Origin of the sequence: Zeaxanthinibacter sp. PT1 (genome assembly GCF_028464225.1) — a bacterium.
Taxonomy (GTDB): Bacteria; Bacteroidota; Bacteroidia; order Flavobacteriales; family Flavobacteriaceae; genus Zeaxanthinibacter.
In genome coordinates this window covers 461371-518152 of the sequence record NZ_JAQPCN010000002.1, presented here as the reverse complement: position 1 = coordinate 518152, position 56782 = coordinate 461371, and the positions used below count along the sequence as shown (strand labels likewise).

Sequence of the window (56782 nt, the reverse complement as noted above, 5' to 3'; positions counted from 1 at the left end):
AAACCTACACATGGAAATATTATCCGTTTTGCTCCTCCACTTGTCATAACTGAAGAACAACTTATGGAATGTGTAGAGATCATTACCTCTGTACTTAAGACCTTTGAAAAATAAGAGTAAACATAAGAAATAGAGCAATAAAAAAGCCCCGTTGAAAAACGGGGCTTTTTTTAATAATTGCTTTCGGCTATTTACGAACTTCTTTGATTCTCGCTTTTTTACCGGTAAGGCCTCTGAAGTAGAAGATACGTGCTCTACGTACTTTTCCTTTCTTGTTGACCTCGATTTTTTGAAGGGCTGGCATGTTGACAGGGAAAATTCTTTCCACGCCAACAGTACCGGACATTTTACGAATGGTAAAAGTCTCGGTGGCCCCGGTTCCTCTTCGTTGAATAACGACACCCCTGAAAAACTGGGTACGTGTTTTTTCACCTTCCTTGATCTCGTAGTACACAGTAATAGTGTCTCCCGCAGAAAAAGAAGGAAATTCTTTCTTGGATACAAATTCGTCCTCAACGTATTTTAGTAAGGCTTCCATGATAATAATTTGTTAGAGTTTATCAAAACCAACATTCACGTACCTCGTCAGAGGTTGATTTTAACCGTGTGCAAAATTAATGATTAATTAGATACTCGCAAGTATTTCAAAAGCTTTTTTCCTTACCCGGTTAAGAGACTTACCCCTCTATTTCAGGAGGTCCGGGCGTAATTGCTCTGTTCTTTCCATAGCTTTATCTTCACGCCACTGTTCAATTTTAGGAAAATCGCCACTTAATAATATCTCCGGGACAGCATGACCTTTGTATTCCCTAGGGCGAGTGTATACCGGTGGTGCAAGCAGGTTGTCCTGGAAGGTATCTGTTAGAGCAGAGGTCTCGTCATTCAAAACCCCGGGAAGGAGACGGATCACCGAATCACACAGGACCGCTGCGCCCAATTCTCCACCGGAAAGAACATAATCACCAATAGAAATCTCACGGGTGATCATGGTATCCCGGACTCTCTGGTCTACTCCTTTATAATGCCCACATAGGATAATGATATTACCTTTTAAAGAAAGTTGGTTGGCGATACGTTGATTCAGAGTCTCGCCATCGGGTGTCATATATATAACCTCGTCGTAATCTCTTTGAGCTTTCAGCTTGCTGATGCATTTGTCAATCGGCTCAATCATCAATACCATCCCGGCACCACCCCCGAACTGGTAATCATCTACCTGTTTGTATTTATTGGTCGAATAATCCCGGAGGTTGTGAAAATGCACCTCCACTAGCCCTTTTTCCTGGGCGCGCTTCAGGATAGAAGCCTCGAACGGGCTTTTCATTAATTCCGGTAAAACTGTGATAATATCTATACGCATGATGTCCTCTTCTACTGCAAAATTACAGCTTCCAAAAGTAATGAAAACAATGGGAATCCTTTTCCCATCCCAATCTTTCGTAAAGGTGCTGTGCAGGATTATCCCTTGCTGTCTCCAGGGCCAATCCTTTATAGCCAATTTCTTTGCAAAATTCCTGCGCCTTTAGAAGCAGTGCAGCGCCAACACCCCTATTCCTGTATTCCTTATGCACAAACAAGTCGTTCAGGATAAATATTGGTTGTAAGCTAACAGAAGAGAAGCTGGTGTACAATTGTGTAAACCCGGCAGGGACGTTATTATAATACGCGAGGAAGATAACCGATTCCTGCTTTATCATCCTGCTTTGTAAAAAAGACCTGGCAGAATCAGGGTCTGGAGATTGCTTATAAAAAACGCGGTATTCGTCCATCAATGGAACCAACTCGTCAAGTTCCGAAATACCGGCCCTAACTATGATCAGACTTTCCATCATTAAAAAACCCCCGTAGCCGGGGGTTGTATTTATTTCGATTTTTTATACTTATTGATCTCGTCCTGCAGCTGCCTGCTGATCCGTTGCTCCCTTTCCAGGGCTCTTCTCCGGTGATCCTCGTATTCTGTTTCCAGTTCAGCGAGGTTGGCTTTAGCTTCCTGTGTCAGGTAATTACTCCGACGGAACCTATAGATGAATAATAACAACATTAGTAATAATACCAGTATAATTGTCCATAATATAAAGTTATAGGTGCCCTTAGAAACCTGTATTCCAATAAAAGACATACTGTCTTTCTCTTCGGTAACAGCTGCGAGATTCTCAGTGGTTTCTTCCAGTTTTTGATTAAGGGAAGTAATAGTGGATTCGTGTCCGGAAATGGTAGCTTTCAACTGTGCGGCCTTCGTCCTGGAAGCATTCATTGAATCCTTAACATTATTCCTTAGTTTATCCAGGTTGTTCGCGCGAACAACCTCATAACGTTTACCATCAGACCTGTAATTCCCGGCATTCTTAAAGATGAACTCAAATTGGCTGTCAATGGTTCCTTGATCCAGAGAAAGTTCTGGTTCACTGTCTTGCCCAAAGCTAATTTGGAAGGCTAACAAACCTGTGAGTAATAATAATCGGCTTAACCCTTTCATTGCAATCTAGATTAGTTTATTATACGATTCAGAGAGGCCCCTAAAGTACTTCAATTAAATTAATTAATAAAAAAAAACGCCACTAAGGTTCTAACCGCTGAACCCGGGGATTCACGGTTAGAACGCTAAAAGTGGACGAATTCTTATATTAATAATATGTATATCTCCGAACTTTAGCGATATACTTGGATAAACGGATCACCTGGTGCGCATACCCGTACTCATTATCATACCAGACATATAATACAATGTTCTTACCGTCAGGGGAAACAATCGTTGCGGTACTGTCGTAAATTGAAGGAGCAGATGTACCTATAATATCCGTAGAAACCAATTCATTACTGAGGGAGTATTTGATCTGCTCCACCAGGTCTCCTTCTAAAGCGTACTTTTTAACTATGGTATTCAGACTTTCCTTAGTAGTCTTATTCTTTACCTCCAGGTTCAGGATCGCTAAAGAACCGTTAGGCACGGGAACCCTGATGGCGTTAGAGGTAAGTTTGCCTTCTAATGCCGGCAAGGCCTTGGCTACTGCTTTACCTGCACCGGTTTCCGTGATTACCATATTCAGAGCAGCTGCCCGCCCTCTTCTGTATTTGCTGTGCATGTTATCCACCAGGTTCTGGTCATTAGTGTAAGCGTGTATAGTCTCCAGGTGACCTTTCTTGATTCCCAGAGAATCGTCCACTACCTTAAGAATAGGAGTGATGGCATTGGTAGTACAGGAAGCCGCGGAATATACCTTGGTCTTATCAGGATCAAAATCCGTTTGGTTGACACCGTGTACAATATTGGGTACGTTCTTGCCCGGTGCAGTCAATAATACTTGTGCAGCACCTTTACTCTTCAAGTGCCTGGCCAGGGAAATATCATCTCTGAAAGCCCCGCTGTTGTCTATGATCAGGGCGTCATTAATACCATATTTAGTATAATCTATGGTGTCCGGATCCTGTGAAGAGATCATATGCACCGTGGTACCATTAATAAGGAGTGCATGGTTTTTAAAATCCGTATCCACAGTACCTGAAAACTGCCCGTGAACCGAGTCGGTCCGGAGCAATGTCGCCCTCTTTTCAAGAATTTCCTCCGTAAGCGCACCCCTGGTGACTACCGCCCGTAACCGCAGCTGGTTGCCCTTACCTGTTTTTGCCATCAGTTCGCGAGCCAACAATCGACCGATTCGTCCAAATCCATAGAGAACTACGTCCTTAGGCTTTATCTCCTCTGTTTCATTAGCTCCCTGAAGTTTGTCAAGTACAAAGGACTTTACATTGTGATACTGGCTGGTATCATTGGTGTGGTATTCATAGGTCAGTTTACCGATATCCAGCTTGGAAGGGGGTAGGTTAATGTCATTAATAGCCCTCAAGAGCTCTACAGAGTCAAAAATAGAGATCGGTTTTTGTACAAATTCACCGGCATACTCATGAAGATTGATGATCTCGCTGACATTCTTATCGATGATCTGGTTCTTGAATAGTACAACTTCAATAGACCTGTCGTACCAAAGGTCACTGATGATCTTAATGAATTCTGTGGTGGCTTTCCTCCGGTCCGCTTGGAAGGCCAGTTCCTTTTCATAGGATTTTGCTGTATTCATTGATGAGGTTTAAAATTTTTCAGTGCAAAAGTAGTTATTTCAAACGTTTTCGTACAAGGATTGGGCAACAAAAAAAGCACTCCATTGGGAGTGCTTTTTATATATTCTAAAACTCTTATTGAAAGATAAGTCGCTCGCGTTCTCCTTTTTCATTGATCATGGTGATCACAGTTTTTCCGTAACGTGATATGGCGCCAAAAAGCGTACGAGCATCCTGTATATCCTTTACTTCTTCATCACCAATGGCCATGATCACTTTACCTTCCAGGTCATAGCCGCGGTAAGTTTCAGGAACCCCGGTGATCTTAACGCCGTATTTGGTCTTATACTTTTTCTTATCTGCTTCGTTCAGGTTTTTAACTTTTAATCCCATTTGCGGCACAACAAGGGATTGCCTTTCCTTAAGTTCAACTTCAACTTCTAATTCGTCCCCGTTGCGGTTAATGGCTAATACTACTTTATCTCCCGGTCGCTTGGTGGCAACATACCCAGTGAGGTCTGCAAATCTCCTGACCCGGATATCGTCGACCATCTTAATAACATCCCCGGATTGTAGTTCGGCGGCTTCCGCCCCGGAATCCTCTTCAACGCCATCAATATACACGCCTTCTATTTCATCGATGCCATTTTCAACGGCATAAGGGGTATTAAGTCTTGGAGAACTTATCCCCAGTATACCTTTTTGAACATTCCCGTACTCCATAATATCTTCTACTACCTTCTTGGCAATATTACTAGGAACGGCAAAAGAATATCCTACATAGGAACCGGTCTGTGAGGTGATCGCGGTATTGATCCCGATAAGATCCCCGTTGGTGTTCACGAGGGCGCCACCACTATTCCCGGGATTTACAGCTGCATCTGTCTGCAAAAAGGACTGGTCGGTCCTGCCCAGGTCACGTGCCTTAGCACTTATGATCCCGGCAGTCACTGTAGATGTTAGGTTAAATGGATTACCAACCGCCAATACCCATTCCCCGATCCTGGTATTATCAGAATCGCCGAAGGCCAGGTAAGGCAGGCTGCGTTCGGCGTCTATCTTGATCAGGGCAATATCCGAATTGGGATCTGTTCCTATTATCTCCGCTTTATAACTCTTATTATTATTAAGGGTGACACTAAGCGCATCAGCTTTTGATATCACGTGGTTGTTGGTCACAATGTAGCCATCGGGTGATATAATGACCCCGGATCCAGTACCCACCTGTTGTGGCCTCTGGCTTCCCTGGGAACCGTAGAAATATTCCCAAAAATTGCTGGGAGCTTCATTCACCGTTACATTTTTAACGTGGACCACTGCGTTTACCGTTTTCTCTGCAGCCACTGTAAAATCTACTTCGTTGAGCGCAATTCCTTTGACCGATGTGGCCGTATTGCTGGTGGTGAAGTAGGGAGCACCCTGGTCTTCTGTTACCACGGCAAATTTAGTAGACTCAAAAAACAGCTTGTAGGCCCCGAGCGTAATAGCACCCCCGAGAATAGAAACCATTAGAAGATGTGTTAATCGTTTCATAATTACTTAAATATTTAATCGACTTATTTGTAAAATTAACAGAAAATCATACTGTGATTAAGGGTTTAACCCTTTTTTAACCGTTCATTTCTCCGTAAATAAAGTCATATCTTTGACCCCTAATTTCACTATGGACATTACTTTCTACAAATACCAGGGTACGGGAAACGACTTTATCATGATTGATAATCGTCAGTTTCAGTTTAACAAAAACGATACCAAACTCATTGCCAGCCTTTGTGACAGGCGTTTTGGTATAGGGGCAGACGGACTTATCTTATTAGAGACAGATCCGGATTATGATTTCAGGATGGTCTATTATAATGCTGACGGGGGAGAGGGGAGTATGTGCGGAAACGGAGGCAGATGTATCGTTGCCTTTGCCAGTGACCTGGAAGTAATTGGTAATGAAGCCCGGTTCATCGCCGTAGATGGGCCTCACACGGCAAACATTGAAGGCGAACTCATCAGCCTCAAGATGCAGGATGTTCACGAAATAGAACAGAACTCAAAGTACTATTATCTCAACACAGGCTCTCCTCACCATGTGCAGGAAATTCAGGAGTTAGACACCTTCCCGGTTAGGGAAGAAGGTGCCAAAATCAGGTATGACCGCTACGGAGAAGCCGGAAGTAATATTAACTTCGTGAAACACGAGGGAGATAAAAAGTTTTATGTGCGAACCTACGAAAGGGGAGTAGAGGACGAAACTTATTCCTGTGGTACCGGTGTAACTGCCGTTGCCCTGGCCATGCACGGGAAAAAGGATGAGGATCCCCAGGAATACACCATAAGGACCCTCGGAGGTGAGCTAAAAGTGCGATTTGTTTGGAATGGAGAGCACTATTCCGATATTTACCTGCTAGGCCCTGCAGAAAGGGTGTTCAAAGGAAGTGTACAATGTTGAAATTACGAGGAAAAAATATCATTCTAAGGGCATTAGAGCCGGAAGACCTGGATTTCTTGTATGACCTGGAAAACGCCAACGAAGTATGGGAGGTAAGCGGAACAACTACGCCTTATGCTAAACACGTGCTTAAATTGTATTTGGAAAATGCGCATCGCGATATTTATGACGTCAAACAATTACGGCTGTGTATTACCTCTGTGATGGGAGCACAGTTGGGGCTCATAGATCTCTTTGATTTTGATCCCAAGCATAGACGTGCCGGAATAGGGATCCTTATTGCAGAAGAACAGCATCGCAACAAGGGGATAGGTAAGGAAGCAATTGAGTTGTTAATAGACTACGCCTTTGATACCCTGGATCTCCACCAGCTTTATGCCAATGTAGGTGCCGATAATAAAAGGAGTATTCACCTTTTTAAAAAACTGGGTTTTGTTCAGGCAGGACTTAAAGAAGACTGGAATTTTATCCATGGCCAATACCAGGACGAATTATTATTTCAAAAGATCAATAAGTAAATGTATATCAAAAAGATTTTGTGGATCATCGCCATCCTTGGTTTAGTGGTGATGGGGTGGTTTTCTTACCGCATATATGATGCATTGTTTACCCCAAATACCCGTTTCTCTGAAGACAAGGTGTATGTTCATATCCCAACCGATGCCGAATTCAACCAGGTTTACGAACAACTGACTCCTCTGTTGGATGACCCGGAGTCCTTTGCCACCGTTGCCAGGCAAAAGAAGTACAGTGTTAACGTAAGACCGGGCAGATATGGCATTGAGCGTGGGATGAACAATAACACCTTGGTTAATGTACTCAGGAGTCGTAATGAACCGGTAATGGTTTCTTTTAATAACCAGGAAACCCTGCCAGAACTGGCGGGTAGGATTGCCGCCCAGATAGAAGCTGACAGTTTGGAACTGCTTTCATCTTTTCGCGACACGGATTTCCTGCAAGCAGAAGACCTCGATTCCCCTAATGCTATTGCCCTTTACCTTCCGAATTCTTATGAATTTTTCTGGAATACCTCCGCTGAGGAATTCAGGGAGCGTATGAAGCGCGAATACGATAGGTTCTGGACCCAGGAACGAAGACAATTAGCTGAAAAGCAAGGGCTGACACCTTTACAGGTAACCACTTTGGCATCTATCGTACACAAAGAAACGGCCAAAGTAGACGAAAGACCTAGGGTGGCAGGGGTGTACCTGAACCGCCTGCGGCAGAATATGCCCCTACAGGCCGATCCCACCGTCATCTTCGCTATTAAGGAGTCGACAGGTGACCACGACACCATAATCAAAAGAGTACTATATAAGGACCTCGCCTTAGATTCACCTTATAATACTTATAAGTACCCGGGCTTGCCTCCCGGACCTAACGCAATGCCCGATATATCGGCCATTAAAGCGGTTTTACAACCGGAAAAGCACGATTACCTGTATTTCGTGGCGGATGTAGAGAATTTTGGATACCACAAATTTGCCAAAACCTTATCGCAGCACAACAGGAATAAAGCGCAGTACGTCCGATGGATTAACAATCAGAATATTAAGAGGTAGCTGTTTGTCTTTGAAAACAAGCGCTTTATCCCATTGAGGCAATATTTTAATAAATTCTTACAATTTTATCAGAGAATGCGGTCTATATTTGTAGGGTGAAATTTAAGTATGCTCTTTCTAGGGCTGTAATTCTTAAGAAATCATCTTTATGAGAAAGTGGATACTATTGAGTAGTCCTCTTATCATGATCGCTATTTTCGGAAGTTTTGGGCTTAAAAGGCCGGTTAACACCACCCTGCCGGAAACTTTGAAAATAAAAGAACCTACTGCGGTATTGTATCCCCAATACGAGATCGCGCCGATGCCCCAACGAGTAGCACCTCCTTTTTTAGGAAGTTCCTACATCGGTTTTAAAGAAGCTCTGGCTTTCAAAGAATCCCAAGGTAATTATTTCGTGATCAACACATTAGGGTATTTAGGAAAATACCAGTTTGGTATTAATACCTTACAGCTAATGGGTGTTTACAATGCAAGTCAGTTCTTAAATGATCCTAGTTTGCAGGAAAAGGTTTTCATGACCAATCTTGCAAGGAATAAGTGGATTCTCAGGAAGGATATTGAGTGGTTTGTTGGCCACAAGATCCATGGAGTAGAGGTTACTGAATCTGGTATTCTTGCAGCTGCCCACCTGGCAGGCGCAGGAAACGTGAAGAAGTACCTGAGGTCTTATGGTAGTTTTGATACCAAAGACGCCTACGGAACTAGTATATCTGAGTATATGCGCAAGTTCTCGGGTTATGATGTCTCCAAGATCACGGCCAGGAAAAACCCCAGAATATAAATAAAATTGAAATAGATAACCCCGGTAATACCGGGGTTTTTTTATGCCTGGAAGATAAAGATTGCCGGTCGCTTGTGAAGCGAAACTTCATTATCCTTCCAGTCTGAAACCGCTTTAGAGCGAATAAATTCAGTAGGCAGGGTGATATCGCATGCCACGCATAAGCGTGTGTTCTTGTTTAGAGTCTTTATGAGCTCTGCTAATAATTTGTCGTTCCTGTAAGGTGTTTCGATAAATACCTGGGCCTGTTTTAGGTCCCTGGAAATCTTTTCGGCTTTCTTAATCGCAGATTTTCGTTCAGATCCTTCAATGGGTAAGTAGCCGTTAAAAGCAAAGCTCTGCCCATTCATCCCGCTGGCCATCATAGCGAGTAATATGGAGGAGGGCCCGACCATTGGGACCACCCTGATATTCTTATCATGGGCGATACGGACAATTTCAGCTCCAGGATCCGCTATCCCAGGGCACCCTGCCTCGGAAAGAATACCCACCGGGATTCCCGAGAGACAGGGATCGAGGAATCCTTCCAGTTCTGATTGCTCAGTGAATTTATTGAGCAGTGATAGTTGTAGGCCGGGTTGGGATTTTCTAGGGCTTACTTTCTTTATAAAATGCCTCGCCGTTTTCTCATTTTCAACAATATAATGGTCAATTCTTTCTATGGCGCCTTTTATAGAAATAGGAAGTACTTCTAACGGGGCATTATCACCAAGGGTGGAAGGGATGACATATAAATTTCCATAATTGTTACTCATAGATCCTGTTTTTCATTAAGCAATCGTTCCAATAATGCTTCGCAAGCCCTGTATACCATTTGATATACTTCTTCAAAACCGTCCTTCCCTCCATAATAGGGGTCTGGTACTTCATCCGGTCCATCCGGGAGTTCTTCCATAAGAAGGCTTACCTTTTTATAATGCTTTTCATCTTGAGCCAGGCTGATGATATTCCGGTAATTACTTCTATCCATCGCCAGGATGAGGTCAAATTCTTCGAAATCTGAGGATTCAAATTTGCGACAACGCTGGGTGCTGATGTCAATGCCGTATTTAGAGGCAATAGAAACAGATCGCGGATCTGGTGGGTTACCAATATGATATCCGGCTGTCCCTGCAGATTCTACAACTACTCTTTCCGGGTCTGCCATTTCTTTCAAAATTCCTTCGGCCAGGGGAGATCGGCAAATGTTTCCCAGGCAGACCATTAAGATTTTTATCGGTGGTTGATTCATGATGAGCTTACCATTAAATTGGCTTTACAATATAAAAAATCCTGTAGGCTAGGAAGCCTAAGAACAATTCAAATTACCACTTTGATAAGAAAGCTGCCTGTAGTACTGGATCCTTTTACCGGATCAGGAGAATTTTTTTGTGAGATCGTCAATATACTTGCGGAATTGCTTGTCAGTCTCGGCGAGGTTATCAACCGTTTTACAGGCATGGAGTACCGTGGCATGGTCTCGTTTTCCTATTTGTGAACCGATGCTGGCAAGGGATGCTTTGGTAAACTTCTTTGCAAAGAACATCGCCAATTGCCTCGCTTGGACAATATGTCTTTTCCGTGTTTTGGATTGTAGTGTGGCCACATCCATTTCAAAGTAATCGGATACTACTTTCTGTATGTAATCTATGGAGACTTCCCGTTTGGTATTCTTGACGAATTTTTCAACTACTTCCTGCGCTAGCTCTAAAGTCACTTCCTTTTTGTTGAATGAAGACTGAGCGATCAATGAAATGATGGCACCTTCCAGCTCCCTGATGTTACTCTTGATATGTTTAGCGACATAATCAATGATATCTTCAGACATTTCTACCCCGTCGCGGTATAATTTGTTTCTCAGTATAGATATCCTGGTCTCAAAATCCGGACTTTGTAGTTCAGCAGAAAGTCCCCATTTAAAACGGGATAATAACCGCTGTTCAATATCCTGCATATCTACAGGTGCCTTATCTGAGGTAAGGATTACTTGCTTCCCGTTCTGGTGCAGGTGGTTAAAAATATGGAAGAATACATCCTGTGTTCCGGATTTACCGGACAGGAACTGTACGTCATCAATGATCAGAACATCGATCAGCTGGTAGAAATGTATAAAATCATTCCTGGTATTCTTTTTTACCGATTCAATGTACTGTTGGGTGAATTTCTCCGCAGAGATATATAGTACCGTTCGTTCCGGGTACTTGTCTTTTATTTCTACACCTATGGCATGGGCCAAGTGAGTCTTTCCTAAACCGACACCACCAAAGATCAACAAGGGGTTAAAGGAAGTTCCCCCGGGCTTGTTGGCAACAGCCATCCCGGCAGATCTTGCCAGGCGATTGGAGTCTCCTTCTAGAAAATTGTCGAAATTATAATTCGGGTTGAGTTGAGATTCAATTTTAATATTTCTGATCCCCGGAATAACGAACGGATTCTTTAATTCAGGATTTTTGGATTTAATGGGTACATCCATTTCCTGAGGAGATACCTGCCCCCTGTTGGTGCTGGGAATCTGTTCCGTAAAAGGTTCTTTATTGCCGTAAGTGTTTTCCATCTTTATGATGTAGACCAGTTTCGCGGTGTTCCCTAACTCTTTGGTCAAAGCTACTTTTAAAAGCTTTACATAGTGCTCTTCCAGCCATTCGTAAAAGAATTTACTGGGTACTTGTATGCTTAAAGCGCCTTCGGATAATTTAATGGGCTTAATAGGCTCAAACCAAGTTTTGAATGCCTGCGGTTGGATGTTGTCCTGAATAAATTCCAGGCAATTATTCCAAACAGAATTGGCAGTAACACTCATTTGAAGTTAGTCTTATTAGTTGGTTAAAGATGTCTGTGCTTGTTGGTCTGGTAAGGTCATGGCGCGACCTCTCTAGTGTGACAAAGATGTGAACAAATTACCTAAAAAAAAAACCAATCACGGGTTGATTTTTCTCTTTTTTTTTCGCATGTTCCAATGCCGTAAAACACCTTCCTTAAATATAAAGGATTTTAACTACCTATACATGGAATTTAACAGAATATCTTTCCGGATACGCTATGCGGAGACGGATCAAATGGGCGTGGTTTATCATGGCAATTACCCGCAATACTTAGAGATGGGAAGGGTTGAGTGGCTTAGGAATTTTGGGGTTTCCTACAAGGATATGGAAGAAAATGGTGTCATGCTCCCGGTGATTTCCCTGCAACTGAATTTTAAAAAATCAGCGGTCTACGACGACCTTATTTCAGTGTCTACCAGGTTGGTAAAGACCCCCTCCGTCCGAATCGAATTTGACTACGAAATTCACAATGAAGATGGAGAACTTTTAGCTACGGCCAACACCGTGCTGGTATTTATGGATATGAAAACCAAACGCCCCATAAAATGTCCGGATTACTTACTGGAGAAGATTGAGGCTCAAAGTTGACTCTATGGAATCAGCCGTTTAATCGGTTTCAATTTCTGTGACTTCTACCCCGATATAAGGCTTCATTAGCGCAATGAATCTTTCTGCTTCACTTTCGCGTATGGCTACCTCAATGGTGCAGTCCATTTCCATCTTCTGGGAAAGGATCTCAGCTTCTACCTGGCTGATGGTGCGCATCACCTTATCCATTTCAGGGTATTTGAATATCAGCCGGAAATCCTTCATCACTACTTTTTCTATGATAGTGGCTGCTTCCAGGGCCAGCTGAGCAGCAGTTTTATAGGCCTGTATGAGTCCGCCTACACCCAGTTTTGTGCCCCCGTAGACCCTGGCTACCGCGATTAGCACATTGGTCAGATCATAAGAACGGATCTGTCCGTAGATGGGCATCCCGGCAGAATTGTTAGGTTCCCCGTCATCGTTGGCCCTGTGTTTCTTCTTCCTGATTCCCAGTCGCCAGGCATAACAAACATGGCCTGCGGCTCTATGGTTCTGACGGATATTTTCGATGATGTCCTTGATTTCTTCCTCTGTACGAACCGGGAAAGCATATCCAAAGAATTTACTTTTTCGGTCCTTGAACAGTACTTCCGGGGAAGGTGCTCTTAAGGTTTTGTACGTGTCTTCAGTTATATGATCCATCAGAACAAAGCTACCAACAATATACTGACTACCGCAAGTGCAATTCCTCCCCAGTTTCTCGGGCTTATGTTTTCCTTAAATAGTACTATGCCCAAGAGGGTGGAAAACATTACGATTGCTACATTGTTAATGGTGAAAATGGATGCACTGTTCAGGTTCTCACTTTGCAGTGCTCTTAACAGGAAGAAAATAGAAAAATAATTGGGAACCCCCAGTACGATCCCACCCACCACAGCTCTCCAGCTAAGTTTTAGCCGTCCCTGCAGCCCATGAACTGCCAGTATGATCAATCCAACACTACCGGCGGCCGCAAACAAGGAGGTGGTAAACAAAGGGAATTCTTCTGTGGTCACTAGCCGCTCTTCCAGGTATTTTATCGTAGTATCAATAATTCCTGAACCGAGGAAAACTAACATGGGCCAGAGGAGGGCATCCTTCTGTACGGTGATCTTTTTCTTTTTTACCGAGGCAAAATAAACCGCTGCCAGGGCGAGAATGATTCCTAGTATTTTTAAGGGACCCAACTCTTCCTTATATAGAAGCACCCCGGCCATTACCGGTATGGCCAAGGACATTTTTGTAGCGACAGATGCTACAGAAACGCCTAATTTCTGGGAAGTTGTGGCCATCAGGTTAAATACGATAATAAACATCAACCCCAATCCCAGAGCTACAGGGAACCAGGGCGAAGATGGCACCGCAGCAAAATCAGGAGTTCCTTTAAAGAAAAAAATGCCCACTGTCGCTGCTGTCATATAATTAAATACAATGGCATACAAGGTATTTACACGGTATACAGCGTAATATTTGAAAATAACAAAGATGAGGCTGGAAGAGAGTATGCTGAATGCGAGATCGATCATATCACAGCCTGGATTTAAGTTCGGTAACGTCTTCTTTCCCTACCTGCAGATGCCAGCCTTGGATACCAAGCCTGCGGGCAGCCTCTACATGTTCCAGGGTGTCATCGATAAAAAGAGTTTCTTCGGCTGTAAGTCCGTTTTCTTCCAGGACAAAACGAAATATTGCTTCCTCCGGTTTTCTCAGGCCGATTTCATGGGAGAGATAAAATTGTTCAAAGCAGTTCTTAAAGCGGTTGTACCTGTCCTTGCCAATGCTGGCCTTAACATGAGAGATATGCAACTCGTTTGTGTTGCTGAGCAGGAACAGCCTGTGGGAGGACGTATCCGATAATTCTTCTACGAACTTTAGTCGTTCTTCCGGTAGATCCAGTAACATTGAATTCCATAACGATTCTAACTCGTGCGAAGATCTGCCTTTAAACAAATGACCCATCCGCTTAATGAAGGTGGAGCTGTCCAGGGACCCGATCTCGTATGCAGAATTAATAGCGTAGAGTTCTGGCCCGGCCTCTAACAATTCCTGCTCGGACAAACTCCGGTAGGGGGCGCTTTTGTCAAGGTTTAAAAATACATCCCCAAAATCGAAAATTATATTATTGATCATTCCGAACTATTTTTAAATGGTCAGCCCCTACTTTATTTTCCTGGATTACGGTTCCCCTCAAGGACGGTGCTCTAAGCCCTGATCCGAAATTGGTGGGCCCGGTGAAAATCCGTGCTTCATCCCACAGGCCCGAGTCGATAAAAGCCTCTAAGGTCTTTGCGCCTCCTTCAACGATCACACTATTGATATTTTCCCTGTATAAGAGATCACTTAATTGTGAGGCAATCGGGCGGCCAAAATCTATGGTGCGATGTTTCAGGTGGGCGTTTTCTTCTGCCGCTGTTCCGTGTTGTGTAACCCGAAAGGTCAGGGGAGGAGTTTGTAATACATGGAGGCTACTTTCCAGCCTCACCTCCGGGTCTAGCACTATCCTAACCGGGGAGCGACCCAGCCATTCACGTACATCCAGGCGGGGGTTATCTTCCAGCACCGTATTGGTACCTACCAATATAGCCTGTTCCTGGCTTCTCCATTGATGTACGAGTTGCCTGGAACTTTTACCGGTGATCCAATATGGCTGCGGGTCCTTTTTCCGCTTTGCTTTATCCGGTGCCATAAAGCCATCCTGGGTTTGAGCCCATTTCAGGATGATATATGGTCTCTTCCTTTCATGAAAACTAAGGAATCTTTTATGGTGTTCTCTGCATTGTTTTTCCAGTACACCTGTGATCACCTCGGCACCCCCTTCTTCCAAATGTTGTATTCCCTTGCCCGCTACCTTGTCATGTGGATCTACCAGGCCGATAACTACTCGTGGAATGCGGTGTTTCCGTATCAAATCTGCACAAGGTGGAGTCTTGCCATAATGTGAACAGGGTTCCAGGGTAACATATAAGGTAGATTGTGAAAGAAGAGCCTGCTCGCTCACCGCATTGATAGCATTCACCTCGGCATGAGGACCTCCGAAAGGACTGGTATAGCCTTCTGCAATTATTTTCTGATCAAGGACGATGACACAGCCAACCATAGGGTTAGGAGCAGCCGTACCCAAAGCATTCCGGCCAATCTCGATGGCCCGTGAAATATATTTTTCATGTATCTTCACCACGCAAAAATAGGTTATTCAAGTAGAATATGGAGTCGGTTATCATACGTGAGATCAGGGCTGCTGATAACGAGGCATTAGCAGTCATAATCCGATCTGTTCTTAACGCTCATAACGTTCCCGCTACCGGGTCTACCATGGCAGATGAATCCCTGGACGATTTGCACGAATTTTATACCCGGGATCGCTCGGTCTACCTGGTCCTGGAAATAGATGGACAAATCATGGGGGGATCCGGAATCGCTCAACTGCAAGATGAGAAGGAGTCAATTTGTGAGTTGCAGAAAATGTATTTTTCACCAGAGGCCAGGGGTAGAGGATTAGGAGGCACCATGTTATCGAAGTGCCTGGATTACGCGCGCTCTTTCGGCTACCAGACCTGTTACCTGGAAACTATGCCACAGATGAAAACTGCCCTGGCAATGTATGAGAAATATGGTTTTAAATACCTTCAGGGTCCGATGGGCAATACCGGGCATGGGAAGTGCAAGGTCTGGATGTCCAGGAAATTATAATCGCCAATGCTGGTAAGAACGATCAAGGATATTTATCACGAGGAACTCGATGGGATATACCCCAGGGAAGAAGTATCCAGTTTTTTTTCAATCCTGGTTGATCATTACCTGGGGTTTGAACGATTTATACTGGTCATGAAACCCGACCTGATGCTGAGCAAGGAGGAAGAAGCACCTTTATTTGAGGCTTTAGCCAGATTAAAAAAAGAATACCCGGTGCAGTATATTACCGGGAAAACACATTTTATGGATATGGAGCTGTCCGTGAATGAGCACACCCTGATCCCAAGGCCCGAAACCGAGGAACTCGTTCGCTGGCCTGGATGATTCTGAATCAGCAAGTACAGAGTTTCAAATCCTTGATGTGGGCACTGGAAGTGGTTGTATCGCGGTCGGCCTTTCGGCAAAATTACCATCAGCTTCTGTAACTGCTGTAGACGTCTCAGGGGAAGCACTGCAAATGGCCCGGGAAAATGCACGGCTGCAGGGGTGTAATATTCAATTCAAACAATGTAATATCCTGGAGGAGGATCTCAACGAACAGACCTGGGATGTGATTGTCTCTAACCCGCCCTATGTGAAGGAATCGGAAAAAGAAGCAATGAGCAGGAATGTTAAGAACTTTGAACCGGCTCTCGCACTCTTTGTCCCGGATAATGATCCACTTAAATTTTACAGGAGAATTATTGAACTTGCTTCAGTTTCCCTTAACGTGGGTGGAAGGCTGTACTTTGAGATCAACGAGGCCCTGGGGAAGCAGATGGCAGAACTTTTTGAAGCCCATAATTTTTCGGAAATTGAATTGCGAAAGGATATTTTTGGGAAGGACCGATTCATTAAAGGAATTAAGAAATAGCTAGCAACAATACCGCTTAAATGACAGTAAAAGAACAAATAGAGGCGCTGCGACAAGAGCTCAGGGAGCACAATTACAAATACTACGTCCTGGATGAACCCACAATCTCGGATTACGAGTTTGATATGAAGCTTCGCCAATTGCAGCAGTTAGAAGCAGCCCATCCGGAGTATTTTGATACAACTTCCCCTACACAGCGGGTCGGAGGCTCGGTCACCAAGAATTTTGATACCGTGGTGCACGATTTCAGGATGTATTCCCTGGACAATGCTTATTCTAAAGAGGAATTGTCCGAATGGGAAGCGAGGGTACACAGGCTGCTGGGTGTCGATAATGTTTCGTATACCTGCGAACTTAAATACGATGGGGCTTCCATTAACCTGACCTATGAAGATGGTACCCTTTCACGTGCGGTAACCCGTGGAGACGGGATACAGGGTGATGAAGTCACTACCAATATCAGGACCATTCGCTCTGTGCCATTACAATTAAAAGGAAATTTCCCAAAGAAATTCGAAGCCCGAGGCGAGATCGTTTTACCGATTGAAGGATTTACCCGGATGAATAAGGAAAGAGTGGAGAAGGGGGAAGATCCGTATATGAATCCCAGGAATACGGCATCCGGAAGTCTTAAGCTGCAAGACAGCAGCCTAGTTGCTCAAAGACCACTGGAGTGTTTGGTTTACGGGTTTGCTGCGCGATCCCTGGGGGATGTTAAAACACAATATGATATCCTGGAGCAAGCGCGTTCCTGGGGCTTTAAAGTACCCCCGGAGGCCAAGTTATGTACCTCCATTGAGGAGGTGATGCAGTTTATAGACCAGTGGGACCAGCAGAGGCACCGTTTGCCGTATGAAACAGACGGGGTCGTGGTTAAAGTAAATACTTTGGCACATCAGGAAGAATTGGGTTATACGGCAAAAGCTCCCCGTTGGGCGGTGGCTTATAAATTTGCTGCTGAACAAGCTTCCACAGTACTGCAACAGATCTCTTACCAGGTTGGTCGTACCGGGGCCATTACACCGGTAGCCAACCTGGAGCCGGTATTGCTGGCAGGCACTACGGTGAAGAGAGCCTCCCTTCATAATGCAGACCAGATCGCAAAATTGGATATCAGGGAAGGAGATACGGTTTTCGTAGAAAAAGGTGGGGAGATCATCCCTAAGATTGTCGCCGTGGATTTCAGCCAAAGACCTGAGAACTCTAAGCCTACATCTTATATCACGGAATGCCCGGAATGTGGTACTAGTTTGGTGCGAAACCCGGGCGAGGCCCAGCATTTCTGCCCCAACGATACTGGCTGCCCCCCTCAGATCACAGGACGCATCCAGCATTTTATCTCGCGTAAAGCAATGGACATAGAGGGGCTGGGTAGTGAAACGGTAGAATTGCTTTTTAAAGAAGGGTTGATCCGTAATTACGCCGACCTTTATACGCTTAGTGTAGAACAATTATTACCGCTGGAGCGGATGGCACATAAATCGGCAGAAAACCTGGTTCAAGGAGTACAGGCCTCTAGGGCAGTACCTTTTGAGCGAGTGCTATTTGCCTTAGGAATTCGCCATGTGGGGGAAACCGTAGCTAAAAAACTGGCGAAATCTTTTAAGAATATCGATGCTTTGATGGAAGCCGAATTAGCATCCCTCGTCAATATCGACGAGATCGGGGAAAGGATCGCTGAGAGTGTGGTCTCATTTTTCCGTGATCCGCTTAACCGGGAGATTGTTGACAGGCTTAAATCCTACGGGCTGCAATTTTCACTTTCACAGGAGCAGCTGGAGGGGCAGACCGAAGTACTTAAAGGAAAGACCTTCGTTGTATCCGGGGTTTTTGAAACCCTTGGGAGAACCGAACTTAAGAAATTGATAGAGGATAATGGGGGCAAGGTTGCTTCTTCTATTTCATCCAAGACGACCTACGTGGTCGCCGGGGATAATATGGGTCCGAGCAAAAAGACTAAAGCTGATAAATTGGGGATACCCATTATCTCCGAAAAAGACTTTTTGGCCATGGTATAAATAGTAAAACCCTCCATTCCGGAGGGTTTTTTTTGTAGGGTGTTAGCAGCTTCTAATCTCCGCTCATTTTCTTATTGTATACCCATATCTCGTCCCAGCTATTGGAGAAAGTCGCCTGGTTGTTCTTGATGAATGCATCCCAGGTATTTTCACCGTGGACCTCGTCGTATGATTTTCGAAAGGTATTCGGTTCATCCAATTCCGCCCATTTCTTGTGGTAACTGACAGTGGCCAGGTGACGCCCTGCCTCTCCCTGCCTGAATTGATTGTCATAAACCCCCCAAGGGTTCTCCCCGGGCATATTTTTAATAGTGCTGCTAACGGTTTCGAGGAATTGGTCCACATTATGACCCTGACCCCTTTCAACATTCCAATAGCGTACGTAAATAATGGGATATTGTCCCGGGGTGCCATCCATCATGGACAGGTTGGATAGTTTTCCATCTGCTTTCCAGTATTCAGCTGCACCCATATCGTCGAGGTAGGGCATAATGTTATCACGCCAGTCCTCGTCATGACCACCTTCGGCCGGGCGGCTGTCCAGGTCTGAGAATTTCATGGGTCCCATCATCCATACCAGTTTACCTGTCTCCGCACCGGTAGAAATATTGTAGACGTTCGCTGAGAAAGGGGCAGTGTTGTGATACTTCTGGTTGTGTTTCTGCATATTTTCCCCGAGGACCTTCAGCTTGGCTTTATTCGGGCTGAGGATGATGCTTTCGTACATCACGTAATCGTTGCTTTCTTCCTGGGCCATGATTTGCTGCGCAGGCATCATAGCAAGGCACAGAAGCCATAAAAGGCCATTTTTGATTTTTTTCATGATTTATAGTTGTTAGAGATTATTCCTTTGGTTCAGGTCAATAAATTGAAATACATCTATACCTCTTCTAGGTCCTGGGACGAAGCCATCGTATCTTTGTCCGAAGAACTGTAAATATTTATCTAAGAGGATGAGTAAAACTCCGGGAACTACAGAAGAATTCCGAAAATGCCTGGACTATGACAAGCCTGGTAAGGCATGGCCCCCGGCATTAAAAGCAATGTGGTGGGATTTTAAGAATAACTGGGAACGATCTCATGATATCGCCCAGGAGCTACATAATGAGACGGGTAGCTGGATGCATGCATATCTTCATCGGAAAGAAGGCGATCGCTTCAATGCTAACTATTGGTATGGCCGCATTGGCAGGCCGTATCCTTCTGAAAGCCTGGAAGAGGAACAACAACAATTACTCCTGTATATCCTGCATACTTAAGTAAATCCTGTAAGGAATAAAAGATCTAATAGAATTCAGTTTTTGCGGATAGATATCACCACCGATTTAGAGGTCGGGGTATTACTGTACTCGGCCGTACTTTTTACCGGCACCAGCACATTGGCTTCCGGGAAATAGGTAGCTACCATTCTCCTGGGAATATCATAAGCCAAGGCGATGAAATTATGCGCCACCCTGGCCCTGCCGCCATGATTGTTATACAGGTCGACCACGGCCTTGTTTTCTATACCCATTTCTTCCATGTCTTCCCGGTGCATTAAGACCACTCTCCTTTCATTACGGATTCCGCGGTACCTGTCATTAAGGCCGTAAATTGTCGTATTGTACTGGTCGTGTGAACGAATGGTCATCATGAGGAACTCGCCTTCATCCAGGGGTATGGGGGAGATGTCTGATACGGTGAATTTGGCTTTCCCGTTATCCGTTTCAAAATCGCCCTGCCGGGCCCCGTTGGGCAGGTAGAAGCCCCGGCCACGTCTTACCCTCCGGTTATAATCGTCAAATCCGGGGACACATTTTTCTATGGCATCCCTGATATAGTCGTAGTTGAGCACAAATTTCTCCCAATGAATTTTGCTACCCGGGAGAACGGCCCGGGCCATCCTGCAGATGATCTCTGGCTCGCTCAGTAATTTCTCGGATACGGGCTTTAATTTACCATGTGAACTGTGTACAACACCGGTCGAATTTTCCACGCTGACAAATTGCCGTTGCCCGTTTTTAAAATCCTCGTCAGACCTTCCCAGGGTCGGGAGAATCAAGGCCCTTTTCCCATGAATCAGGTGACTGCGATTTAATTTGGTGCTCACATGAACAGTCATATTACATTTCCGTAATGCTTCTGCCGTATAGTGCGTATCCGGGGTCGCTGACAGGAAATTACCGCCCATACCCATAAAGAATTTTGCTTTTCCCCTGTGCATGGCTTTAATACTGTCTACGGTATCATAACCGTATTCGCGGGGTGGCGAAATGCCAAATACCCTTTCCAGGTTGTCGAGCAGGTTTTTTGGAGGTTTCTCGTAAATACCCATGGTCCTATCTCCCTGAACGTTACTATGACCCCTTACCGGGCATGTCCCGGCTCCGGCCTTGCCTATACTTCCCTTTAGCAGTAGCAGGTTGACAATCTCCTTGATGGTGTCTACCGAATTTTTGTGCTGGGTGAGTCCCATAGCCCAGCAGATGATCATTTTATTCTTGAACCTGATGGCTTTTACAACTTCGCGAATCTGTTCTATTGGAATTCCGCAGTTCTCCACCAGGGTATCCAGTGACAAATTTTGCAAGTGCTGTATATAAGCCTCTGCACCTTCTGTATTTTCTGCCATGAATTCATGGTCCAGCACTTTCCCGGGATTTGCATTTTCTTCTTCCAACAGCAATTTGGCAATAGCCTGCAAGAGGGCCATGTCCCCATTGATACGCACTTGCAAATAGTGATCGGTCAGGTCTGTAGACATGCCGAGTAACCCCTTTATTTCCTGGGGGTTTTTAAATGCTTTCAGCCCGGTTTCAAATAGCGGGTTGACCGAAATGATGATCGCCCCGTTACGCTTGGCCTTCTGTAATGCAGTCAGCATACGCGGGTGATTGGTACCCGGGTTTTGTCCCATGATCAGGATAACCTCGGTTTCGTAGAAATCTTCGAGTTTTACGGAGCCTTTCCCTATGCCCAGGGTTTCGGATAAGGCCACCCCTGTACTTTCATGGCACATATTACTGCAATCAGGCATATTGTTGGTCCCGTATTCGCGTACCATTAACTGGTAAAGAAAAGCCGCCTCGTTACTGGTCCGGCCGGAAGTGTAAAAAATAGCTTCATCCGGAGACTCAAGTCCGTTTAGCTCTTCTCCAATCTCTTTAAAAGCATCGTCCCAGGAAATTTCTTTATAATGTTCTTCCCCTTCCTCCAAAAACATCGGCTGTGCTATTCGCCCACTTTTGCCTAATTCATAATCAGAAAGTTGAGATAGTTCTGACACGCTGTTTTTGGCGAAAAAATCAGGGCCTGCTTTTTTGGTGGTGGATTCTTCGGCAATGGCTTTCGCGCCATTTTCACAATATTCTGCAATTGGGCTGCGTTTTCCATCCGGGTCGGGCCAAGCACATCCAGGGCAATCGATCCCACCTTTCTGGTTGAGGTTGAACAGGGCTTTCATTCCACGGCTTAATCCCATGGCTCCAAAAACGTGTTTAACGGACATGATCACAGCCGGGAGGCCTGCTGCCGAACCGGACTCTCCTCCTGTCCTGAGGCCTGTAAATTCTTCCGGACCGATTTCTTCCGCCCACTTATCTCTAACTTTATCACTCATGGATACTGCCGGCTTTTGGGTTGGGATAGTTGTCAGACTCGTCTTCGTCCCGTTCATCAAGGCAGACAAAATCTTTTTCCAGTAAGAGGAATAAGGACTTCCCGTTAGCCTGGACTAGGGTATTCTCCAAACCTACTTTATCTGTTCCCGTCCATTCATTTGCCAGGGCAGGTGGGAGGTATAATGTAATGGTATTATCTTGGAATCCGGCTTGAAGCTCTTCAGCCTCCTGATGTACCTGCACGGAATAACTGAAGCTTGAACCGTCAAATTCTGTATGGGAGGTAAAATTCCCGGTTCTGCCGATTTGTTCCACTTCAGATTTGGTAAGACGGAATCGAACCGAGTTGTCTTTGATCCTGATTTTCATAGCATGAATTTACTCAAAATTTATCCTGCCTGACCCGTGGTAAATGTTAAAGCCATCCGCTTTTAAGAAACCGACTAAGCTAATGTCATATTCTCGTGCCAATTCCAAGGCCTTGCTGGAAGGAGCTCCGACGGAGGCGATCATCCGAATCCCGGCCATAGCCGCTTTTTGAACCAGCTCGTAACTGGTTCGGCCACTGAGTAGTAAGACCTGATTACCCAACGGCATCATGGCTGACTTCAGAGCCATACCGAGTAGTTTATCCAGCGCATTATGTCTACCAACATCTTCGCGTAACCATTGCAATTTGCCTTCCCGGTCAAATAGGGCAGCAGCATGTAGTCCGCCCGTATGCTCAAAAGTACGCTGGGCAGCCCTGAGTATTCCGGGAAGCTGCTGTAATATCCCGGCATCAACAGCTTTAAAAGGGGAGTGATCCCGGTAAGCCGGCAACGTTCGGATTGCCATCTTGCTCAGTTTTCCGCAAACCCCGCAACTGCTGCTGGTTACAGAACGTCTTTCCAAAACGCTGAGGTCGCGTTCCGGGTCGGGGTGGAGTATAAGGGTTACCAGGCCTGATAATTCTAATATGCTGTCCACTTCATCCCAGTGCCTGATGATTCCCTCTGTAAACAAATAGCCAATCGCCAGTTCAGGGTCGCTGCCCGGTGTTCGCATAGTCAGGGACACTGTCTGTGCCGGTATCGGTGGATTGTTTCCGGGTATTTTAATCCCGATTTCCAGGGGATCTTCAACAGCAAGTGCATCTTCCAGGACACTTATTTTATGGTCCCGGTATCGCTTTATCCCGGCTCTTATAATGCTTTTATTTGGATCCACTTAATTACTGCAAAATTAGAAGGTTTATAAACGTTGCGATCTAAATGTCAATAGTTGCCCCGTCTGCACGGATCCCGGTCTTATCAAAATAGAAATCAATGCGACCCATATTTACGCCGTAGCAGCCGGCTTGATTTACCAGTACATCCTGCTGGTCCTTGTTCTTCCGCACTACGGGCCTGTCCAGAAACGTATGGGTATGGCCTCCGATGATGAGATCTATCCCCCGGGTTGCTGCGGCCAGGTCAAGATCACTGGGAAGTTCACCACGTTCGTATTCATAACCCAGGTGGGATAAACAGACCACCAGGTGGCATTGCTTTTCTTTCTTTAGAATATCAGACATTTCCTGGGCCATTTCTATAGGATCCAAGTAACGTGTTTCTCCATACAGGGCGTCATTAACAATTCCCTTGAGCATAATACCCAATCCAAAAACCCCAACCTTTAATCCGTCGAGCTGGAATATCTTGTAAGGTTTAACCAGTCCGTCCAGAATAGTGTCCCTAAAATCATAATTGGCAGAAAGAAAAGGAAAACCCGCATGGGGCAGTTGAGCAAGGAATCCTTCCAAACCATTGTCAAAGTCGTGGTTCCCTATGGTTGCGGCATCATACCGCATCATGCTCATTAACTTAAATTCTAATTCGCCCCCGTAGAAGTTAAAGTAGGGCGTTCCCTGGAAAATATCGCCGGCATCAAACAGTAATGTATTCGGATTTTCACGGCGGATCTCTTCGATCAGGGCAGCTCGCCGCGCAATACCTCCTTTACGCGGAAATGCACTGTGGTCTTCCGGGAAAGGATCTATATGGCTGTGTACATCATTAGTATGCAATATCGTTAAATGCTTGGGTCCTGAACCGGAGCAGGCTGACAGGCCCAGGCCACCAAGACCGATAAAGGCCGATGAAGCGCCAGTGCGTTTTATAAATGATCTTCTTTCCATCTCAGTCTATTTGAATGTAGCGATCATCGACAGACGCGCGTAAGGTATCTACCTTTTTAAAATGGTCTATCATGGCATTCCTCAGGTAGTATCCCGTGTTGATCAAGGTGTCCCTGGACTTAAAAAAGTCCATATAATCTCCACCTTTAGCCAGGTAGTCCGAAGTAGCTACATAGTACATTTTATTCTCATCAAAAGGCATGCCTTGCACCAGGAAGGATCGTAGTTTATGGTCCTTTCCTATCCGTACCTGCAGTCCCGAGATCGGGTGCGCTTCCCCGGACTTGACCAGGTAATCCACCAGGTCTCGCACCGCTTTCCCTTTCATCCCGAGGATGACGATGGTATTTTCAAAAGGCATGACCTCATAAGCGGTCCTGGCCGTAACATCCCCTTCAGATATCAGGCTACGGATTCCCCCATGGTTGAGCATAACAAAATCAATTTCACGGCCTGTACGGGCCATTACAATAGGGTTAGTTTCCTGCATTACGATATCGGCCATCAGGTTACCTTCAGAGCTGTTGAGCTCACCATCTGTCCTTGTAATTGGCCTGGGGGCGTAGGCTAAAGCACTGTCCAATATGCTGTTAAGGTGTTCCCTGTATGGCTTCACAAAGGCTTCTATGCTATCTGAAGAAGGCAGGTCTTCATGGATCAGCAGCTCTTTTCCTGTGATCGATGTCACCGTTTGCCGCTCCTGCCTGCAAGAAAGGTAGCTTAGCATTGTTATAATTATAACAAAATGTTGTATTTTTAAACTCATTATACGACGTATCTTAGCGGCGAAATTGAAGGGTATTATTTACATTTGTAGAAATGTAAATGTACATGTTTTTAAAGGGACTAAAGGATAAATTTAAACACAAATCAGGCTTAAAATACCTGAAAGCAGCGATGCAAAGTCCCGCTAAAGCAGTCTCCAGGGATAGGGGCATAAAGACTATCGGGGTAATCGTCGATCTGGATCGATTTGATCAAGCTGAACGCTTCTCTGAATTTGTTACCGACTTTAACCTTCAGCCGAATGCCATAAAGGTGATTGGGTATAAAGAATTCTACGATAAGAATTCACCTTATGCAACCCCGGTATTTTCTGATAAGGACCTGGGGTGGAAGGGCGCGATTGAAAACAGTTATGCATTGGAGTTCCTGGGTAGAGAATACGATCTTTTGGTCAATTATTACGATAAGGGAAACCTGATGTTGCAACTAATGACCATAAAGTCCAGGGCGCGCATTAACGTGGGGTTTTCGCAAGTAGATAAGAACCTGAACGACCTGATCCTGCAAGTTCCCCTGGAGGATTTCAAAGTATTTAAAGAAGAATTACAAAAATATTTAAAAGTACTGAACGAATTAGATTAATGGAAGCACTATACGGAACAGGAGTTGCACTGATTACACCTTTTAAGGCCGATCTGTCCATAGACGTGGAGGCTTTAAGGCAGGTGGTGGATCATTGTATAGAAGGAGGAGTAGATTACCTGGTAGTCCTTGGAACCACCGGGGAATCAGTGACGCTTGCCAAAAGTGAAAAACAATTGGTCATTAAAACGGTCATTGAGCAGAATTCCGGCAGGGTTCCCCTGGTACTTGGGGTAGGAGGTAATAATACCATGCAACTCGTGGATGAGCTAAAGTCTGCTAACCTGCAGTCTTTTGATGCCGTGCTTTCCGTTTCGCCCTATTACAATAAACCTACGCAAGAGGGTATATACCGGCATTACAAGATGCTGGCCGAAGCATCTCCGGTTCCCATAATACTCTATAATGTGCCGGGAAGAACCGGCAGTAATGTCCTACCTGAAACTGTGCTTAGGCTCGCAGCGCTGCCAAACATCGTGGCCATCAAAGAGGCTTCAGGGAATATGGAACAGGTTAACCAAATCATCGGCAAAAAACCGGCTGATTTTAAGGTGATATCCGGGGATGACATCACGGCGCTGGAAACAGTACTTTCCGGGGGTGTCGGGGTGATCTCGGTTATCGGGCAAGGGCTGCCGTCCGAATTCAGTCGGATGATACGCCTCGGGCTGGAACATTCAGAAGATGAGGCTTTTGCCATGCACGAAGCGATGAAAGAGGGGATGGAGCTGATTTTTAAGGAAGGAAACCCTGCGGGGATCAAGGCGATGATGGCTGCACAGGGGCTTTGTAACCCGGAGGTAAGACTACCTCTGGTTCCGGCTACCCGGGAACTGACGGCGCAGATCGCGGGTTTCATGAAATCTTTTAAAACTATACAGGCCTGAGGAGTTGGGGGTGAAGCTATTTCTGCATAGCCTTTATAAGCCCTGCAGATGTTAAATCTTCCCCAAACCGGCCGACGGATTCCCCAGGCTCATCAAATTAGTCACCTGCTTTATCATCTCTTTGATAAAGAAATTTTATATTCCACCAATATTCCGTAATTTTGCAAAATATTTTTTAGCATGAGGCGAATCCTATTCCTATTTTTTGTAACCGGCTTACTTTTTTCCTGTAGTGACTACCAAAAGGTACTCAAGAACGAAGACGTTAAAGCCAAATACGAAATGGCGGAAAAACTATATGATGAGGGCGATTTTAAAAGGGCCAATCGTTTACTGGCGCAGATCGCACCCCAGTATGTTGGAAAACCGCAGGGGGAACGAGTGATGTTCTTCCTGGCTGATTCCTATTACCAGATCGGGGATTACAATTTTGCCGGCTATCAATTTGAGCGTTTCCTGAAATCATACCCCAAGAGTGACAAGGCCTCTCAGGCAGCCTTTTTGGGAGCTAAAAGTTATTATGAATTGTCTCCTGTCTATTCCCTGGATCAGACAGATACAGATAAGGCACTTGTAAAGCTGCAGTCTTTTATCAACACCTACCCGGAATCGGAATACCTGGAAGAGGCAAACGCTATGGCGAGGGAACTTACCACTAAAAAGGAGCGTAAAGAATTCGAGATTGCCAAGCAATTCACTAAGTTAGGGAAGTCGTACATCCTGGAATACAACATTTCTGCGATCGCTGCGCTTGAAAATTTTGTGTCTGATAACCCGGGTTCGGTATTCCGGGAAGAAGCCATGTACCTGAAAGTAGTAGCCAGTACAAACCTGGCATTGAACAGTACCTTTCAGAAAAAGAAAGAAAGGTTGCTCGCTGCACAAGCGGCATACCAGAACCTGATGAAGAATTACCCGGAAACCAGTTTTGCTAAAGAAGCAAACCGTCTGGCTGAAGATATTGATAGCGAATTAGCGCAAGTACAACAACAAGAAAATCTCTCAAAATGAATATGAACGATTTAAAGAACTCCAAAGCTCCCGTTTCTACGGTAACCGTGAATCGTAACGAGTTTGACCAGCCTACAGATAACATCTATGAGGCCATCTCTATAGCGGCTAAAAGAGCTATACAGATCAATTCAGAGATCAAAAAGGAACTATTGGAAAAGCTGGAGGAGTTTGCTACTTACAGCGACAGCCTGGAAGAAGTTTTTGAGAACAAGGAGCAGATAGAAGTTTCTAAATTCTACGAAAAGCTTCCCAAGCCACATGCACTTGCTATCCAGGAATGGTTAGAAGATAAGATTTACTATAGGAATACAGAGAAAGATTCAGAGTAAAATGCTGGGCGGTAAAAATATACTTTTGGGTGTCACCGGAGGTATTGCTGCTTATAAATCCGCATTTCTCGTTCGTTTACTGATAAAAGAGGGTGCCAACGTCAAAGTGATTCTGACGCAGGGTGCCCTTTCTTTCGTTACCCCCCTGACCATGGCCACGCTTTCCAAGAACCCGGCCCTGGTCGATTTTATCCGGGAAGAAGATGGCGAAGTGGACTGGAACAACCACGTAGAATTGGGATTGTGGGCAGACCTGATGCTGATTGCACCGGCTACGGCCAACACCCTATCTAAGATGGCTTCCGGAAATTGTGACAACTTACTGATCGCCACCTATTTATCTGCAAAATGCCCGGTGTTCTTTGCTCCTGCAATGGACCTGGATATGTATAAACACCCTTCTTCCGTAGCTTCTATTAAAGCGTTGGAAACCTTTGGGAATACCATGATCCCGCCCGGTACGGGTGAACTTGCCAGCGGACTTCATGGCGAGGGGCGCATGGCAGAGCCTGAAGAAATTACAGACCGTATCAAGGCCTATTTTGCAGCGCGTATGCCACTTGATGGGAAAATGGTAATGATCACCGCGGGCCCAACCTATGAACCCATAGACCCGGTCCGTTTTATCGGCAATCATTCCAGCGGTCGGATGGGATTTGAACTGGCTGATGTTGCTGCGTCACTCGGTGCAAAGGTAGTCCTGGTCTCCGGTCCAACACACTTGGAACCCGCTAACGAGGCCATCAAATTGCTGCGGGTAACCACTGCAGCCGAGATGTACAGTGCTGTCCATGATTATTTCGAGGATTGCGATATCGCGATCTGTGCTGCAGCGGTCGCAGATTACCGGCCACATGAAAAGGCAGGGCAGAAGATCAAGAAAAAAGATGATCATATGCAGGTTGAGCTGGTAAAGAATCCCGATATCCTGAAATCTCTCGGTGAGAAGAAACAGCATCAATTCCTGGTGGGATTTGCACTGGAGACAGAGAACGAAGAAGCTCATGCCCGGGAAAAGCTGGTGCGGAAGAACCTGGATGCTATTGTCCTTAATTCCCTGAGGGACCAGGGGGCCGGCTTCGGAGGAGACACCAATAAAATATCGTTCCTGGACAAGAATTCAGGGATTAAGTCGTTTGCATTAAAAAGCAAGGCCGAGGTGGCCAAAGATATCTTCCATGAAATCATCCAAAGGATTCAGAATTAAAGTATTAGTATTCTTTTTGGGACTGTGCAGTATGATGCAGCTTAGTGCCCAAGAATTGAACTGCACGGTTACGGTGAATTCTGAACAAGTGAGCCAGACCAATCAACAGATCTTCCGGACCTTAGAGCGCTCCCTGAGCGATTTCATCAATAAGAGCAAATGGACCAACAAGGTCTACCTGGAAAATGAAAGGGTTAATTGCCGGATGTTTATCACCGTGGAGGAGTATGAGAACAACCGTTTTAAGGCTAACATACAACTACAATCATCCAGGCCGGTTTTCAACACTTCCTATCAAAGCCCGGTCTTTAATTACAAGGACAACGATTTTAATTTTGAGTATATAGAATTTCAACCCTTAGTTTATAACGAGAATGTGTTTGGATCTAACCTGGTAGGGGTTGTAGCCTACTATGCCTATATTATGCTGGGCCTGGACGCCGACACTTTTGCTTTGGAAGGCGGGACCGAATTCTATGAAAGAGCACAACAGATCGTGACCCAGGCCCAGGGGAGCGGGTTCTCTGGGTGGGGGCAAACAGCCGCCGAGAACCGGAGCAGGTTCCAATTAGTAGATAACCTGATGTCTAATACTTTCCGTGAATACCGGATTGCCCTGTACAACTACCACCGGAAGGGAATGGATGTACTCGCAGATAATAATACCACGGGGAAACAAGTGGTTGCTGGTACCCTTAGGTTGTTTGAGACCATGATCAGCCGCCGGCCGAACGCTTTATTGATACAGACCTTCTTTGATGCTAAATCCGAGGAGATTAAAAACATCTTTTCTGACGGCCCAAAAGTGGATATCGTTCAACTGAAGGAAACCCTGAACAGGGTTGCCCCGTTTTATTCCGGTACATGGAATGAAATTAATTATTAGCCGCTTTTTTTTACATCACTTTATCATTTACCTTTATCGTCTTAAAATAACAGACGATTGCTCACCCATCTTTCCATAAAGAATTTTGCCTTAATTGATGACCTGAATGTCCGTTTTTCAGAAGGTTTTACGACCATAACTGGTGAAACAGGGGCCGGGAAATCTATCTTGCTCGACGGTCTTTCAATGGTACTGGGTAAGCGTGCAGACCTATCTTCCTTACGCGATACAGAGCGTAAATGCATCATCGAAGCAGGATTCCAGGTAGGCAATTTTGAACTCCAGCCTCTTTTTGAGAAACTAGACCTGGATTACGAACTACATACGATCATCCGTCGGGAAATATTACCCGGTGGCAAATCCAGGGCATTTGTTAACGATGTGCCTGTAACCCTGGATATCCTGACCCAGTTAGGGCGCCGCCTGATCGATATCCATTCTCAACACCAAACACTTCAACTGACCGACCAGGATTTCCAGTTAAAAGTTATCGATGCAATTGCGGATAACCGGAATTTATTGTCAGGTTATAAGGATGAATTGAAGCGTTACCGGAAACTACGGGGAGATCTTGAAGATCTCAAGGAACAACAGCAAGCAGCTCTGAAAGAACAGGATTATAACGGTTTCCTGTTGCAGGAACTGCAGGCAGTCCGCTTAGAACCCGGAATTCAGGAAGAATTGGAGTCCGAGTATGAAGCGCTGAATAATGTAGAGACCATCATGGAACAGCTCAGCGCAGGAGACCAGCTGCTCAACGATGAACAGGTAGGGGTGTTGACCCTTCTCAGGGAGTTACGCAATGCTTCACAGAAATTGACAGGATTTGGCCCTAAATACCAGAGCCTGAATGAACGCATCCAGGCCGTGATCATTGAAGCGGACGACATAGCGGACGAATTCCGAACCCTGGAGAGTTCGGTAGAAGCGGATCCCAGGCAACTGGAATTGGTTGGCAATCAACTGAGAACCCTATACGACCTGCAAAAAAAGCACGGGGCTACGGCCATAGAGGACTTGGTTACCATCCGGGAAGACCTGGCGAAAAAGGTGTCTTCTTCAGAAGACCTCGAAGAGGAAATTGAAAGGAAGGAAAAGGAAGTGGCTGCGCTGATCAAATCACTGGATAACTACAGTGAGCAGCTTCATAACATGCGATTAAAAGTCTTACCGGAATTTATAAGTCGGATGGAAGACCGGCTTCATCCGCTTGGTATGCCTAATGCCAGCTTTAAGTTAGAATTACTGCCAACCCAGGAGTATAAGGCTAGTGGAAAGGAAACGCTTTCGCTGTTATTTTCCGCAAATAAGGGGACCGGTTTCGGAGACCTGAAAAAGATAGCCTCAGGAGGTGAACTTTCAAGGATCATGCTCACCATAAAATCTATCTTGGCCGAATACGAACCCCTACCCACTATGATGTTTGATGAAATAGATACGGGGGTTTCCGGGGAGATCTCCAGCAGGATGGGAGATATCATGATGGCAATGAGTAAATCCATGCAGATATTCACTATAACGCATCTACCCCAAGTGGCTTCTAAAGGGGATCAGCATTTTAAAGTGTATAAACTAGACGAGGAAGGGGTGACCCATACTAAGATGAAAGCGCTTGATAACGAAGAGCGTATCCTTGAACTTGCCCAAATGCTCGGAGGGAAAGACGTAACCGATTCTGCGGTTGCACATGCCCGCCAGTTATTGAATTAAATCGAAGATCTGCTTTAGCATCCTCATCGACCTGCCTGGTTACTATCCCGAGCTGTTGGTTCCGGATAATCCTGCCAGTGTTATTCGTGCTATAATACGGCCCTATTTATCTTTTTTGGATATCTTTGACCAACTAACGCTATCAAAGACATATTAATATGGCCAACGATTTACTAAAGGGAAAAAAAGGGATAATTTTTGGTGCCCTTGATGAGAATTCAATCGCCTGGAAAACGGCAGAACGCGTTCATGAAGAAGGGGGTACTTTCGTCCTTACCAACGCGCCCATCGCAATGCGAATGGGGAAGATAAAAGAACTTGCAGAAAAAACAGGCTCAGAGATCATTCCGGCTGATGCGACAAGCGAAGAAGACCTGAATGAACTGGTCACTAAGGCAATGGAGGTCCTGGGAGGGAAGCTCGACTTTGTACTGCACTCTATCGGGATGTCTGTCAACGTACGTAAAGGACGCCATTATACCGATGAGAATTATGACTTTACCGCCAAAGGATGGGACGTTTCCGCACTCTCTTTCCACAAGGTCTTACAGACTTTATATAAAAACGATGCGATGAACCAGTGGGGTAGTATTGTGGCGCTTACCTATATGGCAGCGCAAAGGACATTCCCTGACTATAACGATATGGCCGACAATAAGGCGTACCTGGAATCTGTAGCCCGTAGTTTTGGGTACTTCTTCGGGAAAGACAAAAAGGTTAGGGTAAATACCATTTCACAATCTCCAACACCTACCACGGCAGGTCAAGGGGTTAAAGGTTTTGACGGATTCATCAGTTATGCGGAGAAAATGTCTCCCCTAGGTAATGCAACCGCGCAGGAATGCGCAGATTACACCATATCCCTGTTTTCCGATCTCACCAAGAAAGTCACCATGCAGAATCTATTCCATGACGGAGGGTTCTCGAATATGGGTGTAAGCCAGGAGGTTATGGAAGCATTCACAAAATAAACCAGTTTTAAAACGGTGAAGCCATCCATACTGTGGGTGGCTTTTCTGTTTAAATACCTTCTGTATGGAGCTGAAGTATTCCTTTATTATCCCGGTGTACAACCGGCCCGAAGAGTTGAGTGAACTACTCCAGAGCCTGCAGGCCCTTAGGTTCGGCAATTCCTTTGAAGTTGTCGTTGTAGAAGACGGGTCTACTGAGACCTCGGAGGAGGTTGTCAAAGATTTTAAAGAGCAGCTGCAGATCCAATATTACTATAAAGAGAACACAGGTCCGGGTGATTCCCGGAATTTTGGGATGAAGGTAGCTACCGGGAATTACTTCATCATACTTGATTCTGACTGCTTATTACCCCCGGAATACCTGCAGGTGGTCAACACAAGCCTGGAGCAAGAATTCCTGCATTGTTATGGTGGGCCAGACACCGCTCATCATTCGTTCAGCCCGGTGCAGAAGGCCATTAATTATGCCATGACTTCTTTCCTGACTACCGGGGGGATCCGTGGGAAAGGTGCTGCAAGGCACAAATTTGAACCGCGTAGTTTTAATATGGGGCTTTCCAAAAAAGCATTTCAGGCTACCGGGGGATTTGGAAATATACATCCTGGCGAAGATCCGGACCTGAGTATCCGTTTAAAACAAATGGGGTTTAAAACCGGATTATTACAAGATGCTTATGTATTTCATAAACGAAGAGTCGATTTTAAGAAATTTTACCAGCAGGTAAAGAAATTCGGGATGGTGCGTCCAATCCTGAGTTCCTGGCACCCTCATACATCCCGGATAACGTATTGGTTTCCCAGCCTGTTCCTGTTGGGTTTTTTAGCTGCGTTACCCTGGGCTTTATTAATTCCGGGTGCTATTCGATGGGTGCCATTAGTGCTTTACGGACTGTACATGGTACTTATTGTATTAGATGGATACTTCGTAAGCAAAAGCATCAGGGTGGCAGTTCTCGGACTTATCGCGGTATTTATTCAGTTCATAGGATACGGATATGGTTTTCTGAAGTCGACAATCTTGGTTAATTTTAGCAAGAAGCAGCCAGAGGCAATTTTTCCCCATTTATTTTTTCAAAGAACCACAGAATCATGAACCAGACAGAAAGTCGTTTCCCGAGGAGAAAGGTCAACACCTTTTTGTTGTTCCTGTTGGCGTCTTTTATGGCATGGCTGATCAGCAAACTGTCGGATACCCATACTGACCAGGCCTTGTTTGAATTAAAATACATCAATGTCCCGGACAGCCTCATCCTCACCGGTGCTTCAAAACAAGAGGTAGGGGTTAGGTTAGAAGCCAGTGGTTTCCAATTCCTGGGATTTAATTTCAGTAAGCAAAAGGTTTCTGTAGATCTGACAGAGCTCACCCATGACGGCAGTCGCTATCTTATACCCGCCGATGTCTACCGGGAACAGATAGAAAAGCAATTGCCAATGTCTATGGAGATTCGGGGGATGGATCGTGAAAACATCTACCTGGATTTTGCCCAGATCCACGAAAAGCCTTTACCGGTAATTTCTACTGTGAATATCACCCTGGGTAAGAATCATTTAATGGATAGCACCCTGACGATAAGCCCGGATACGGTGATGATCAGGGGGCCGCTCAATGAAATTGATACCATCAGACGTATATACACCAAGAAAAGAAATCTAAGCGGAATCACTGAAGATTTCTCTGAAGAGGTAGCCCTGGACATGCCGGATGGGTTAAAGAACACTCGTTTTGGCACGGAGAAGGTGACTGTAAGCGCGAAAGTCTTCCGATTCTCTGAACGGATTATCGAAGTTCCGGTAGAAGTACAGAACCTACCTGAAGGTACTGAAATCAAAACCTTTCCGGCCAGCCTTCCAATCTTAATCAAGGCAGACGTGGAAAGATTAAAATCGGTCTCCGCTATTGATTTCCGACTCATAGCCGACTTCAGTGCGCCGCGGGAAAACGAAAACTTCCTTACTGTTGTATTGCGAAAAAAACCCTCTGATCTTCACTCCGTGGAGCTGGAAGACAGGGAGGTTGAATTTTTATTAAAAAGACAATGAGACTCATAGGGCTCACAGGCGGAATAGGAAGTGGGAAGTCGACCGTTGCGTCAATGTTCCGGCATATCGGTATCCCCGTGTATAATTCTGATCGCCGTGCTAAGGAGCTGATGGCGGAATCGGCTACATTAAGGGCCGCTATAGAAAAATTATTAGGACCTGCGGCCTATGAGGGCCAAGAACTGAACAGGGCTTATATCTCTCAGAAAGTATTCAATGACCGGGATTTGCTGCAAAAACTCAATAGTCTTGTTCATCCCGCTGTGCGCGACGATGCCAGGAAATGGGCCAGGGTGCAGGAAGATGCCCCATACGCCATACAGGAGGCTGCCATCCTGATCGAGAATGGCAGTTTTAAGGATTTTGACGCCATTATCCTGGTTACCGCCCCAGAAAACATGAGGGTGGAACGATTATTGGAGCGGGATGGGAGTAAGGAAGAAGAGATCCTGGAACGGATGAAGAACCAATGGACAGATGCAGAAAAAATTCCCTTTGCTGATTTTGTCATTGAAAACACCGAGTTAGAAACCACCCGTCTGAAAGTGATGGAAATTCACAGGAAACTCCTTGAAAAATAGGGGAGACCAAATTTTAACATTTTTGTTAAGGTTAGGTTAAACAGGCAATTCCCTAAATGTTAAATTTTTAATTTTACTCTAGATGAATAAGCGATTATTTGTTCTTCTTGTCATACTGATGAGTCTTTCCCTGGTTGGAATAATTTCTGTCCAGCTGTATTGGATCAAGAGTTCTGTAGAGGATAAGGAAGAACAATTTACCAACACGATCTCCGAGGTACTGATTAAGGTAACCGATAAGATCGAAAACAGGGAAATGAAGGACTATTCCGATCGTTTCCTGAATCTTAAGGACAGCATCGGGGAGCTAAAAGGATCGCAGCTCAGCAATATATTTTTCATCGATAGAGACCTGAATTCCAACGAGATACTTTTCTATTCGCATGGTATCCTGGAGGAAGATTACAATATAGCTTCCACGTTCTTTGACAGTGGTACAGGATCGGACACGACCACCATAAAAAATTATACCAGCAAACGCACCAAGGCTGTGTTCCGGGAGGAGTACGGCCTGGATGGCAAAAGTTATAAGTTGAATCCTATCCAGAAGCTCGAGAAGATAGGAGGGATGTCTTCTATAGACAAAGCCATTTTTGACGATGTGTACCGAGAATATGCAGAACGGGTAGCTATCCATAAACGAGTTAGCCGCCAGGAAATTGAATTGTTGCTGGAGAATGAACTCCGCAACAGGGGAATCAATATAGATTACGAATACGGGGTCTACAGCAGGGGTTTGCCGACCAAGGTTCGCTCCAGGGGTTTCCAGTTCAGCAAGGATAATATATACAGGGCACCTTTATTCAAGAACAGCGAGGGGCAAAGTAATTTCAGCCTCATGCTCACCTTCCCTAAACAGAAAAAATTCCTGTTGCAAACAGTGATCGGGATGGCCATCCTGTCGCTTTTGTTCACTTTGATCATAGTAGTGGCGTATGCCGGGGCAATTTACCAGCTGATACGCCAGAAGCAGATCTCTGAAATTAAATCGGATTTCATCAATAATATGACCCACGAATTCAAAACGCCTATTGCTACGATCAACCTAGCCGTAGAAGCGATCAAGAATCCAAAGATCATAGCAGACCATGAAAAGGTTAACAGGTATTTGCAGATGATCCGGGATGAAAATAAACGAATGCACGCACAGGTAGAAAATGTACTCCGAATATCCAAGCTGGAAAAGAACCAATTGGATATCAGCAAGGACCGGGTAGATGCGCACCAGATCATCGAGGATGCTATTGCCCACGTGGACCTGATCGTCGCTGATCGCGGCGGATATGTCCATACACATCTGGATGCCGATAGGTCGGAGGTCCTGGCAAACGACATGCACTTTGAGAATGTTATTGTCAACATACTGGACAACGCGGTGAAATACTCACCAGAGGCGCCTAAAATTGACGTTTATACTGAAGTGGCAAACAACTATATCATCATAAAGGTCCAGGATCAAGGGGCCGGGATGAGCAAAGCAGTATTGAAAAAAGTTTTCGAGAAGTTCTACAGGGAACATACCGGGGACATACACAATGTAAAAGGACATGGGCTGGGATTAGCCTATGTGAAAAAAATAATTGACGATCATCAAGGAGAAGTATATGCAGAAAGTGAGAAAGGTAAAGGAAGCACTTTCTACATTAAACTGCCTTTAATTTAAAATTCTATGGAAACAGCAGAAAAAAAGATATTACTAGTTGAGGACGATCCCAATTTTGGAATCGTACTCAAAGATTACCTTTCTATGAACGAGTTTGACGTCACCCTGGCGAAGAACGGGATGGAAGGGTTTGAAAAATTCAAAAAAGATAATTTTGATGTCTGTATCCTGGATGTCATGATGCCCTATAAAGATGGATTTACACTGGCTAAGGAAATACGGGAAAAGAATGAGAATGTCCCTATTATATTCCTTACCGCTAAGACCATGAAGGAAGATGTATTAAAAGGCTATAAAGCAGGTGCAGATGATTACCTCAATAAGCCTTTTGATTCTGAAGTGCTACTCATGAAGCTTAAAGCCATACTTCAAAGAAAGGCATCTAATACATTGGTAGACAGCAATCAATTTGAATTTGAAATCGGCAATTTTCATTTGAATTCTAAATTGAGATTCCTGAAATATAAAGAGGAAGAGGCCATTAAACTTTCTCCTAAGGAAAATGAATTATTAAGGCTGCTGGCCTTACATAAGAACGATTTGATGCCGAGAGAATTGGCACTGACCAAGATCTGGAGAGACGATAATTACTTTACATCAAGGAGTATGGATGTATACATCGCTAAGCTCAGGAAATACCTGAAACGCGATGATACCGTGGAGATCCTGAATATTCACGGGGAAGGCTTCCGCCTGGTTGAGAAGTCTGCCGATAATTAAACCTCTTTCACAAGCTATTTAAAACTTGGTGTCTGCGCTGATACCAAGTTTTTTTTTGATATTCTCCACGATTTCCTGCGGTGGCGGAGTAATGCTGACCGTAATGGCGTTCTCAGGAACTTCCAGGGTCTCAAATTGCGAGCGTAATAATTCAGGCGGCATAAAATGTCCCTTCCGCAACTTAAGCCGCTCGTAGATCTCCTCAAAACTTCCCTGCAGGAATATAAAATGAACGGAGCCTTCCAGCCCCCGGGACAAAATTTCCCGGTATTCTGCCTTCAGGGACGAACAGACGATTACAGCGCCTTCCGGCTGCTGTTTTCTCGCAATCTTGTTCAGCGCCTGCAACCATCCTAGGCGGTCCTTATCGTTAAGCGGGTGCCCTGCAGCCATTTTTTCAACATTAGCTTTGGGGTGGAAATCATCCCCGTCAAAAAAAGGAAAAGCTATGGCGTCGGCCAGCAATTTACCTATGGTAGATTTTCCGCTCCCTGAAACGCCCATAACATAATAGATATTTCCCTTTTTATGCTTCATGTTGGTTCTTTTAAGCCTATCTATGATCGCAATGACCTTCTCCGGTTCTTCGTTGTACGGAATCCAGGTAATCTCCTTATTTTTCCTGAACCAGGTGAGTTGTCTTTTGGCAAACCGGCGGGTATTCTTTTTAATCTCGTCTATCGCTGTCTGCAAGTCCCATTCTCCTTCAAAATATTTAAAAAGCTCCCGGTATCCTACAGTTTGTAGGGCATTAAGATGTTTATGAGAATGTAATTTCCGTGCTTCTTCAAGAAGACCATTATTGATCATTTGGTCTACCCGGGCTTCAATTCGCTCGTATATCAATTTCCTTGGTGCCTCTAATCCGATAAAAATGGTGTGGAAATCCCGCTTCACTTTTTTGCGCTTCCTGAAGGCCGAGTAAGGGCGACCACTAGCATAACAGACTTCCAGGGCCCTGATCACCCTTTGGGGGTTTTCCAGGTCTACTTCCTGGTAATAGTCGGGATCCAGTTCTTTTAATTCATCCTGCAAGACGCCAAGCCCGTGCTGCTCATGTTTTTGGTTGAGTTCCTCCCGGATATGGGCCGGTACTTCGGGAAATTGATCCAGTCCCTGGGTTACCGCATTCACGTACAAACCGCTACCGCCCACCAATAGAACTTCATCATGACGCGTAAAAAGATGCTCCAGTAGCTGCAGTGTTTCCTTTTCAAAATCACCTACGGTATAAGGATCGTGAATGCTCCTGTGTTGCACCAGGTGGTGCTTGGCCGCTTCTAACTCTTCCTTGCTTGGTACGGCCGTACCAATGCACATCTCGCTAAAAAATTGCCTGCTGTCTGCAGAAATGATCTCCGTCCCGTAATGGCGGGCCAGGGTGACCCCCCAACTCGTTTTACCCAAGGCCGTTGGGCCAACCACGACGATAAGCCACTTACCAGCCATCAATCATCTCTTAATTGAGTTCCGCATTTGCGGCAATAACGGGCATCGAGCATCAGGATATGGGCTTTGCAATTAGGGCAATGCTCTTCTTGCTCTTCTTCATTTTTTTGAGCTTTCTTCTGGCTATGGGCACTGTATTCTGCAGTAACAATGCCGGTTGGGACGGCAATTATGCCGTACCCGATGATCATAATCATCGTGGCGATGACCTGCCCGAGTCCTGTTTGTGGTGAAATGTCTCCATACCCTACCGTGGTGAGGGTGACGATGGTCCAGTATACGCTATGGGGAATGCTATTGAACCCGTGCTGTGGGCCTTCTACCATATACATTATGGTTCCCAGGAGTATTGAGATGATCAGGATAAAGAAAATAAATACGAAGATCTTAGTCCTGCTGGCTTTCAGTGCCCTGAGTAGGTTGTTGGATTCCCCGACAAAACGGACCAATTTCAGGATCCGGAATACCCTTAGTAAGCGAAGCGCCCGGAAGGCAGTAATATATTGGGATCCTACTACGAAAAACGAAAGGTACTTGGGTATGGTAGACAACAGGTCTATAATACCGAAAAAGCTGAAGATATACCTGCTGGGCCTTTTAATGCAGATAATGCGTAAAATATATTCAATACTGAAAAGTATGGTAACTATCCATTCTGATATATTGAGGAAATCATGGTATTGACCATCAATGGAAGGAATGCTCTCTAGCATTACTATAATCACACTGTACAAGATCACGATCAGCAGGATGATGTCGAACATCTTACCGGCACGGGTATGCGTACCGTAGATTACCTCATGCAGTTTGGCTTTCCAATGTTTTTGGGGTGCTCTGGCTTCCAATAGTTAAGAATTCAGTTCTATGATTTTCATTACCTTCTTTTTGTCTAGATATTCCCGGATCATGCGGCTGCTTTCATCGTCAGATTTCATGGGGGTAATGATAGATTCCAGGATATCCATATTATTGATCTGGTGGTTCAGGTCATAAAATCCCAATCCCTGTAATTGCCCCTCTTTGATCAGAATAGCACTGTATTCTCCTACCTCCCTGCCTTTGTCAACGATTAGGAAATTCTTCCCATCAAGTAATTCTTTTTCAACCTGTCCTTTTTTTCTCCTGCCCCGTTTATGGTTGAATTTTGGGTTGTTACGCCTTAACTCTTCTGCTTCTTTCAGCATGGCCACAAGCTCACTTCCGGTACGTTCAAAAGTCACTTTCTTGGTTTCTTTCTGAAGTTCCCTTGCGCGGCTGGCGTTGTTCGTAAAATGCTGATTCACCCTTTTTTTAATGTTACGGCTCTTTCCAAGGTATATGATGTCTCCATCCTTATTGTGCATATAGTACACCCCTGTCTCCGAAGGCATTTGCTCAACGATATCTAGTTGCCTTGGAGATAATTCACCCTGGGTCTCATCCCTGATGATCTCCCTTATGATGGTTTTATCAGAATCCTTGTGGAGTAGTAATTTAAATAATTTAAGCGTGGCCAGTGCGTCACCATTGGCCCTGTGCCTGTCACTGACAGCGATGCCCAGGGACCGTACTAGTTTGCCAAGGCTATGTGATTCGGCTTCGGGGATCAGTTTTTTGGACAGGTCAACGGTACATAGGGTTTTGCGTTCAAAATTATAACCAAGCCTGCGGAATTCTGTTCGAAGGATACGGTAATCAAATTGAGCGTTGTGAGCTACGATCACGGTATTCTCGGTGATCTCAACAATGCGTTTGGCCACCTCGTAAAATTTAGGAGCTGTTCGCAGCATCTTACTGTTGATCCCGGTCAGGTTGACCACGAAAGGTTGTATTTCCCTTTCCGGGTTTACCAGGCTGATGAACTGATCTACGACCTTATGACCATCAAATTTATGGATGGCGATCTCCGTGATCCCTTCTTCGTTAAACTTACCTCCTGTGGTCTCTATGTCGAGTATGGCGTACATATATTCTAATTCCTCGCACCAAAGATACTACTTCCTATGCGTACCATTGTGCTACCTTCCTCTATACCGATGTGGTAATCCCCGCTCATTCCCATGGAAAGTTCCCTAAAATGAGGCAATCGCTCTTTAAGGCGATCGTAAAGTTTTTTCAGACCTCGAAATTCCCTCCTTACCTGTTCGTTGTCTTCCGTAAAGGTGGCCATGCCCATCAGGCCAATTAAACGCACATTCTTCAGCTCGTCCAATTTCCCTGAATCGAGAAGGTCGATGATCTCGGCTTCGTCAAAACCGAATTTCGACTCTTCTTCAGCAATATGTACTTGCAGCAGGCAATCGATGACGCGGTCCGACTTTTCAGCGCGTTTATTGATCTCTACCAGTAACCTATGGCTGTCCACACCATGGATGAGCGAGACAAAATCTGACATGTATTTGACCTTATTCCGCTGTACATGACCAATCATGTGCCATCGGATATCCTTAGGTAGTTCTTCCCATTTGGCGGTCATTTCCTGAACCTTGTTCTCCCCAAAATCACGCTGCCCGGCTTCGTAAGCTTCCATGATCAGCGAAGTAGATTTGGTCTTGGAAACGGCTACAAGGGTGACGTGTCCAGGAAGGTCTTCTCTGATAGATTCCAGGTTTTCCTTAATATTCATAGGGGTATCTCTTATCTCTGAAATGTATTTATATTATAATTCATATACCGTAAAACCACTTCTTAACTTAGGTTCAATATACGTACTTTTCGGAGGCATTACCAGCCCGGCATCTGCAACCGCCTTAAGTTCCTCCATGGTAATAGGTAACATTCCGAACCCCAGGGAGAAGTTCCCTTTATCCACCTCCTGTTTCATGAGTGCACTATTCTCTTTGCCATAACCATACTGAATTCTTTTATCGTTCCTCAGGTCACGGATCCCAAGTATGGGGTCAAGAACCAGGGTTTTGAGAATATGCGAATCCAGCCGGCTTAATGCATCTGTAAAGTCGTAGGTCGATTCCCTAAGGGTGAGCAGGTAAAACTGGCCCTGCAGATACATACTGAACTGGTGTTTTTGCCCGGGTTTTATTATAGTAGCCCCTTTTTCTTCTACATTAAAATACCTGCCCAATAATTGGAGAATGGCTTCCGGCGTATGGCCATTTAGTCCTTTAATCATCCTGTTGAACTCGTAAATACGGATCTCTGACTCGGGCACCAAATAGCTCATGAAATAATTATAAGCTTCATCCCCTCTATGGCGGGGATTCTGTTCTTTTAGTTCTTTCGCAAGCCTGTAGGAAGATGCACTCCGATGATGACCATCGGCTATATAAAGAGCGTTTATGCCTTTTGCGGCCTCCTGTAACTGTTTAATTTTTACAGGGTCATTTACCGGCCATAGGAGGTGCTGAACCCCATCCGGGCTTTTAAAATCGCAATGAGGCTTTGATTCGGCAGTTTTCCGAAGAATGTGGTCTATTTTTTCATTATCCGGATAGGTCATCAGCACCGGCTCTGCATTAAAGCGCACTACCTCCAGGTATCGGGCAAATAAGGTTTCCCTTCGCAGCAGCGTATCCTCGTGTTTCCGGATAATGTTAGATTCATAATCCTCTGTGCTGGTGGCGCAGAAAAACCCGAGGCAACTAAAGTCATCCTTGATCATCCGGTATACATAGAAAGAAGCTTCCTCGTCCCGGATCAGGATTTCCCGGTCCAGGAATTCACGGTACTGCTCCCTGACCAGGTCAAAGCGGTGCTGCCCGGTCACCTTTTCGGGTATTTTAAAACCCGGCTGGATAATATGCAGGAAAGACATGGGGTTGCCCGTCAGGGTAGCCTCCAGTTCGTGCCTGGTATAGCGCTCATAGGAACGGGAGGTTACCTGGGACTCCTTATCCTTGGCCGGGCGAACCGCCCGGAAAGGTCTAATTTTGGCCATCTGCCTTGGGACTGAACTGTGCAGCTACTTTTTCTGCCTTCCGGGATGCTGAATAATCATAAAATCCTTCCCCGGATTTAATCCCTTTTTTGCCGGCCATAACCATGTTCACCAGCAGGGGAGAGGGGGCGTATTTTGGATTTTTAAATCCATCGTACATGACGTTGAGGATAGACAAGCAAACATCGAGCCCGATAAAATCGGCAAGTTGCAAGGGCCCCATAGGGTGAGCCATGCCTAGTTTCATTACCGTATCTATTTCGCTCACACCCGCCACGCCGTGATGCAGGGTTTCTATAGCTTCATTGATCATCGGCATTAGGATACGATTGGCGACAAACCCGGGATAATCGTGAACCTCTGTCGGCACTTTACCTAGTTTCTCAGACATTTGCATGATGGTGCTGGTCACTTGGTCAGAGGTACTGTACCCCCTGATGATCTCCACCAGCTTCATGATGGGAACCGGATTCATAAAATGCATACCGATCACGTGTTCCGGACGGTTGGTGACCGCAGCGATCTGTGTGATGGAAATAGAGGAGGTATTCGTGGCCAGGATGGTTCCCGGGGCACAGGTCTTATCCAGTTCCCTGAAAATATTAAGTTTAAGCTCTACGTTCTCAGTAGCGGCTTCTACTACCAGTTCCGCACCTTCTACACCCTTGGCCAGGTCTGTGTATGTTGAAATATTTTCCAGGGTGTCCTCTTTAGCACTTTTATCAATGCTGCCTTTGCTCACCATGCGCTCCAGGTTCTTTGAAATGGTGGCTACACCTTTGTCCAGGGCATCCTGTGAAATGTCGATAAGATGTACGCTATGTCCGTGTTGTGCAAAAACGTGGGCTATACCATTACCCATGGTTCCTGCACCAATCACTGCAACTGTATTCATAAATATAGGTTTCTTAGGTTTATGTAATTATCTAATTTTTAATGCTCAGAACGAGTCGATCACCTGCAGGGCAACCCTGAGTGCCCTGGTCCCTTGATCCAGGGATACAACAGGTTCGGTGTCGTTAACAATGGCATCCGCAAAGGTTTCCAGCTCATCGAGAATCGCATTGTTGGGGCGAATTTCGGGGTTTTCAAAATAGATCTGTTTCTTAACACCTTCGGCATTCTGCAGAATCATATCAAAATCGCCGGCTTTTTCAGGGGCATCTTTCATTTTTACAACCTCGACCTTCTTTTCCAGGAAGTCGACAGAAATATAGGCATCCCGTTGAAAAAACCTGGATTTCCTCATATTTTTCAGGGAGATCCGGCTGGCGGTCAGGTTAGCCACGCAACCATTTTCAAATTCGATACGCGCATTGGCGATATCGGGAGAATTACTGATGACGGATACCCCGCTGGCACTGATATTTGCCACCTCAGAATTGACTACGCTAAGAATGGCGTCTATATCGTGGATCATAAGATCCAGTACCACGGGGACATCGGTTCCCCTGGGATTAAACTCGGCCAAACGGTGTGTTTCGATGAACATCGGGTTTACAATGCTATCTTTTACTGCGCTGAAAGCAGGATTAAAGCGTTCTACATGCCCCACCTGTCCTTTTATATTCTTTTCCCTGGCTAGCTCAAGCAGATTTTCAGCCTCCTGCAGGGTATTAGTGATGGGTTTTTCGATGAAGACATGCTTCCCGTGGTTCATCGCCATTGTCGCGCAGTCATAATGAGAGAGGGTGGGGGTGACAATGTCTACAACGTCTACCGCCTTAACCAGGGCCTCAAGATCATCAAAATAAGTGTAGCCAAATTCATCTGCCACTTTTTTTCCGGTTTTGCTATCCGGATCGTAAAAGCCCACCAAATTGTATTTCTCAGATTCCTTGAGAAGCCGCAAATGGATTTTACCCAGGTGGCCGGCTCCCAGCACTCCAACATTCAGCATTTTGTCTATTTTCCCCCAAAAATAAACATAGTTTGGGAGTTAAGAAGCCTGCCGGGTCAAAACTTTGTCACTCGTTGAGAATGGTGCCCGGGCTACTTCCCTGGTAGTCTGCCGAGAAAGGAATACGGGATATTTTACCCGCCCAACTTCTTGTAAACTTCCTTAACTTTGTGTTCCAAAACCAAACTGATGAAAGATACGCTGAAACACCGTGGCATGCGTAACCAACTAGCCGAAGTGGTTGCTGCCAAAGGGATAGAGGATCCCCGCGTGCTTCAGGCCATTAAGGCCATCCCCAGACACCTTTTTATGGACAGCAGCTTTGAAGGCCATGCTTACCAGGATAAAGCCTTCCCTATTGCAGCAGACCAGACAATATCACAACCTTATACCGTTGCCTTCCAGACAGAATTACTGGAGATAGAACAGGGGGATAAAGTATTGGAGATCGGTACGGGGAGCGGATACCAGACAGCGGTCTTATTGCATCTGAAAGCCAAGGTGTTTACTATAGAACGTCAATTGGAGTTATTTAAAAAGACCAACCTCTTCTTTAAGAAGATGGGCTATCGTCCTAAAAAATATGTATTCGGTGATGGTTATAAAGGATTGCCAGAAGATGCACCCTTTGACGCTGTGATCGTCACGGCCGGTGCGCCCGAAGTTCCCAAAGCCCTTTTGTCCCAGCTGAAGATAGGGGGAAGGCTTGTGATTCCCGTTGGTACGGAAAACCAGGTGATGATGCGAATAACGAGGAAATCCGAGAAAGAATTTGAACGGGAGTCCTTTGGCACCTTCAGATTTGTTCCGTTGCTCGAGGATAAAAACTGATCAGTTATTAAAGCTTTTCTTAATCCTGGCAAGGTTGCGCTTGTTGTCCCGGTCCTTGATCGCATCGCGCTTATCATATAGCTTTTTACCTTTGGCAAGAGCTATTTTTACTTTTGCAAGCCCGCGGTCGTTGATGAACAGGTTTAGGGGAACAATAGTGAGACCTGAAGCCTTTACTTCCTTTTCCAGTTTTTTCAGTTCCTGGCTGTTCAGTAATAATTTCCGCTCTGCCTTGGGCTTGTGGTTAAAGTGGTAGGCATGGGTATATTCATCTACCTGCATATTGATGATGAAGAGCTCGCCCCTGTCATTAAATTCACAAAAGCTTTCTGCAATTGAGGCTTTCCCGAGCCGGATAGATTTGATCTCGGTCCCTGATAATACAATTCCGGCGACATAAGTGTCCAGGAGTTCATACTCAAAGCGAGCCTTTTTATTCTTTATGTTGATGTTTTTCTGCATACTTGACAAAAATAATAAGATTTACTACATAGCAACGGTAATAATTTGCGCTAAAAAGAACGCATATGCCAAATGGATTGGTATTTTGCATTGAAATAATTCCAATCCATGAAAAGAATACAGCTTATTATTTGCCTGTTCCTGCTATTCGCTTGCCGGGAAGAAAGAGAAAAACCGATTACGGCCGAGGAGATCATTGATCAGTCTATTGAGAACGCCGGCGGAGATCTGTACGATAACAGCTTTATTTCTTTTCATTTCAGGGATAAGGATTATGTGTTGGAAAAACAGGATGGGCGTGAAGTAATGAAGAGGATTTTGGTCACAGATACTGCCGTAATCGTCGATGCCATCCGCCGTGGTGACGTGATTCGCGAAATCAATGACAGCGTGGTGGCCTTAACCGATTCTGTAAAAAACATTTATTCAGAAGCGATCAATTCTGTGCATTACTTTGCATACCTGCCGCATGGGTTAAATGATAAGGCGGTGAATAAAGAGCTTATCGGGGACATTAAAATCGGGGACAAGGAGTATTATAAGATTAAGGTGACCTTTGACCAAGAGGGTGGTGGAAAGGATTATGAAGACACCTTTGTATATTGGATCAACAAGGAGACCTTTGAACCGGATTATCTCGCTTATCAATACCAGGTTAATGGTGGTGGAATGCGCTTCAGAGAAGCCTATAACCCCAGGAGAGTAGGGGGAATACGTTTTGTAGACTACAATAATTACAGACCCGATTCTACAACCAGCCCCGAATTACGGAAACTGGACAGCCTGTACCTGAATGATCAATTGGAATTGATATCCAAAATAGAGATCAGCGAAATCATCGTCAATCCGGACAATTACAATTAAATTCCAGTACTTGTGAAGTAGTTTTATTTCCCACGGACTGGACGATAAAAAGGCTGCCATTGTCATAATCATCCATATCGGGGTATTTCTCTTCACCGATCAGCTGGTTCACCATTTTAGGAGTGGTATTGCTGTGGCCCACGATCAGGACGTTCATCCCTTGAGTCTGCTGCTTAAATTCTTCCACATTGAGGGTAGACGGGTCGTAGTACTGTACGGTAATGTCTTGTTTTACAGCGGCCGGGGCGGCTGTCATGGAAGTTCTTTCAAAATCTGTACTGTAAATGGCATCTAGCGGAACCTGATCCAGGATCTCTGCCCAATGCATGGCCCTGCCCAGTCCCTTCTGTGTCAATTCCGGATCGGAATTTTCCGGGTTAGAACGATCTTTTTCTGCATGTCGGATCAGGTAATAGGTAGATACCGTAGGCTCCTTTTCCACGGTTGAAATTGTTTTTTCGTCTTTACAACTGCTGCTTAATACGATGAATAAAAGAGAGAAGCTGAGTAGTTTTAAGGATTTCATATTAGATTTGTATAAATTTACCTACATACTATTTAACAGATTACTGGTAAAAATAGTATAAATAACCTTGAGATTCCCCGGATATGTTGAGACCTTGGCTTTGGATTTCCGTGTTTTTTGCCCCCTTGGCTGTTATGGCTCAGGCCACAGGTCTGCCTGCAGATCTGAGACAGCACAATCTTACGCAGTATAACGAGAGCCTGCTGAACCCTACGGCATCCCTGGATAAGGACAGTGAACAGTCCCTGGCACTTTGGACGCGCTGGCAATGGCAAACCATCGATGGAGATCCCACCACCTTATTTTTTAATTATTCCGCAAAACTTAATTCCGCCTCCGCTGCCGGAATTGGATTTTTTCAGCACAATACCGGTTCATTTATACAAACCGGGGCCGTGCTAAACTATGCTGCAACATTCAATATAGGTGCTGCTTCTGACCTTGCATTCGGAGTTAACCTCTTCGGTTTTCAGCAGGAGGTAGGAGATACCAGGTTTCAGCAGAACCCGGACATGCCCCTTCCACAGTTTGATATTCCAAACCAAACACTTATCCGATTAGCTCCCAGTCTCCGATATACTGTAAATGATTTTAGCCTGGGTCTTGTAGCTGAAAACCTCATCGATATTAACCTCAGTAAAGATGGGCAGGACCAGGGGGCAAATAATGTCTATACCGGGTTGGCCAGTTACGACATTCCTTTAGCTATCGGAGTGCCGGGTACGTCATACCTCAGGCCAGTGGTTTATATCCGTTCGCTTCCGGATGCGGATAACCAAGTAGGGTTTACCACCTTGTTATCAACCTCTAAATTCTGGGGACAACTGGGTTATAATAATTTCTATGGTCTGTCTGCAGGTGCCGGTGGACGTTTCCTGAAGAATTTTTCTATAGGGGCACTGGTCGAATTTGGCGGGGATCAGCAACTGCAAGGAAACTCAACTACGTTCGAGTTTGTGACGGCTTATTCCTTCGGACCCAATGATCTGAGAAGGAAAGTGGTTGGATTTGAAGAAGAAGAAGGGGAGCAGATACTGTTAACCCTGGAGTCTGCTCCCGGGCAGCAGGAAGAAAAACCACAGACCCAGTTGGCCAGCGAAGAAAATACCGATGAAGATGATGCGGAACTCAGCCGCCTTGAAAAAGAGCGACAAGCCTTTATCGAAATGGCGCGTATTGCCGAAGAGACGGCACAAGCAGATGTAGAATCACGGAAGAAACGCAGGCAACGAGAGCGCGATTCTATAGATGCTGCTGAGACAGCCCGTAGAGTAGTGCAGCAACAAAAGGTAAGACAGGAACAAATAAAGGATTCCCTGGCCCGGGTACGCGAACAAGCCGCCCTGGCAGTGGCCCGAGAGCGCGATCAAGGCAGGCCTGCTGCTGATCAGACAGCAGGACAACAATCTGCCGAAGTAGTAGAAGAAGTTACCCGCAGACCAGGTGAACGTTACGAGGAAGTTGAAAGAGCAGGTGGACTGCTTCCCGGATTCTACCTGATTGCCAATGTCTTTGGCACAAAAAAATACCACGATATATTTGTTAATAAACTTAGCCAGATGGGGCTTGATCCCAAATCGTTCTACCGCTCAGAAAACGAGTATAACTACGTATACCTGGGGCGATACCGGACTATAGCCGAGGCCCGATCAGAAAGAGATAGTAAAATGGGTGGTAAATATCCTGATAAACTCTGGATCTTCAGGGTTGTAGGTGAGTAAGGGCAACAAATGAAAAACTGATTATTTCCCGATCTCCTTCCTGATCAGGACTTCCAGGTAAGCGATGGTGTTTAGCAGGTATTTTCGATCCCTGCTTATCGTAGCCGAGGAAACAGCACCAAGGATCATAGTGTAGAGCTGCCTGGCAAACTGCAAGGGAGGAACAGGCAGCTTTATTTCATTATTCTTTACGCCATTCTCTAACACCAGGGCAATTTTGCCTTCAATGGTGGCCAGGGTTTCTCTCGCCGCTGCCGCTAACAAGCGGTTGTTATGCTCGGCATCAACCCCTGTATTCAGGATAGGGCAGCCTCCCATTTCCCGGGTAAATTCATCGTAATGCCTGAAGAAAGCGGTAAGGGAAAACAATTTATCCATAGCGGTTCCCGGAACCTGCAATTTTTCCTCCACAGCCCCTAACAAGCGTGAACTATTATATTGAAAGGCCGCTAAAGCCAGGGCTTCCTTGTTTTCAAAGTTACCGTAGATAGCACCTTTGGTAAGCCCGGTCGCTTCGGTAAGATCGCTCATACTTGTTCCCACATATCCGTGTTTATTAAAGATAGGTGCAACGGTCTCGATGATGAAATGGGTGGTCCTTTCGGCCTTAGTGGTCATGCCCGGCTATTTATTACGAATATAAAAAATCTATATACTGCATGGTATATAATCGGAAAAAAAATACCCCTGTTTTATGAACAACAGGGGTATGTGTTTAATTGAAATTAATCTGCTTTTCAAGAGATCATTTCAGTCTGGTTGCGGAAAACCAGTCCTTCATCAAATGAATCGATCAGTATGATACTGTCTGCGGTTATTTTACCGCTGAGCAGTTCCTTGGAAAGCGCATTGAGCACTTCTTTCTGTATCACCCTTTTTACTGGTCTGGCCCCGTATTGCGGATCAAACCCGGATTTTGCCAAGTATTCAATGGCGTCCTCGGTGGCATCCATGGTGATATGCTGTTTTTCGAGCATTTTTTTCAACTGGTTCAACTGCAGCCTCACGATCTTAGAGATATCTTTCATGTTTAACGGGGTAAACATGATGATGTCATCTATCCTGTTGATAAACTCGGGCCTGATGGTTTTTCTCAACAGCCCCAGGACATCGATTCTCGCTGCTTCGGTGGCACTGAAGAAATCGGGGTTGTCCTCAAACTTTTCCTGTATGATATGGCTACCGAGGTTACTGGTCATGATGATGATGGTATTCTTAAAATCGGCAACACGGCCTTTGTTATCCGTCAGCCGGCCTTCGTCCAGCACTTGTAACAGGATATTAAAAGTATCCGGGTGTGCCTTTTCGATCTCGTCCAACAATACTACCGAGTAGGGACGACGTCTCACTGCTTCGGTCAGTTGTCCTCCTTCATCATATCCCACGTATCCGGGAGGTGCTCCTACCAGCCTGCTGACCGAATGCCTCTCCTGGTATTCGCTCATATCGATACGCGTGATCGCATTCTCATCATTAAACAGGTAGGCTGCGAGAGTTTTAGCCAGTTCGGTCTTACCCACACCGGTTGGTCCCAGGAACAGGAAGGACCCTATAGGGCGCTTACTGTCCTGCAGGCCGGCCCTGCTGCGCCTGATGGCATCAGAGACCGCTGTTATGGCTTCTTCCTGTCCTACTACGCGCTTATGAAGCACATCTTCCAGGTTCAGCAACTTTTCACGCTCGCTTTGCAGCATTTTAGTGACCGGGATCCCGGTCCACTTAGCGACAACTTCAGCAATATCCTCGGTGGTGACCTCTTCTTTGATCAATGTGCCGACTTCCTGCTGCTTATCCAGTTCTTGCTGTAGCTCCTCCAGTTTTTCGGTGGCGTCTTTGATCTTACCATAACGCAGTTCTGCGACCTTACCGTAATCGCCATTTCGCTCGGCTCGTTCAGCTTCCAGCTTGTAATTTTCAATTTCCTGCTTGGTCTTCTGTATGTTATCTACAACTGCCTTCTCGCTCTCCCACTTCGCGAATACCTCGTTGCGCTCCTCCTTCAGGTTGGCGAGATCTATATTCAGCGCCTTTAACTTGGCCTGGTCATCCTCTCTCTTGATGGCTTCGATCTCTATCTCCAACTGGCTGATCTTCCGGTCCATCACATCCAGTTCTTCGGGCTTGGAGTTGATCTCCATCCGAAGTTTAGAGGCAGCTTCGTCCATCAGGTCGATCGCCTTGTCCGGTAGAAATCGATTAGTAATATAACGCTGGGAAAGTTCAACGGCTGCTATTACGGCGGCATCCTTAATGCGCACCTTGTGGTGGGCTTCATATTTCTCCTTGAGTCCTCTCAAAATAGAGATGGCGCTTTCGGTGTCCGGTTCATCTACCGTAACTTTCTGGAAACGGCGCTCCAGGGCCTTATCCTTTTCAAAATATTTCTGGTATTCATCCAGGGTAGTGGCCCCAATAGCGCGGAGTTCACCCCGGGCCAGGGCAGGTTTAAGAATGTTAGCGGCGTCCATGGCGCCTTGTCCGCCACCGGCACCTACAAGGGTATGGATCTCGTCAATAAAGAGAACGATATTTCCGTCAGAAGTAGTTACTTCCTTGATTACTGCTTTTAAGCGTTCTTCGAATTCTCCTTTGTATTTTGCTCCAGCGATCAGGGCACCCATATCAAGGGAGTAGATCACCTTATTTTTCAGGTTTTCCGGAACGTCGCCCTGTATGATCCGGTGCGCCAGTCCTTCAACGATTGCCGTTTTCCCGGTTCCCGGTTCCCCGACTAACATGGGGTTGTTCTTTGTACGACGTGAGAGGATCTGCAGAATCCTGCGAATCTCTTCGTCCCTACCGATAACCGGGTCAAGCTTCCCGGTGTCGGCAAGCTGGTTTAGGTTCCTGGCATACTTATTCAGGGAATTATAGGTGTCTTCCGCGCTCTGGGAAGTAACCTTGTCTCCTTTTCGCAACTCCTGAATAGCCGCATTCAGGTCTTTTTCCGTTACACCCTGGTCTTTCAGTACCTGGGCGATCTTGCTTTTAGACTTAAAGATGGCCAACAGCAGGTGTTCAATAGAAACGTATTCATCACCCATTTTACGCGCTACCGCGCTTGCCTCGTTCAGTGTTTTTCCAGCTTCTTTAGAAAGCATGAGGTCTCCTCCTGAAACTTTGGGCATATGCTCCAATTCCCGGTCCAATACCTGCTTTACCAGTTGGAAGTTTACATTCAGTTTCTTTAATATAAAAGGCATGACGTTTTCGTCCACTTCAGCGATAGCTTTAAACAGATGCTCATTCTCTACCTGCTGGTGCCCCATGCCCTGGGCCAGGACCTGTGCCTGCTGCACAGCTTCCTGAGATTTGATTGTGAAATTATTTATATTCATCCCGTTATTTTATGTTCGTGTTATTGTCTATTTTTGAATTCCTAGTCAACAACCCTACCAACAATAGTGAACAGACAAAATGTCTGTTAAAATCAATAAATTCAAGACATTACGGCAGTCTTACTGCTAGTGTTTTTATCAATTAAGTTAAGAATTAAGTAGAATTTATGGGAATGTTCAATCAGTTATTTGGCAATAAGAATAGTAAGTCTGATCAATCAGGAAACGAGCTCCCCTGGATTCCCCTGAATTCCCGGGATACATTGGATGAAATCGTTGGGAAATCAGCATCCAGGACGCAAGTGATCTTTAAACATTCTACACGCTGTGGTATTAGCAGGATGGCTTTAAGGATGTTCGAATCCGAGAAGTTAGGCTCCGGTTTAGCCGCCGATTTTTATTTCCTGGACCTACTGGCAAACAGGAATGTTTCTGATGCGGTTGCCCAAAAGTTTGGAGTAGCACACCAGTCCCCGCAGCTCATTGTAATTCGGAATGGAGAAGTGGCGACTCATACCTCGCATGGGGATATAGCGAACTTGCCCCTTGAAAAATATGTATAAAAAAACCCCGGCTATCACCGGGGTTTGCTTTTAATTGAATTGTTGCCTGCTTATGATGTCTTTGAGGCGGAGTTTAAGATCTTCCCCTGCGTCATAGACCATTTGTTCATTGGTCGGGAAAGGTACTGCCCTGACATTAATCAGCGATATCAGGTCATTTTCCAAGGCTCTCTTATCCCCGTCATAGTCCGCGTAAATATGTTCAAAAACGAATTCCGTAGTTAAGGGATAGCTATTAACAGCTTGCCTGCTGTTGAGGTCAATATAGGACACCTGTCCTGTGACCTGGGCAGCTTTGTGCTGGGTGAACTGGTAGAACCTGCACCTTACGGTCTTCATGCGATCTATCTTAATTTCGTTACCCAGGCTGTCCTTGACCAGCGATCCATTTTCATCTTCCAGGTAGGTATAGCCATCTTTGATCTGCTTTTCCTTAATGAATTCTTTCTCCCGAATCTGTTCCGGGGAGACAAGGATATCCCGGAATGCTACTTGCATCTCGTAATTGTAATCGATGTCTTCCAGCGGATTGGTATGGTATTGGGTCCAGAAATCATTGATTCCGTAGGTGTTAAAATTCAATAGTTCTTCTTCTAAACGTTCCGGTATGATTTGCTGGCTTTCATTGGCGATCTGTACCTTGACGTAATTGATGCCGAGGGCGTGAGCCTCGTCCATTTTCTGCCTGCAATCCCTGTAGCCGGGGTTGATCTCTTCCAGGTAAGCGAAGTCATCGTATGCAGCCCTGAAATCCATTTTATGATTGGCCTCTTCCATCAACTGTGATGCGTTAGCATACAAGTATTCCGAAAGTTTAACCTTGGAAGCAAGAATGCGGTCGTCATAGTTCCTGAAACGGAACTCTGCATCCCTGCCTTCTTCCTGGATGTAGAGGGGTATTAAAGGCCTGATCCGCTCCTGGACCTGGTTCAGTCCCATTAGCCTTTTGTAGATCGTTTCGTAATTTGCGGGGTTACCGTCTTTCTGCAACAATTCTATTTGTCGCAATTCTCGGTCTGCATTTTTACGAAAGGCCTCTTCCAGCAACAGGATATATCCCTGGTGACCTTTTTTGGTCTTATTCTCTGCAAGGTTCTGTATCGCACGATTCATGGCGTTGTGGTAATTACCACTATTCAGAGCCTCCTGGGTCTTTTTGACCCCTCCGCAGGCTACTAAAGCCATGATGGCGATTCCGAAAAGTACTGATTTCTTCATGTCGTTCTGAGTATTGGTTTGGTTTAGCGATTTTCAAAGGCCGTGCCAAAGCGACCTATACCCATAACGAAATCCGATATCAGTTCGTATAAATCGGATAAAAAGTACTTATTTGTTTTTCTTAGGAGCTTTTAAGTCCAGTGCAGGAAGCAATTTGGAGGCAACTTCTCCAAAGCCGATCCTCAGACCGTTCTTGTGACAGTAACCGCGCATGGTAATGGTGTCGTTATCCGCTACAGACTTACGCTCCTCACCACCATTCAGGGTAACCGGTTTGGTCCCCTGCCATGCCAGTTCTAGCATAGACCCGAAAGAATCCGGTGTAGTACCTGATATAGTTCCGCTACCCATCATGTCACCACTGTTCACCTTACAACCATTTACGGTATGATGTGCCAACTGCTGGGCCATGGACCAATACATATATTTAAAATTAGACTTACAGACCGTAGTGCTTTGCCCGCCTTCCGGGGTAACATCTACTTCCAGGTGGATGTCAAAACTATTATTGCCTTTATGACGCAAGTAAGGCAGGGGTTCCGGATCTTGTTTCGGACTCTGAACCCTGAAAGGTTCCAGGGCATCCAGGGTCACGATCCATGGAGAGATAGAGGATGCAAAGTTTTTACCCAGGAAAGGGCCTAATGGCACGTATTCCCATTTCTGTATGTCACGGGCACTCCAGTCGTTAAATAAAACCAGTCCAAAGATATAGTCCTCTGCTTCGGCCACATCTATAGGTTCTCCCAGGGCATTGGCATCCGTAGTGATAAATGCCATTTCCAATTCAAAATCAACTAGTTTGGACGGGCCAAATACCGGTTGATCCTCACCTTTGGGGATCGTTTGACCGTAAGGTCTCCTTATTGGCGTTCCGCTGGGGACAATAGTAGAACTCCTGCCATGGTAACCTACCGGGATATGAAGCCAATTGGGTAAAAGAGCATTGTCCGGGTCACGGAACATTTTACCAATATTGGTAGCGTGCTCTTTACTGGAATAGAAATCCGTGTAATCCCCGATCTGCACCGGTAACTGCATTTCTATCTCATCCATCGTAAAAAGTACGATCTGCTTGTGATCATCATTATGCTGTAGTTCCTCGTTGCGCGCATCAAAGAGTTCGGCTATGCGGTTCCTGACCAATCTCCAGGTTTTCTTACCGTCAGAGATAAAATCATTCAGGGTGTCTTGCAGGAAAATATCGTCCGTTAAAGGAATGTCCTTAAAATAGCCCAATTGATGCAATGAACCAAGGTCGATGGCGTGATCACCAATCCTGGTCCCGATGGTAATCACGTCGTCCCGGGTAAGGAACACCCCGAAAGGGATATTCTGAATGGGGAAGTCCGAATTTTCGGGTACTGGAATCCAGGATTTTCTATTTGGGTCATTAGCTTTAATAGGCATAGTATAATTGTTAATTTTTATTTAATAATTTCCTGATCAAATATATTATTTTCTTCCAATAAGAGATTGTCAATTTGTACTTTTGCATTTCATTTAACAGGAAATTATGGCGATGCAACGTGATCAACAGGTCTTTGACCTGATTGCCGAAGAAAAGGAACGGCAAATAAACGGAATCGAATTAATAGCTTCTGAAAATTTCACCAGCGAGGCAGTTATGGAGGCTGCAGGTTCTGTTTTGACTAATAAATACGCCGAGGGCTATCCCGGGAAGCGTTACTACGGAGGTTGCGAAGTAGTAGATAAGGTAGAACAACTGGCAATAGATCGGGCCAAAGAACTTTTTGGTGCCGAATATGCGAACGTACAACCCCATTCCGGTTCCCAGGCCAATACCGCGGTATTTGCTGCCTGTTTGAAACCAGGGGATACCATTCTTGGCTTTGATCTTTCGCACGGGGGGCATCTTACCCACGGCTCACCGGTAAACTTTAGCGGGAAGTTATATAACCCTGTATTCTACGGTGTGGATAGGGAAACCGGCCTGATCGATTACGAGCAGGTGAGGGAGCAGGCTTTAAAGCACAAGCCGAAGATGATTATCGCAGGTGCATCGGCCTATTCCAGGGATATGGATTTTAAATTATTCAGAGAAATTGCTGATAGTGTGGATGCCCTGCTGCTGGCTGATATAGCTCACCCTGCCGGGCTGATTGCAAAAG

The 56782-nt window shown here is 45.3% G+C and carries 61 protein-coding genes (2 of these 61 running past the window's edge); 29 read left to right on the top strand and 32 right to left on the bottom strand.

From position 1 onward, the window contains the following. Positions 1-114 carry the final stretch of an ornithine--oxo-acid transaminase gene (gene rocD / locus PP178_RS09420; RefSeq protein ID WP_272594086.1) on the top strand. The gene continues 1167 nt to the left of window position 1, outside the view, so only the last 114 of its 1281 coding nucleotides appear in the window; the start codon falls outside the window, past its left edge; its stop codon occupies positions 112-114. Positions 115-187: 73 nt separating this feature from the next. On the opposite strand, the gene rplS is transcribed toward rocD, so the two are convergent. The 6 genes from rplS to PP178_RS09390 form a co-directional block, all read right to left on the bottom strand. Then, the gene (rplS, locus tag PP178_RS09415; protein ID WP_272594085.1) at positions 188-538 is read right to left on the bottom strand and encodes a 50S ribosomal protein L19; all 351 of its coding nucleotides are present in this window, start codon (positions 536-538) and stop codon (positions 188-190) included. A 147-nt stretch (positions 539-685) separates the two neighbouring features. Further along, positions 686-1360, bottom strand: coding sequence for a tRNA (guanosine(37)-N1)-methyltransferase TrmD (gene trmD / locus PP178_RS09410; RefSeq protein WP_272594084.1), 675 nt, complete (start codon positions 1358-1360; stop codon positions 686-688). Positions 1361-1382: 22 nt separating this feature from the next. Then, positions 1383-1832: a GNAT family N-acetyltransferase gene (locus PP178_RS09405; RefSeq protein ID WP_272594083.1), complete on the bottom strand. Its 450-nt coding sequence runs from the start codon at positions 1830-1832 to the stop codon at positions 1383-1385. Positions 1833-1861: 29 nt separating this feature from the next. Continuing rightward, on the bottom strand, positions 1862-2476 hold the full coding sequence (locus PP178_RS09400; protein ID WP_272594082.1) for a tRNA (guanine-N1)-methyltransferase: 615 nt from the start codon (positions 2474-2476) through the stop codon (positions 1862-1864). A 148-nt stretch (positions 2477-2624) separates the two neighbouring features. Further along, a complete protein-coding gene (locus PP178_RS09395) occupies positions 2625-4076 on the bottom strand; it encodes a glyceraldehyde-3-phosphate dehydrogenase (RefSeq protein WP_272594081.1) in 1452 nt (483 codons plus the stop codon). 115 nt (positions 4077-4191) lie between these two features. Then, a complete protein-coding gene (locus PP178_RS09390; protein ID WP_272594080.1) occupies positions 4192-5589 on the bottom strand; it encodes a S1C family serine protease in 1398 nt (465 codons plus the stop codon). 130 nt (positions 5590-5719) lie between these two features. Here PP178_RS09390 and dapF point away from each other — a divergent pair, with 130 nt between their 5' ends. From dapF to PP178_RS09370, 4 genes are all read left to right on the top strand, one after another. Next, complete coding sequence (gene dapF / locus PP178_RS09385; RefSeq protein WP_272594079.1) at positions 5720-6496, top strand: diaminopimelate epimerase; 777 nt, start codon at positions 5720-5722, stop codon at positions 6494-6496. Further along, complete coding sequence (locus tag PP178_RS09380; RefSeq protein WP_272594078.1) at positions 6490-7014, top strand: GNAT family N-acetyltransferase; 525 nt, start codon at positions 6490-6492, stop codon at positions 7012-7014. The genes dapF and PP178_RS09380 overlap by 7 nt, the downstream gene beginning before the upstream one ends. Continuing rightward, a complete protein-coding gene (gene mltG, locus PP178_RS09375; protein WP_272594077.1) occupies positions 7015-8058 on the top strand; it encodes an endolytic transglycosylase MltG in 1044 nt (347 codons plus the stop codon). It abuts the gene before it with no gap. Positions 8059-8206: 148 nt separating this feature from the next. Next, a complete protein-coding gene (locus PP178_RS09370) occupies positions 8207-8839 on the top strand; it encodes a hypothetical protein (RefSeq protein WP_272594076.1) in 633 nt (210 codons plus the stop codon). A gap of 41 nt (positions 8840-8880) precedes the next feature. On the opposite strand, the gene PP178_RS09365 is transcribed toward PP178_RS09370, so the two are convergent. The 3 genes from PP178_RS09365 to dnaA form a co-directional block, all read right to left on the bottom strand. After that, positions 8881-9594, bottom strand: coding sequence for an SAM-dependent methyltransferase (locus PP178_RS09365; protein WP_272594075.1), 714 nt, complete (start codon positions 9592-9594; stop codon positions 8881-8883). Continuing rightward, positions 9591-10070, bottom strand: coding sequence for a low molecular weight protein-tyrosine-phosphatase (locus PP178_RS09360; RefSeq protein WP_272594074.1), 480 nt, complete (start codon positions 10068-10070; stop codon positions 9591-9593). The genes PP178_RS09365 and PP178_RS09360 overlap by 4 nt, the downstream gene beginning before the upstream one ends. A gap of 123 nt (positions 10071-10193) precedes the next feature. Then, positions 10194-11618, bottom strand: coding sequence for a chromosomal replication initiator protein DnaA (gene dnaA / locus PP178_RS09355; protein ID WP_272594073.1), 1425 nt, complete (start codon positions 11616-11618; stop codon positions 10194-10196). A 205-nt stretch (positions 11619-11823) separates the two neighbouring features. Here dnaA and PP178_RS09350 point away from each other — a divergent pair, with 205 nt between their 5' ends. After that, positions 11824-12228, top strand: a complete 405-nt coding sequence (locus tag PP178_RS09350; protein WP_272594072.1) for an acyl-CoA thioesterase — start codon at positions 11824-11826, stop codon at positions 12226-12228. Positions 12229-12246: 18 nt separating this feature from the next. On the opposite strand, the gene PP178_RS09345 is transcribed toward PP178_RS09350, so the two are convergent. From PP178_RS09345 to ribD, 4 genes are read right to left on the bottom strand one after another with little or no spacing between them, the layout of a single operon-like run. Further along, on the bottom strand, positions 12247-12870 hold the full coding sequence (locus PP178_RS09345; protein WP_272594071.1) for an IMPACT family protein: 624 nt from the start codon (positions 12868-12870) through the stop codon (positions 12247-12249). After that, positions 12870-13733, bottom strand: coding sequence for a DMT family transporter (locus PP178_RS09340; RefSeq protein WP_272594070.1), 864 nt, complete (start codon positions 13731-13733; stop codon positions 12870-12872). Before PP178_RS09340 ends, PP178_RS09345 begins: the two co-directional genes overlap by 1 nt. Position 13734: 1 nt before the next feature. Continuing rightward, a complete protein-coding gene (locus tag PP178_RS09335; RefSeq protein WP_272594069.1) occupies positions 13735-14337 on the bottom strand; it encodes an HAD family hydrolase in 603 nt (200 codons plus the stop codon). Further along, positions 14327-15385, bottom strand: coding sequence for a bifunctional diaminohydroxyphosphoribosylaminopyrimidine deaminase/5-amino-6-(5-phosphoribosylamino)uracil reductase RibD (ribD, locus tag PP178_RS09330; protein ID WP_336298530.1), 1059 nt, complete (start codon positions 15383-15385; stop codon positions 14327-14329). The genes PP178_RS09335 and ribD overlap by 11 nt, the downstream gene beginning before the upstream one ends. Positions 15386-15411: 26 nt before the next feature. On the opposite strand from ribD, the gene PP178_RS09325 reads away from it, so the two are divergent. From PP178_RS09325 to ligA, 4 genes are read left to right on the top strand one after another with little or no spacing between them, the layout of a single operon-like run. Further along, positions 15412-15897 (top strand): GNAT family N-acetyltransferase, encoded by a 486-nt coding sequence (locus PP178_RS09325; RefSeq protein ID WP_272594068.1) that lies wholly within the window; start codon positions 15412-15414, stop codon positions 15895-15897. Between the two features lie 6 nt (positions 15898-15903). Then, entirely contained in the window at positions 15904-16224 is a 321-nt protein-coding gene (locus PP178_RS09320; RefSeq protein ID WP_272594067.1) for a hypothetical protein, read from the top strand. A 37-nt stretch (positions 16225-16261) separates the two neighbouring features. Next, a complete protein-coding gene (locus PP178_RS09315; protein ID WP_272594066.1) occupies positions 16262-16753 on the top strand; it encodes a N5-glutamine methyltransferase family protein in 492 nt (163 codons plus the stop codon). Positions 16754-16773: 20 nt separating this feature from the next. Further along, complete coding sequence (gene ligA / locus PP178_RS09310; protein ID WP_272594065.1) at positions 16774-18771, top strand: NAD-dependent DNA ligase LigA; 1998 nt, start codon at positions 16774-16776, stop codon at positions 18769-18771. Positions 18772-18823: 52 nt separating this feature from the next. Here the strand turns inward: ligA and PP178_RS09305 are convergent, their stop codons facing one another. Continuing rightward, complete coding sequence (locus PP178_RS09305; protein ID WP_272594064.1) at positions 18824-19594, bottom strand: hypothetical protein; 771 nt, start codon at positions 19592-19594, stop codon at positions 18824-18826. Between the two features lie 130 nt (positions 19595-19724). Here PP178_RS09305 and PP178_RS09300 point away from each other — a divergent pair, with 130 nt between their 5' ends. Continuing rightward, positions 19725-20030, top strand: a complete 306-nt coding sequence (locus PP178_RS09300; protein ID WP_272594063.1) for a hypothetical protein — start codon at positions 19725-19727, stop codon at positions 20028-20030. 35 nt (positions 20031-20065) lie between these two features. Here PP178_RS09300 and PP178_RS09295 read toward each other — a convergent pair whose 3' ends face one another. From PP178_RS09295 to PP178_RS09275, 5 genes are read right to left on the bottom strand one after another with little or no spacing between them, the layout of a single operon-like run. Then, positions 20066-22369 carry an FdhF/YdeP family oxidoreductase gene (locus PP178_RS09295; protein WP_272594062.1) on the bottom strand — a complete coding sequence of 768 codons (2304 nt, stop codon included), beginning with the start codon at positions 22367-22369 and terminating at the stop codon, positions 20066-20068. After that, complete coding sequence (locus tag PP178_RS09290) at positions 22362-22739, bottom strand: DUF7009 family protein (protein WP_272594061.1); 378 nt, start codon at positions 22737-22739, stop codon at positions 22362-22364. Before PP178_RS09290 ends, PP178_RS09295 begins: the two co-directional genes overlap by 8 nt. Before the next feature lie 9 nt (positions 22740-22748). Next, positions 22749-23579, bottom strand: coding sequence for a formate dehydrogenase accessory sulfurtransferase FdhD (gene fdhD, locus PP178_RS09285; protein ID WP_272594060.1), 831 nt, complete (start codon positions 23577-23579; stop codon positions 22749-22751). Between the two features lie 40 nt (positions 23580-23619). After that, positions 23620-24528 (bottom strand): bifunctional metallophosphatase/5'-nucleotidase, encoded by a 909-nt coding sequence (locus PP178_RS09280; protein WP_272594059.1) that lies wholly within the window; start codon positions 24526-24528, stop codon positions 23620-23622. A 1-nt stretch (position 24529) separates the two neighbouring features. Then, on the bottom strand, positions 24530-25255 hold the full coding sequence (locus tag PP178_RS09275) for a 5'-nucleotidase C-terminal domain-containing protein (protein WP_272594058.1): 726 nt from the start codon (positions 25253-25255) through the stop codon (positions 24530-24532). 104 nt (positions 25256-25359) lie between these two features. Here PP178_RS09275 and PP178_RS09270 point away from each other — a divergent pair, with 104 nt between their 5' ends. From PP178_RS09270 to PP178_RS09210, 13 genes are all read left to right on the top strand, one after another. Continuing rightward, positions 25360-25896, top strand: coding sequence for a DUF6913 domain-containing protein (locus tag PP178_RS09270; RefSeq protein ID WP_272594057.1), 537 nt, complete (start codon positions 25360-25362; stop codon positions 25894-25896). Beyond that, entirely contained in the window at positions 25896-26783 is an 888-nt protein-coding gene (gene dapA / locus PP178_RS09265; protein WP_272594056.1) for a 4-hydroxy-tetrahydrodipicolinate synthase, read from the top strand. The genes PP178_RS09270 and dapA overlap by 1 nt, the downstream gene beginning before the upstream one ends. A gap of 180 nt (positions 26784-26963) precedes the next feature. Beyond that, entirely contained in the window at positions 26964-27794 is an 831-nt protein-coding gene (locus PP178_RS09260; RefSeq protein WP_272594055.1) for an outer membrane protein assembly factor BamD, read from the top strand. 2 nt (positions 27795-27796) lie between these two features. Beyond that, a complete protein-coding gene (locus PP178_RS09255; RefSeq protein WP_272594104.1) occupies positions 27797-28126 on the top strand; it encodes a DNA-directed RNA polymerase subunit omega in 330 nt (109 codons plus the stop codon). 1 nt (position 28127) lies between these two features. Further along, positions 28128-29333, top strand: a complete 1206-nt coding sequence (gene coaBC, locus PP178_RS09250; protein ID WP_272594054.1) for a bifunctional phosphopantothenoylcysteine decarboxylase/phosphopantothenate--cysteine ligase CoaBC — start codon at positions 28128-28130, stop codon at positions 29331-29333. Next, entirely contained in the window at positions 29305-30219 is a 915-nt protein-coding gene (gene porD, locus PP178_RS09245; RefSeq protein WP_443089651.1) for a type IX secretion system protein PorD, read from the top strand. Before coaBC ends, porD begins: the two co-directional genes overlap by 29 nt. Positions 30220-30276: 57 nt before the next feature. Next, complete coding sequence (recN, locus tag PP178_RS09240) at positions 30277-31929, top strand: DNA repair protein RecN (RefSeq protein WP_272594053.1); 1653 nt, start codon at positions 30277-30279, stop codon at positions 31927-31929. Positions 31930-32087: 158 nt separating this feature from the next. After that, positions 32088-32900 (top strand): enoyl-ACP reductase FabI, encoded by an 813-nt coding sequence (locus tag PP178_RS09235; RefSeq protein WP_272594052.1) that lies wholly within the window; start codon positions 32088-32090, stop codon positions 32898-32900. A gap of 64 nt (positions 32901-32964) precedes the next feature. Beyond that, positions 32965-33993, top strand: a complete 1029-nt coding sequence (locus PP178_RS09230) for a glycosyltransferase (RefSeq protein WP_272594051.1) — start codon at positions 32965-32967, stop codon at positions 33991-33993. Beyond that, entirely contained in the window at positions 33990-34940 is a 951-nt protein-coding gene (locus tag PP178_RS09225; RefSeq protein ID WP_272594050.1) for a CdaR family protein, read from the top strand. The genes PP178_RS09230 and PP178_RS09225 overlap by 4 nt, the downstream gene beginning before the upstream one ends. Continuing rightward, positions 34937-35521, top strand: a complete 585-nt coding sequence (coaE, locus tag PP178_RS09220; protein WP_272594049.1) for a dephospho-CoA kinase — start codon at positions 34937-34939, stop codon at positions 35519-35521. The genes PP178_RS09225 and coaE overlap by 4 nt, the downstream gene beginning before the upstream one ends. Positions 35522-35603: 82 nt before the next feature. Next, the gene (locus tag PP178_RS09215) at positions 35604-37184 is read left to right on the top strand and encodes a sensor histidine kinase (RefSeq protein WP_272594048.1); all 1581 of its coding nucleotides are present in this window, start codon (positions 35604-35606) and stop codon (positions 37182-37184) included. A gap of 6 nt (positions 37185-37190) precedes the next feature. Continuing rightward, positions 37191-37904, top strand: coding sequence for a response regulator transcription factor (locus PP178_RS09210; RefSeq protein ID WP_272594047.1), 714 nt, complete (start codon positions 37191-37193; stop codon positions 37902-37904). Positions 37905-37922: 18 nt separating this feature from the next. Here PP178_RS09210 and miaA read toward each other — a convergent pair whose 3' ends face one another. From miaA to PP178_RS09170, 7 genes are read right to left on the bottom strand one after another with little or no spacing between them, the layout of a single operon-like run. Then, positions 37923-39353 (bottom strand): tRNA (adenosine(37)-N6)-dimethylallyltransferase MiaA, encoded by a 1431-nt coding sequence (gene miaA / locus PP178_RS14735; RefSeq protein ID WP_336298529.1) that lies wholly within the window; start codon positions 39351-39353, stop codon positions 37923-37925. Then, entirely contained in the window at positions 39353-40198 is an 846-nt protein-coding gene (locus tag PP178_RS09195; protein WP_272594046.1) for an ion transporter, read from the bottom strand. Before PP178_RS09195 ends, miaA begins: the two co-directional genes overlap by 1 nt. Positions 40199-40201: 3 nt before the next feature. Next, positions 40202-41299, bottom strand: coding sequence for an exonuclease domain-containing protein (locus tag PP178_RS09190; protein ID WP_272594045.1), 1098 nt, complete (start codon positions 41297-41299; stop codon positions 40202-40204). Positions 41300-41304: 5 nt separating this feature from the next. Next, a complete protein-coding gene (locus PP178_RS09185; RefSeq protein ID WP_272594044.1) occupies positions 41305-41958 on the bottom strand; it encodes a YggS family pyridoxal phosphate-dependent enzyme in 654 nt (217 codons plus the stop codon). A gap of 33 nt (positions 41959-41991) precedes the next feature. Next, positions 41992-43227 (bottom strand): DUF1015 domain-containing protein, encoded by a 1236-nt coding sequence (locus tag PP178_RS09180; protein ID WP_272594043.1) that lies wholly within the window; start codon positions 43225-43227, stop codon positions 41992-41994. After that, on the bottom strand, positions 43214-44122 hold the full coding sequence (locus PP178_RS09175; protein ID WP_272594042.1) for a 3-hydroxyacyl-CoA dehydrogenase family protein: 909 nt from the start codon (positions 44120-44122) through the stop codon (positions 43214-43216). The genes PP178_RS09180 and PP178_RS09175 overlap by 14 nt, the downstream gene beginning before the upstream one ends. 45 nt (positions 44123-44167) lie before the next feature. Beyond that, entirely contained in the window at positions 44168-45127 is a 960-nt protein-coding gene (locus PP178_RS09170) for a Gfo/Idh/MocA family protein (protein ID WP_272594041.1), read from the bottom strand. Positions 45128-45316: 189 nt separating this feature from the next. Here PP178_RS09170 and PP178_RS09165 point away from each other — a divergent pair, with 189 nt between their 5' ends. Then, positions 45317-45958 (top strand): protein-L-isoaspartate(D-aspartate) O-methyltransferase, encoded by a 642-nt coding sequence (locus PP178_RS09165; protein WP_272594040.1) that lies wholly within the window; start codon positions 45317-45319, stop codon positions 45956-45958. Here PP178_RS09165 and smpB read toward each other — a convergent pair whose 3' ends face one another. Beyond that, a complete protein-coding gene (gene smpB, locus PP178_RS09160) occupies positions 45959-46420 on the bottom strand; it encodes an SsrA-binding protein SmpB (protein ID WP_272594039.1) in 462 nt (153 codons plus the stop codon). It lies immediately after the preceding gene. 108 nt (positions 46421-46528) lie between these two features. Between smpB and PP178_RS09155 the strand changes: the two genes are divergently transcribed. Beyond that, positions 46529-47284 (top strand): DUF6503 family protein, encoded by a 756-nt coding sequence (locus PP178_RS09155; RefSeq protein WP_272594038.1) that lies wholly within the window; start codon positions 46529-46531, stop codon positions 47282-47284. Here the strand turns inward: PP178_RS09155 and PP178_RS09150 are convergent. Continuing rightward, complete coding sequence (locus PP178_RS09150) at positions 47262-47810, bottom strand: SixA phosphatase family protein (protein WP_272594037.1); 549 nt, start codon at positions 47808-47810, stop codon at positions 47262-47264. The genes PP178_RS09155 and PP178_RS09150 overlap by 23 nt on opposite strands. 83 nt (positions 47811-47893) lie before the next feature. On the opposite strand from PP178_RS09150, the gene PP178_RS09145 reads away from it, so the two are divergent. Continuing rightward, positions 47894-49531: a PorP/SprF family type IX secretion system membrane protein gene (locus PP178_RS09145; protein ID WP_272594036.1), complete on the top strand. Its 1638-nt coding sequence runs from the start codon at positions 47894-47896 to the stop codon at positions 49529-49531. A gap of 21 nt (positions 49532-49552) precedes the next feature. Here PP178_RS09145 and PP178_RS09140 read toward each other — a convergent pair whose 3' ends face one another. Both PP178_RS09140 and clpB read right to left on the bottom strand, forming a co-directional pair. After that, positions 49553-50149 (bottom strand): TetR/AcrR family transcriptional regulator, encoded by a 597-nt coding sequence (locus tag PP178_RS09140; protein ID WP_272594035.1) that lies wholly within the window; start codon positions 50147-50149, stop codon positions 49553-49555. A 119-nt stretch (positions 50150-50268) separates the two neighbouring features. Next, entirely contained in the window at positions 50269-52869 is a 2601-nt protein-coding gene (clpB, locus tag PP178_RS09135) for an ATP-dependent chaperone ClpB (protein ID WP_272594034.1), read from the bottom strand. A gap of 173 nt (positions 52870-53042) precedes the next feature. Between clpB and ytxJ the strand changes: the two genes are divergently transcribed. Continuing rightward, complete coding sequence (gene ytxJ, locus PP178_RS09130; RefSeq protein WP_336298528.1) at positions 53043-53432, top strand: bacillithiol system redox-active protein YtxJ; 390 nt, start codon at positions 53043-53045, stop codon at positions 53430-53432. Between the two features lie 30 nt (positions 53433-53462). Here ytxJ and PP178_RS09125 read toward each other — a convergent pair whose 3' ends face one another. Together PP178_RS09125 and fahA are read right to left on the bottom strand one after the other, a co-directional pair. Next, complete coding sequence (locus tag PP178_RS09125; protein WP_272594032.1) at positions 53463-54650, bottom strand: hypothetical protein; 1188 nt, start codon at positions 54648-54650, stop codon at positions 53463-53465. A gap of 108 nt (positions 54651-54758) precedes the next feature. Next, the gene (gene fahA, locus PP178_RS09120) at positions 54759-56060 is read right to left on the bottom strand and encodes a fumarylacetoacetase (protein WP_272594031.1); all 1302 of its coding nucleotides are present in this window, start codon (positions 56058-56060) and stop codon (positions 54759-54761) included. Between the two features lie 112 nt (positions 56061-56172). On the opposite strand from fahA, the gene glyA reads away from it, so the two are divergent. Beyond that, positions 56173-56782, top strand: the 5' portion of a protein-coding gene (gene glyA, locus PP178_RS09115) for a serine hydroxymethyltransferase (protein ID WP_272594101.1). It continues 665 nt past the right edge of the window; 610 of the gene's 1275 nt are visible here — the first part of the coding sequence; its start codon is at positions 56173-56175; its stop codon lies off the right edge, out of view.

What these genes read in the sequence shown, in the direction of transcription:
- PP178_RS09215 (WP_272594048.1), top strand. Translation starts at nt 35,604, where the DNA reads ATGAATAAGCGATTATTTGTTCTTCTTGTCATACTGATGAGTCTTTCC.
- mltG (WP_272594077.1), top strand. Translation starts at nt 7,015, where the DNA reads ATGTATATCAAAAAGATTTTGTGGATCATCGCCATCCTTGGTTTAGTG.
- PP178_RS09235 (WP_272594052.1), top strand. Translation starts at nt 32,088, where the DNA reads ATGGCCAACGATTTACTAAAGGGAAAAAAAGGGATAATTTTTGGTGCC.
- PP178_RS09350 (WP_272594072.1), top strand. Translation starts at nt 11,824, where the DNA reads ATGGAATTTAACAGAATATCTTTCCGGATACGCTATGCGGAGACGGAT.
- PP178_RS09365 (WP_272594075.1), bottom strand. Translation starts at nt 9,594, where the DNA reads ATGAGTAACAATTATGGAAATTTATATGTCATCCCTTCCACCCTTGGT.
- PP178_RS09140 (WP_272594035.1), bottom strand. Translation starts at nt 50,149, where the DNA reads ATGACCACTAAGGCCGAAAGGACCACCCATTTCATCATCGAGACCGTT.
- miaA (WP_336298529.1), bottom strand. Translation starts at nt 39,353, where the DNA reads ATGGCTGGTAAGTGGCTTATCGTCGTGGTTGGCCCAACGGCCTTGGGT.
- coaE (WP_272594049.1), top strand. Translation starts at nt 34,937, where the DNA reads ATGAGACTCATAGGGCTCACAGGCGGAATAGGAAGTGGGAAGTCGACC.
- fahA (WP_272594031.1), bottom strand. Translation starts at nt 56,060, where the DNA reads ATGCCTATTAAAGCTAATGACCCAAATAGAAAATCCTGGATTCCAGTA.
- ytxJ (WP_336298528.1), top strand. Translation starts at nt 53,043, where the DNA reads ATGTTCAATCAGTTATTTGGCAATAAGAATAGTAAGTCTGATCAATCA.
- PP178_RS09185 (WP_272594044.1), bottom strand. Translation starts at nt 41,958, where the DNA reads ATGAATATTAAGGAAAACCTGGAATCTATCAGAGAAGACCTTCCTGGA.
- PP178_RS09255 (WP_272594104.1), top strand. Translation starts at nt 27,797, where the DNA reads ATGAACGATTTAAAGAACTCCAAAGCTCCCGTTTCTACGGTAACCGTG.
- dnaA (WP_272594073.1), bottom strand. Translation starts at nt 11,618, where the DNA reads ATGAGTGTTACTGCCAATTCTGTTTGGAATAATTGCCTGGAATTTATT.
- rplS (WP_272594085.1), bottom strand. Translation starts at nt 538, where the DNA reads ATGGAAGCCTTACTAAAATACGTTGAGGACGAATTTGTATCCAAGAAA.
- PP178_RS09300 (WP_272594063.1), top strand. Translation starts at nt 19,725, where the DNA reads ATGAGTAAAACTCCGGGAACTACAGAAGAATTCCGAAAATGCCTGGAC.
- PP178_RS09230 (WP_272594051.1), top strand. Translation starts at nt 32,965, where the DNA reads ATGGAGCTGAAGTATTCCTTTATTATCCCGGTGTACAACCGGCCCGAA.
- clpB (WP_272594034.1), bottom strand. Translation starts at nt 52,869, where the DNA reads ATGAATATAAATAATTTCACAATCAAATCTCAGGAAGCTGTGCAGCAG.
- PP178_RS09320 (WP_272594067.1), top strand. Translation starts at nt 15,904, where the DNA reads ATGCTGGTAAGAACGATCAAGGATATTTATCACGAGGAACTCGATGGG.
- PP178_RS09210 (WP_272594047.1), top strand. Translation starts at nt 37,191, where the DNA reads ATGGAAACAGCAGAAAAAAAGATATTACTAGTTGAGGACGATCCCAAT.
- coaBC (WP_272594054.1), top strand. Translation starts at nt 28,128, where the DNA reads ATGCTGGGCGGTAAAAATATACTTTTGGGTGTCACCGGAGGTATTGCT.
- PP178_RS09165 (WP_272594040.1), top strand. Translation starts at nt 45,317, where the DNA reads ATGAAAGATACGCTGAAACACCGTGGCATGCGTAACCAACTAGCCGAA.
- PP178_RS09360 (WP_272594074.1), bottom strand. Translation starts at nt 10,070, where the DNA reads ATGAATCAACCACCGATAAAAATCTTAATGGTCTGCCTGGGAAACATT.
- PP178_RS09395 (WP_272594081.1), bottom strand. Translation starts at nt 4,076, where the DNA reads ATGAATACAGCAAAATCCTATGAAAAGGAACTGGCCTTCCAAGCGGAC.
- ligA (WP_272594065.1), top strand. Translation starts at nt 16,774, where the DNA reads ATGACAGTAAAAGAACAAATAGAGGCGCTGCGACAAGAGCTCAGGGAG.
- PP178_RS09325 (WP_272594068.1), top strand. Translation starts at nt 15,412, where the DNA reads ATGGAGTCGGTTATCATACGTGAGATCAGGGCTGCTGATAACGAGGCA.
- PP178_RS09190 (WP_272594045.1), bottom strand. Translation starts at nt 41,299, where the DNA reads ATGTACGCCATACTCGACATAGAGACCACAGGAGGTAAGTTTAACGAA.
- PP178_RS09370 (WP_272594076.1), top strand. Translation starts at nt 8,207, where the DNA reads ATGAGAAAGTGGATACTATTGAGTAGTCCTCTTATCATGATCGCTATT.
- PP178_RS09345 (WP_272594071.1), bottom strand. Translation starts at nt 12,870, where the DNA reads ATGGATCATATAACTGAAGACACGTACAAAACCTTAAGAGCACCTTCC.
- PP178_RS09150 (WP_272594037.1), bottom strand. Translation starts at nt 47,810, where the DNA reads ATGAAATCCTTAAAACTACTCAGCTTCTCTCTTTTATTCATCGTATTA.
- smpB (WP_272594039.1), bottom strand. Translation starts at nt 46,420, where the DNA reads ATGCAGAAAAACATCAACATAAAGAATAAAAAGGCTCGCTTTGAGTAT.
- PP178_RS09225 (WP_272594050.1), top strand. Translation starts at nt 33,990, where the DNA reads ATGAACCAGACAGAAAGTCGTTTCCCGAGGAGAAAGGTCAACACCTTT.
- trmD (WP_272594084.1), bottom strand. Translation starts at nt 1,360, where the DNA reads ATGCGTATAGATATTATCACAGTTTTACCGGAATTAATGAAAAGCCCG.
- dapA (WP_272594056.1), top strand. Translation starts at nt 25,896, where the DNA reads ATGGAAGCACTATACGGAACAGGAGTTGCACTGATTACACCTTTTAAG.
- PP178_RS09260 (WP_272594055.1), top strand. Translation starts at nt 26,964, where the DNA reads ATGAGGCGAATCCTATTCCTATTTTTTGTAACCGGCTTACTTTTTTCC.
- PP178_RS09280 (WP_272594059.1), bottom strand. Translation starts at nt 24,528, where the DNA reads ATGGAAAGAAGATCATTTATAAAACGCACTGGCGCTTCATCGGCCTTT.
- PP178_RS09380 (WP_272594078.1), top strand. Translation starts at nt 6,490, where the DNA reads ATGTTGAAATTACGAGGAAAAAATATCATTCTAAGGGCATTAGAGCCG.
- PP178_RS09390 (WP_272594080.1), bottom strand. Translation starts at nt 5,589, where the DNA reads ATGAAACGATTAACACATCTTCTAATGGTTTCTATTCTCGGGGGTGCT.
- PP178_RS09400 (WP_272594082.1), bottom strand. Translation starts at nt 2,476, where the DNA reads ATGAAAGGGTTAAGCCGATTATTATTACTCACAGGTTTGTTAGCCTTC.
- PP178_RS09405 (WP_272594083.1), bottom strand. Translation starts at nt 1,832, where the DNA reads ATGATGGAAAGTCTGATCATAGTTAGGGCCGGTATTTCGGAACTTGAC.
- porD (WP_443089651.1), top strand. Translation starts at nt 29,305, where the DNA reads ATGAAATCATCCAAAGGATTCAGAATTAAAGTATTAGTATTCTTTTTG.
- PP178_RS09335 (WP_272594069.1), bottom strand. Translation starts at nt 14,337, where the DNA reads ATGATCAATAATATAATTTTCGATTTTGGGGATGTATTTTTAAACCTT.
- PP178_RS09145 (WP_272594036.1), top strand. Translation starts at nt 47,894, where the DNA reads ATGTTGAGACCTTGGCTTTGGATTTCCGTGTTTTTTGCCCCCTTGGCT.
- PP178_RS09170 (WP_272594041.1), bottom strand. Translation starts at nt 45,127, where the DNA reads ATGCTGAATGTTGGAGTGCTGGGAGCCGGCCACCTGGGTAAAATCCAT.
- PP178_RS09125 (WP_272594032.1), bottom strand. Translation starts at nt 54,650, where the DNA reads ATGAAGAAATCAGTACTTTTCGGAATCGCCATCATGGCTTTAGTAGCC.
- PP178_RS09290 (WP_272594061.1), bottom strand. Translation starts at nt 22,739, where the DNA reads ATGAAAATCAGGATCAAAGACAACTCGGTTCGATTCCGTCTTACCAAA.
- PP178_RS09305 (WP_272594064.1), bottom strand. Translation starts at nt 19,594, where the DNA reads ATGAAAAAAATCAAAAATGGCCTTTTATGGCTTCTGTGCCTTGCTATG.
- PP178_RS09275 (WP_272594058.1), bottom strand. Translation starts at nt 25,255, where the DNA reads ATGCTAAGCTACCTTTCTTGCAGGCAGGAGCGGCAAACGGTGACATCG.
- PP178_RS09295 (WP_272594062.1), bottom strand. Translation starts at nt 22,369, where the DNA reads ATGAGTGATAAAGTTAGAGATAAGTGGGCGGAAGAAATCGGTCCGGAA.
- PP178_RS09175 (WP_272594042.1), bottom strand. Translation starts at nt 44,122, where the DNA reads ATGAATACAGTTGCAGTGATTGGTGCAGGAACCATGGGTAATGGTATA.
- dapF (WP_272594079.1), top strand. Translation starts at nt 5,720, where the DNA reads ATGGACATTACTTTCTACAAATACCAGGGTACGGGAAACGACTTTATC.
- PP178_RS09155 (WP_272594038.1), top strand. Translation starts at nt 46,529, where the DNA reads ATGAAAAGAATACAGCTTATTATTTGCCTGTTCCTGCTATTCGCTTGC.
- PP178_RS09270 (WP_272594057.1), top strand. Translation starts at nt 25,360, where the DNA reads ATGTTTTTAAAGGGACTAAAGGATAAATTTAAACACAAATCAGGCTTA.
- PP178_RS09180 (WP_272594043.1), bottom strand. Translation starts at nt 43,227, where the DNA reads ATGGCCAAAATTAGACCTTTCCGGGCGGTTCGCCCGGCCAAGGATAAG.
- PP178_RS09340 (WP_272594070.1), bottom strand. Translation starts at nt 13,733, where the DNA reads ATGATCGATCTCGCATTCAGCATACTCTCTTCCAGCCTCATCTTTGTT.